Source organism: Streptomyces ortus, assembly GCF_026341275.1.
Taxonomy (GTDB): Bacteria; Actinomycetota; Actinomycetes; order Streptomycetales; family Streptomycetaceae; genus Streptomyces; species Streptomyces ortus.
The window spans coordinates 136,361-194,031 of the sequence record NZ_JAIFZO010000002.1 but is presented as its reverse complement, the minus strand read 5'-3'; the positions used below and the strand labels follow the sequence as shown (position 1 = coordinate 194,031).

Genomic DNA, 57,671 nt, shown 5'->3' with positions numbered 1-57,671 from the left:
CGAGCACCCCGCCTACCGGAACGCCGAACACACCCAGTCGGTGCTGACCATCACCTCGAACGTCGTCTACGGCAAGCACACCGGCAACACCCCCGACGGCCGCCGCGCCGGACAGCCCTTCGCGCCCGGCGCCAACCCCATGAACGGACGTGACCGTCACGGCGTGGCCGCCTCCGCGCTGTCGGTGGCCAAGCTTTCTTACGAGCAGGCCCGCGACGGCATCTCGCTGACCACGACGATCACGCCGGAGGGCCTGGGGCACGTGCCGGCCGAACGGATCGGTCATCTGGTGGGCATCCTCGACGCCTACACGGCCTCCGGCGGCTTCCACATGAACGTCAACGTCCTGGACCGGGCGACGCTGGAGGACGCGATGGAGCACCCGGACAAGTACCCCGAGCTGACCATCCGCGTCTCCGGATACGCCGTCAACTTCGTCCGGCTGACCCGCGAGCAGCAGCTCGACGTGATCAGCCGCACGTTCCACGACGCCCGATGAGCGTCACCGGCCGGATCCACTCCTGGGACCTGTCCACCGGCGTGGACGGTCCCGGGACCCGGTTCGTCCTCTTCACCAGCGGCTGTCCGCTGCGCTGCCTGTACTGCGCGAACCCCGACACCTGGCACATGCGGGACGGCCGGGAGGTGACTGTCGACGAGATGATGACGGAGATCGACAAGTACCGGGGATTCATCACGACGGCCGGGGGAGGGGTGACGCTCACCGGCGGCGAGCCACTGCTGCAGCCCGCCTTCACGGGTGCGGTCCTGCGCCGGTGCAAGCAGGCCGGGCTGCACACCGCGCTCGACACCTCCGGCTTCCTCGGTGCCCGCGCCACGGACGAACTGCTCGCCGACACCGACCTGGTGCTCCTGGACATCAAGGCCTTCGAGGTGAACACGTACCGCGCACTGACGAGTGGCGAGCTCGCCCCCACGCTCGGCTTCGCCACGCGGCTGGACCGGCTCGGCATCCCCGTCTGGCTCCGGTACGTCCTCGTCCCCGGCTGGACCGACGAGCCCGAGGCGGTCGACGGCCTCGCCCGCTTCGCCGCCGGCCTCGACAACGTCGACCGCGTGGACGTACTGCCCTTCCACCGGCTCGGCGCGGCGAAGTACGAAGCCCTGCGGATCCCCTTCCCGCTGAAGGACACCCCGGTGCCGGACGCGGCCCTGACCGAACGGGTCCGTGGCCAGTTCCGGGAACACGGACTGTCGGCCCACTGAAGGCCCGCCCCCCCCATGACGGCCCTCGAACGGATCGCGGCGACCGGGCCCCAAGAACGAGGTCCGTGAGGGAGCAGGTGCCGACGGGCGCTAGCGTGGTCCGTGCTGACAACGAGGACCGTGCCGGTTCCGTGCGGACCACAGGGGCGGGGTAGGGAGAAAAATGCAGGTCGGAGCGGCGCCGTGAGAATTCTGCACACCTCCGACTGGCATCTGGGCCGGGCGTTCCACCGGGTGAACATGCTCGGGGCGCAGGCCGATTTCATCGGTCACCTCGTCGCGACCGTGCGTGAGCGCGCCGTGGACGCCGTGGTCGTGTCGGGGGACGTGTACGACCGGGCCGTGCCCCCGCTGGCCGCCGTCGAGCTCTTCGACGACGTGCTGCACCGCCTCGCCGACCTCGGCGTGCCCACGGTGATGATCTCCGGCAACCACGACTCCGCGCGCCGGCTCGGCGTCGGCGCGGGACTCATCGACCGCGCGGGCATCCACCTGCGGACCGAGCCCTCGGCGTGCGGCACACCGGTGCTGCTGGCGGACACCTTCGGGGACGTGGCGTTCTACGGGCTGCCGTATCTCGAACCGGCCCTGGTGCGGGACGAGTTCGGGGTGGAGAAGGCGGGCCACGAGAGTGTGCTCGCCGCCGCCATGGACCGGGTGCGCGCCGACCTCGCCACCCGCGCGCCGGGCACCCGTTCCGTCGTCCTCGCCCATGCCTTCGTCACGGGCGGCGAGGCCAGCGACAGCGAGCGGGACATCACCGTGGGCGGGGTCGCCGCCGTCCCCGCCGGGATCTTCGACGGGGTCGACTACGTGGCGCTCGGCCATCTGCACGGCAGCCAGCGGATCACCGAGCGCGTCCGCTACTCGGGCTCCCCGCTGCCGTACTCCTTCTCGGAGTCCGACCACCGCAAGAGCACGTGGCTGGTCGAGCTGGGAGCCGACGGCTCGGTGGAGGCCGAACGCCTCGACTGCCCCGTACCGCGCGCGCTGGCCCGTATCCGGGGAAAGCTGGAGGAACTGCTCGCCGATCCGGAGCTGGCGCGCCACGAACAGGCGTGGGTCGAGGCGACCCTCACCGACCCCGTGCGTCCCGCCGACCCCATGGCCCGGCTCACCGAACGGTTCCCGCACACCCTCAGCCTCGTCTTCGAACCCGAGCGGGCGCCCGACGACCCCGACGTCTCCTACGCCAGGCGGCTCGCGGACCGCAGCGACCAGCAGATCGCCGAGGACTTCGTGGCCCATGTGCGCGGCGCAGGCCCCGACGAGCGCGAACAGGCCGTGCTGCAAGACGCGTTCGACACCGTCCGCGCCGACGACACGGTCCGCGAGGTCGCCCGGTGACCGCAGGACACGACCGGAACGCTCCCAGCCGCGCGTACCGCTTCGAGAGGACCCGATGAGGCTGCACCGCCTGCACATCACGGCCTTCGGGCCCTTCGGCGGCGCCCAGGAGGTCGACTTCGACGACCTGTCGGCCGCCGGACTCTTCCTGCTGCACGGGCCCACCGGCGCGGGCAAGACCTCCGTCCTGGACGCCGTCTGCTACGCGCTGTACGGGTCCGTACCGGGCGCCCGCCAGGGCGGCTCGCTGCGCAGCGACCACGCGCTCCCCGACGTCCGTACGGAGGTGACGCTCGACCTCACCGTGTCCGGACGGCGGCTGGAGATCACCCGGCAGCCGCCCTTCGCGCGTCCCAAGAAACGCGGCACGGGCACCACGACGGAGAAGGCCCAGAGCTGGCTGCGCGAGTACCACGCGCCTGCGGGCTCCTGGAAGGACCTCAGCCGCTCCCACCAGGAGATCGGCGAGGAGATCACCCAGCTCCTCGGGATGAGCCGCGAGCAGTTCTGCCAGGTCGTGCTGCTTCCTCAAGGAGACTTCGCGCGCTTCCTGCGGGCCGACGCCGAAGCCCGCGGCAGGCTGCTCGGCCGCCTCTTCGACACCCAGCGTTTCGCCGCCGTCGAGCAGCGCCTGGCCGAACGCAGGCGCACGGCCGAGACACAGGTGCGTGCCGGGGACGCCGAGCTGCTCGCCGACGCACACCGGATGCAGCAGGCGGCCGGCGACCTCGTCGAACTGCCGCTGCCCGACCTCGCGCCGGGCGAACCGCGGCTGGCCGAGGCCGTGCTGGAGTGGGCGGCGATCCACCGGAGTACGGCCCGCGAGTGGTCCACGATCGCTCACCGCGCCCAGGCGGCCACCGAGTCGGCGCAGGCCGCCGCGGCCCGCGTACTGGAGGACGTCCGCGACGTCGCGCGGCTGCAGCGGCGGTTCGCCGAGGCGGGGGAGCGGGCCGCCCGGCTGGCGGAGCGCTCGGAGGTCCACCGCGAGGACCGCACGCGGATGGATCGGGCCCGCAAGGCCGAGGCGGTGGCGCCCGCGCTCGCGCTGCGCGAGGCGACCGAGGCCGAGCACCGGCGGGCGGCCGACGCCGAGGCACGCGCGCGTGCACGGCTCTCCGAGGCGTTCTCCGGGGCCGGGACCTCCACCGGGGCCGGGACCTTCGCCGAGGCAGGGGCCACGGGTCTCGCCGCCGCCGCGCGGAAGGCCGCCGAAGAGCTGGGCGGCCTGGAGTCGGCCCGCCGGGGTGAGCAGCGGCTCACCCAACTCGCCGACGAACGAACCAAGTTGGACCGTCAGGAGCGCGCCGACGAGGAGGTGCTGCGCGACGCCGAGCAGTGGCTCGCCGGGTGGGAGACGACCAAGGCCGGCCTCCAGGCCCGTATCGAGGCCGCCCAGGAGGCCGCCACCCGAGCCGAGCAACTCGCCGTGCAGCGCGAGCCGGCCCGGGCCCGGCTCGGGGCGGCCCGGCTGCGCGACCAGCTCGCCGGGGACACCGACGAGGCCCACGCGCGCGTGCTCGCCGCGCGCGAACAGGCGGCGGACGCGCGCACCCACTGGCTGGACCTGAAGGAACAGCGGCTCAAGGGCATCGCCGCGGAACTCGCCGCGAACCTCGTGACCGGGGCGGCCTGCGCCGTCTGCGGCGCCACCGAGCACCCCGCTCCTGCCCGGAAGGTCGACGGGCACGTCGACCAGCGGGCCGAGGACGCCGCGCTCGCCGCCTACCAGAGCGCCGACGAACGACGTGCGGAGGAGGAGCGCCGTCTCGCGGTGGTGCGCGAGGCGCTGGCCGCCGCGACCGCGGAGGCGGGCGACACTCCCACCGCCCGACTCGCCGAGCAGGCCGAGGAGCTGGAGGCGCTGCACGCCGAGGCACGGGACGCGGCCTCCGGGCTGCACGTGGCGGGCGAGGCGCTCCGGCAGGCCGGGCACGAGCACGAGCGCAGGCTCGCCGCCCACCAGGAGGCCGCGGTGCGCGCCGCCTCACGGAGCGCGCGCCGGGACGCCCTCGCCCGTGAAGCAGCCACTCTGGAGGAGGAGTTGGCGCAGGCCAGAGGTGCGGCAAGCAGCGTGGCGGCGCGGGCCGCCCAGCTGGAGCGGCAGGTCTCGACGCTCACCGAGGCCGCGGACAGCGCGCGCGTCGCGGCGGACACCGCGCAGCGGCTCAAGGACGCCGACGCGCGACTCGCCGACGCTGCCTTCCGCGCCGGGTTCGACACACCGCAGGCCGCCGCGGCGGCACTCCTCGACGACGTGGCCCACCGGGAGCTGCAACGACGGCTCGATACCTGGCAGCAGGAGGAGGCGACGGTCCGCGCGGTGCTCGCGGAGGCCGAGACGGCCGCCGCCGCGGACCTGCCGCCCGCCGACGTCCGGGCCGCCGAGCAGAGCGCCGCCGTGGCCGTGCGGCGCATGCGCGAAGCCGCCTCCGTGCGGGACGCGGCGGCCCGCCGCTGCACCGAGCTGGACCGGCTCACGCACCGGGCCACCGCGTCCGTGCGCAGGCTCGGGCCGCTGCGCGAGGAGTACGACCGGGTGGCCCGCCTGGCGACCCTCGCGGCCGGCACCTCCGCGGACAACGAACGCAGGATGCGCCTGGAGTCGTACGTCCTCGCGGCCCGACTCGAACAGGTCGCGGCGGCGGCCAGCGCACGGCTGCAGCGCATGTCCGGCGGGCGCTACACCCTCGTCCACTCCGACGACCGGGCCGGACGGGGCCGCAGTGGGCTCGGGCTGCACGTCGTCGACGCCTGGACCGGGCGGGAGCGCGACACGGCGACGCTCTCCGGCGGCGAGACGTTCTTCGCCTCCCTTGCGCTCGCGCTGGGCCTCGCGGACGTGGTCACCGACGAGGCGGGAGGCGTCCGGCTCGACACGCTCTTCATCGACGAGGGCTTCGGCAGCCTGGACGACCAGACGCTCGACGAGGTCCTGGACGTACTGGACTCGCTGCGGGAGCGGGACCGCAGCGTCGGCATCGTCAGCCATGTCGCGGATCTGCGACGCCGGATCCACGCACAACTGGAGGTCGTGAAGGGACGCTCGGGGTCGCTCGTCCGCCAGCGGGTCGGCGACGGCGGCTGACGGCTGGTGGCTGCTCATTGACGACGGGCGGCGGCTGCTGAGGGGCGTACGGACTCAGTCGCGTATCAGCTCGTGGCCGGGCAAAGGAATCGTCAATTACGGTCCGTCAGGGCGTGTAGCTTCTGCCCATGGCGAGTTATGCGGACCCCAGTTCGGTCGAGCGGGTGGAGTGGGTCGAGTCCGGCGGTGGGCCGCTCATAGCGATCCCGGAAGTGGTGCTGCCGTTCTGGACGGGCGCCGACGGTGACGAACTGGCCTCCGACTACGACCGGGCGTGCGAGGTGGAGGGGCCGGTCGGCCTGCTCCCCGTCGGCAACACCACGGCCCTCGTCCTGGGCGACGAACCGGCCGCCACCTCCTACCTGCCCGAACACGGCACGTTCGTACGGTGGTCCGCGGGCGACCCGGAGGATGCGCTGCCGGCCGGGGTGCCGGCCGCCCTCGCCACCGCGGCGTGGGGGCGCGAGGTGCACTGGGAGGTACCCGGGACCGTCGTGCTGTTCGACGCGGCGTCGTCGGGGGCGGGGGCCACGAAGGCGGGGCACTTGCGGATCGCCCTCACAGCGGGCCGGTACGCGGTGCGCGCGGCGCACGCCGAACCGGACCCGGAGTCATCGTCGGTCGGACTCGTTCGACTGAGGCCGCTGGGGCCTTGACCGAGGGCGGTAGGCCGGCGGCGGGCGGTGGGCGCTGTTGGCGGCCCGGCCGAAGAGCCCCGCCGCGAAAAATGGCATGCGCGCGGCCCGGCCGCCCTCCATCATGGTCCGCCATGCCCCTCCCCGCGCCCCTGCCGTTGCCTCAACACCCGTCATCCGCACCCGCACCCACCCCCGAAGTACGCGCGCCCGCGCCGGAAGACCTGCGCCGCGAGGCGCTGCCGCTGCGCGGGCGTACCGCGCTCGTCACCGGCACCGGTCGGCGCGCGGGGATCGGCCACGCCGTGGCCCGGCGCCTGGCCGCCTACGGAGCGAGTGTCTATCTCCACCACCACGTGCCGCACGACGCGGCGATGCCCTGGGGCGCGGACCGTCCGGAGGAGGCGGCGGCCGAAGTGCGCGAGGCGCTCGGCGATCCGGGTGCCCGGGTCGTCCACGGGCCGGGCGACCTCTCCGTCCCGGACGCCCCGGCCGAGTTGATCGCCCGCGCGGCGGACGCGCTCGGCGGGCGGCTCGACATCCTCGTCGCCAACCACGCGCTGAGCGGTTCGGACGGCCCGCTGGACGCGCTCGACGCGGCGATGCTCGACGCGCACTGGGCCGTCGACACCCGGTCGGTGATCCTGCTCGTCCAGGCCTACGTCCGGCTGCGTGCCACGTCGTCGTCGCCGGCGTCGGGCGGCGGACGCGTCGTGATGATGACGTCCGGCCAGGACATCGCGGACGGGATGCCGGGGGAGATCGCGTACGCCCTGCAGAAGGGCGCCCTCGCCTCGGTCACCCGCTCGCTGGCGACCACGCTCGCCGCGCACGGAGTCACGGTGAACACCGTCAATCCGGGCCCGGTGGACACCGGTTACCTGACCGGGGAGGCGTACGCGGCGGTCGCCTCGATGTTCCCGGGCGGGCGCTGGGGAATGCCGGACGATCCCGCCCGGCTCATCGCCTGGCTCGCCACGGACGAGGCCCGGTGGATCACCGGACAGGTCATCGACTCGGAGGGCGGCTTCCGCCGCTGAGGCCGGTCGTCCGTACGGCGCGGCGCCGTACGGCACGGCGCCGGTCGAGGGCCGGGCTCGAATGTGCAGCCCGGCCGCCGAGTGGGCGTAACGCGCGTGCCGCGTGCCGTCAGAGTCGGGACAGTTCGTCCACCAGGTCGTCCAGGCCCAGCGAACCCTGGGACAGCGCCGCCATGTGCCAGGCCTTCGCGTCGAAGGCGTCCCCATGACGCTTGCGCGCGTTCTCCCGGCCCAGCAGCCAGGCGCGCTCGCCGAGCTTGTAGCCGATGGCCTGGCCGGGGATGGAGAGGTAGCGGGTCAGCTCGCTCTCCACGAAGTCCGCGGGCCGGCTGCTGTGCGCGCCGAAGAACTCCTGCGCCAGCTCCGGGGTCCACCGCTCACCCGGGTGGAACGGCGACTCCGCCGGAATCTCCAGCTCCAGATGCATGCCGATGTCGACGATGACGCGGGTCGCCCGCATCATCTGCGCGTCCAGGTAACCGAGCCGCTCCTCGGCGTCCTTGAGGTAGCCGAGTTCGTCCATGAGCCGTTCCGCGTACAGGGCCCAGCCCTCGCAGTTGGCGCTGACGCCACCGATGGTCGCCTGGTAGCGGGAGAGGTTCTCGGCGACGTGGACCCACTGGGCGAGCTGGAGGTGGTGGCCGGGGACGCCCTCGTGGTACCAGGTCGACACCAGGTCGTAGACCGGGAAGCGGGTCTGCCCCATCGTCGGCAGCCACGTACGCCCGGGGCGTGAGAAGTCCTCCGACGGGGCCGAGTAGTACGGGGCGGCGGCGCCGCCCGGCGGGGCGATGCGGGACTCCACCTTCCGTACCCGCTCGGCGAGTTCGAAGTGGGTGCCGTCCAGTTCCTCGATCGCCTGGTCCATGAGGCTCTGCAGCCACGCCTGGACCTCGTCGACCCCTTCGATGTGCCTGCCGTGCTCGTCGAGGTGGGCCAGCGCCACCCACGGCGTCGCGGCGCCGGGCAGTACCTTCTCCGCCTCCTTCCTCATCTCGGCGAGCAGCCGGTGGTACTCCGCCCAGCCGTACGCGTACGCCTCGTCCAGATCGAGGTCCGTACCGTTGAAGTAGCGCGACCAGCGCGCGTACCGGTCGCGGCCCACCGTGTTCGGCGCGCCCTCGATCGCGGGCGCGTACACGTCGCGCATCCAGTCGCGCAGCGCGACCACGGCGGCGGTCGCCGTCCGCGCGGCCTCGTCGAGTTCCGCGCGCAGGGTCTGCGGCCCCGCCGACGCGAACTCCTCGAACCAGCCACCACCCGGACCACCCGTGTCCGACGAGCCCGTGCCGGACGAGCCCGTTCCCGACCACTCGGTGAGCTGCTCGATGAAGGTGGCGGTCGGTCGCGGACCCGCGTACAGCTTGCGTTCCAGGCCGAGGGAGAGGCACTCGCGGTAGCCGTCGAGGGCCGCCGGCACCGCGCGCAGCCGCTCGGCGATCGCGGCCCAGTCCTCGTCCGTGTCCGCCGGCGTCACGGTGAACACCTCGCGCACCGCATGCACGGCCGTGTGCATGTTGCCGACGGCCCGCAGGCTCTCCTCGGCCGCGTGCACGCCGAGTTCGGCGTTGAGGCGCTCGCGCAGCAGGCGTGCGCACCGGCGCTCGATGTCACTGTCCGCGCCGGGCTGCCGCTCCGCCTCGTCGAGCCGGGCCAGCGTCGTCCTCGCCAGCTGCGCGAGCGCCTCCTGTCCGCCGGGCGAGGTGTCGGGCAGCCTGCCGGAACTCTCCTTCACGCCGAGGTACGTACCGGTGACCGGGTCGAGGGCGACGAGCTCGTCGACGTAGGTGTCGGCGACCTCTCGGGGCAGCGGGTTCTTCGTCTGTGACATACGGCCATCCTCATACGCGGACGGCCACCGCGTCAGCCCCGTTTTCCAGGCCCTTTACCGTGTCGGTCCTTTCACTGCGTCGGTCCTCCTGCCGTGGTAGCTCTTCTGGCGTGTCAGCCCGGTTTCGCCGAGGGCGTGGCACCCGAAGCCGTGGCGCCTGCGCCCTGGGGGTCGGGCGGCAGCAGGGGCCCGCAGTCCCACTGCTGGAAGATCAGCCGCGTTTCGACGCGCGCCACCTCGCGGTGCGCGGTGAATCCGTCGAGAACCAGCCGCTGCAGATCCGCCATGTCGGCGACCGCGACATGCACCAGATAGTCGTCGGGCCCGGTGAGATGGAAAACCGTACGCGACTCGGGCAACGACCTGATCCGCTCCACGAACGGGCCGACCAACTCCCGCCGATGCGGCCTGACCTGCACGGACAGCAGCGCCTCCAGACCGCGTCCCAGCTTCGCCGGATCGAGCCGCAGCTGATGGCCGAGGATGACGCCCGAGCGGCGCAGCCGGGTGACCCGGTCCAGGCAGGTCGAGGGCGCCACCCCGATCAGCGCGGCGAGATCCCGGTAGGTGGTCCGGGCGTCGTTCTGCAGAAGGCGCAGAAGATGCAGGTCCACCGGGTCCAGTACGACGGATTCGGCCATATGCCGAACGTAACACGCTGTTTCGGCCCGTGACCCCGTCTGTTGTTCAGGCTGCCGTCCATGGATCTCGGCAGCACTGACCTACGCGACGTGTGTGACGGCACCGCGGACACGGCGGACACGGTAGACGCGACGGAAACGGCGGACGCGGCAGAAACGGCGAACGCGGCGGCCGACGGGCCGGGCGCCGGCGTACGCGCCCTGGACACCGAAGCCGTGCACGCGGGGCGGGACGATCTCGCCCGGCAGGGCCTGCACGCCGTACCGATCGACCTGTCCACGACCTATCCGTCGTACGACAGCCGGGGCGAGGCGGCCCGCATCGACGCCTTCGCCACCGACGGGGCGCAGCCGGACGGCCCGCCCGTCTACGGCCGGCTAGGCAACCCGACCGTCGCCCGCTTCGAGACGGCGCTGGCCCGGCTGGAGGGCACGGAGAGCGCGGTGGCCTTCGCGAGCGGGATGGCCGCGCTGAGCGCGGTGCTCCTCGTACGCAACTCCATGGGACTGCGCCACGTCGTGGCCGTGCGGCCCCTCTACGGCTGCAGCGATCACCTGTTGACGGCCGGGCTGCTCGGCTCCGAGGTGACGTGGGTCGACCCCGCCGGGATCCAGGACGCCCTGCGGCCGGACACGGGTCTTGTCCTGGTCGAGTCACCGGCCAATCCGACGCTCGCCGAACTCGATCTGCGGGCGATCGCCCACGCCTGCGGGAGCGTGCCGCTGCTGGCCGACAACACCTTCGCCACCCCTGTGCTGCAACGGCCCGCCGGACAGGGGGCACGGCTCGTCCTCCACAGCGCCACCAAGTACCTGGGCGGACATGGTGACGTGATGGCCGGGGTGGTGGCCTGCGACGAGGAGTTCGCCGGACGGCTGCGGCAGATCCGCTTCGCCACGGGCGGGGTGCTGCATCCGCTCGCCGGTTATCTGCTGCTGCGCGGACTGTCGACGCTGCCCGTGCGGGTGCGCGCCGCCTCCGCCAACGCCGCCGAACTGGCCCGGCGTCTCTCCGGCGACCCACGCGTCGCCCGCGTCCACTATCCGCGGATCGGCGGCGCCATGATCGCGTTCGAGGTCCACGGCGATCCGCATGAGGTGATCGCCGCGGTCCGGCTGGTCACCCCGGCGGTGAGCCTCGGCAGTGTCGACACGTTGATCCAGCACCCCGCCTCGATCAGCCATCGCGTGGTGGACGCGGAGGACCGGCGCGGGAGCGGCGTGAGCGACCGGCTGCTGCGGCTGTCGGTGGGACTGGAGGACGTGGACGACCTCTGGCGGGACCTGGACGGGGCGCTGACGGCGGCGTGACCGGTGACATGAGCCGGTGACGTGGACCGGTGACGGTGGCCGGCCCGGCAACTTCCGCGCCGGGCCGGCCACCGCAGTGCGAGGCCTGCCACCGCGGTTCCGGACCTGCCGCCGCCGTCCCGGCTCTCGTGCCGGCCCGTCAGTCCCGCACCGAGTGCTCGCGCTCGTGCCCCGCGCCCTCCGCGTGCGGCGACGCCGTCCGCAGACGGGCCGTGATGACGAGGGTGCCCTCCTCGATCTGGTAGTCGAGGGGCAGGTCGAGGCCGCGCATCGCGGCGACCATGCCGGTGTTGGAGGCCTGCGTGACGGCGTACACGCTGTCGCAGCCGGCTTCCACGGCCATCGCCACCAGGCGGCCGAGCAGTTCGCCGCCGATGCCGCGCCGCTGCCAGTCGTCCTCCACCAGCAGCGCGATCTCCGTCTCGTCGCCGTCCCACAGGAGATGTCCGAGCCCGACGATCCGCCCCGACGCGGTCTGTACGGCGAGCGTGCGCCCGAAGTGCGGGCTGAGGAGGTGCTTGAGGTACTTGTCCGCGTCGCCGACGGGCCCGTGGTACCGCAGGCTCAACGTCCGCTGCGAGCACCGCTCGTGCATGGCCTTCGCCGCCTCGGCGTCCCCGGCGTCGGCACGGCGCACGATGATGTCCTTGCCCTGCGGCAGCGTCAGTACGTCCCGGCTGCGCGGCACCCGAGGTCCGAGCCGCGCGTCCAGCTCGACCAGGGCCCGGGCCCGGGCGAACTCCGTCGGCGTGAACGGCAGATACGGCCGCTCCACAGTGATCACTCCGCCCTCCGGTGCACGCAACCGCATCACCGTGTCCTCAAGCGCCCCTTCGACGGGCGCCCCCGCCTCCGGTCGATCCCCGCGCACCGACGTGGCGGGCAGGGAACGGATCGTGCACCGTCCCAGCAACTGCCGCAGCGCCAAGGGCAGTTCCGCCGCGTCGAGCGCGGTGCGGGTCGCGAGACCCAGTACCCGGGTGGGCGCGTCCACCAGGTCGTGCGCGTCGGCCCGCTCGATCCAGGTCCCGAAACCACCCGACACCGACACCGCCCGCGTCACCTCGGACGCTCCCACCGTCGCAGGGGCGCGCAGCAGGAACTCGTCCACCGTCCCCTCGGCCAGCGGATGCGTCTGCAGGCTCAGGATGTCGACCCGCAGCTCCGCCAGCGCCACGCACAGCGCGGCCAGCGAACCCGGCTCGTCCCGCACGGTGGTCCGCATCCGCCACAACACGGTCTCGCCCGATCCCGATCCCGGGCCGGAGCCCGATGCCGAGCCGAGACCGGCAGCGGTCTCCGGTGCGCCCGGCATGCCCTCGGCCGTCCCGGCACGCCGCACGGACGCGGTCGGCCGGGCGCCGGTATCGTCTGTCGGCGGGGCGTGACCGTGGCGGCGTGACCACCAGGTGTGGAAGCCCGCCGTGGCGATCAGCGCGACCGCCGAGATCGCGAGGAGGACGGGCCCGTCGGGGCCGTGCCCGATCAGGTTCGCCACGGCGTCGGCGACCGCCACCGCCGTGAACAGAGCGGCCAGTTCGACGAGGTCCCTGCGCCAGTGGTGGACCGGCCGGCCGTTCTTCGCGCGCGTCACATCAGGCATGTCTGGAGTCATACCGTCACTGTGGAGTACGGGTGTTGCGTGATCGCGAACGCTTTGTGACTGATCGGTTAAGTATGCATCTGTCTTTTTTGTTGCACTTTTTACGATTTACCGTCCGGGTCAGGCGGCCACCCCTTGCTCCAGCGTGACACGCAGCCGACGGGCCTGTGCCACCAGCCGCGACGAGCCGCCGCGCTCCGCCACCTGGGCGAGATGCGCCACCTCGCCCTGCACGCCGGTCCGCTCGGCGCATTCGGCGGCGACGGCCAGCAGTTCGCCCATTCCGCGCGGAGGCGGAACGGCGCCGTCCGCGGCGAGGTCCGCGAGCAGGGCGGGCAGCGCGGCCCCGAGTATCGACCAGACCGTGGCATACGCTCCGGTCGTCGCCGCGGTCCGTACGGAGTCGGCGAGCCGCAGGGGCTTCACCGCCCCCTTCCGCACCAGCTGTCCCAGATCCCCGCCGAGTATCTCCGCGTCCAACTGCCCCCGCGCGGCGAGTACCAGCAGGGCGTCCACCGCGCTGAGCCGGTCCTCCGGGTGACGCGCGCCCAGCCCGTACGCCACGCACAGGTGCACGGCGTCCCCCGCTTCGCCCTCCGCCTCGGCGAGCAGTGGCAGGACCGCCGCCACACCCCGGATGTCCTCCACCGCGGCCGTCGAGACCTCGCGCACCAGCCGCGCGGCCACCACCTCCCGCCGCCCGGGCATCACGGCCAGCCAGTGCCGGCGCTCGTTGGGGTTCCAGTAGTGGGGGCAGTACGTCCGTCCCTCGAAGGCGCCCACGGGCACGCCGAGCCGACGGAACGCCGGAGGAAGCTCCGTCGGCAGCCCGTCGAGCGCGCCGAGTTCGAGCAGAACGCGCTTCGCCGAGACACGGCGGGTGCTCGTGGGGGTCGCCGGGCTCTCGCTGAGGAGCCGGCGGGCCAGCCGCTCACCCTCCGCCGTACCGAGCGCGGCGGCCCGTCCGGCGGCGGCCACGCTCACCGCCCGGTCGTCGCGGCGCACCCGGAGCAGCGCCTGCGTGAAGTCCGCCTCCCCGGGCCGGGCGCCCAGCCGGTGGTACTCGGCGAGGCGGGCCACCAGCTCGTCCGGCTCCAGGAAACCCGACGACCAGGTGGGCGTGGCCAGCAGGAACGGCAGCGGGTCGGTCCGCACCCGGTGGGCCGCCTCCCACAGACGCGCGTTGAAGACGGCGGAGAGCGCGCTGTGCACACACGAGTCCGACACCGGACCCTGCTGACTCGCCTTGAGCAGTGTGGAGGTGCGGACCCGGCCCAGCAGGGCCGCCAGCACCACTTCGAGGCCGTACGGATCGCGCAGGAAGTATTCGTCCGCCGAGTGGTGCTCACGAGCGGTGCCCATCCACCACCTGCGGTCGACCGTCGGCTTCAGGGCCTCGGCCAGCTCCTCCTGACGCAGGTAGGTGTGCCGTACCAGGCCGTCGAGGGCGCGCTCGAACACCGGCATGTCGGTGTCGGCGGACACCATCAGCGCTCCGACCTCCTCGGCCAGCTCGAACACCGTGTCCGGCGCGGGCGCGAGCCGTGACGGTTCGGGTGCGGGCGGCAGCAGCTCCCGATGGGGCAGCGGTGCGAGCCCGTCCGCGTCCAGTCCCAGGACGGCGCTCGCGCGGGCCCGCAGCCCGGCGCTCAACTGGGCCGCGCCGTCGGCCACTTCGGCGCGCGCCTGCGGGTGTGCCGTGCCGATCGCGCCGATGTGGCGCTCCACCAGTTTCAGCGCCCGCTCCTGGACGTCCGTGTCCTCGTGCCCGAAGGCGTGCGCCACCGCCGGCAGCAGCTCCACCGCGCTCGACGGGTCGCGCCGGAGCACCTTCCCGAGGAGCACCAGCTGGGCGCGTACCAGCTTCTTCTCCGGGCGGAACAGCACCACGGCGGACATCTCGGCGAGCTGGCGATGCGTGATCTCGTCGGCCAGCGCCAGCGAGCCCAGCACGGACCGGGCGTGGGACGCCACGGTGGAGGCGGGGTGGGAGGCGAGCGCCAGCCAGTCGGCGACGCGCTCCCGCTCCTCGTCCCCGGTCGGTGCGAGCGCGGTCAACAGCCGGAGGAAGACCCGGCAGTCGGACGCCACGACACCGCGCAGCAGCCGGGCGACGCAGGCGTCGATCATGGCCTCGCGGTCCAGGACGCCTTCCTCGGTGAGCCTCGCCAGAGCGCTGATCCAGCTCTCGGGGCCGTCGCCGAACAGCCAGTCCAGGTGGCTGCCGATGCCCGGGATCTCGAAGAGGGCGGCGACCAGCTCCGCCGTGTACGGATCCTGGCGCAGCCGGTCGAGGACGGTGTCGCCGCGCTGCCACAGGCTGCCGATCTGCTCGACCCAGCCGATCACGAAGGTCTCCGTCGTCGGCACCGGGCAACCCGACAGCCGTACCAGACCCGCCATCAGCTCGTAGGGCACCTGGGAGGCCGACGGGCGGTCCGCGAGCCGCCGCGCGAGGTTGCCCAGCCAGTCCCGCTCCCGGTCGCCCAGCACATGGAGCAGGGTCCCGGGTGACGCCTGGGACCAGCGCATGTCGGCAGCGGTGAGCCAGGCCGCCGTCCCGGCGGCTCCGGTGTGGCAGGCCGCCCCGGCCGCGTGCAGGGCGGGGTACGCCTTGCGGGACGCGGAGTTCCAGGGCGCTGTCCGCAACTCCTTGCGCAGTTCCTTGAGGGCCGGCAGACAGAGCCGCCGCTCGGGATCCGTCATCCCGTCGAGCAGGCCCGCGACCTCACCCCTCCGACCCGCTCGCACGGCCTTCAGCAACACCTCGCTCACCGACTCCACCCCGTCCACCGCCACCGCCCCGCTTCCTGACACCGACCCGCCCGGCCTCCGCACCGACACCGCGTCACGCAACACCGACAGCACACCGCTCATCGCACACCCCCGTCGACCAGAACCTCCGACTGTCCGGACACCGCGCCGCGGCGGACCATCCGGACCGCCAGCGCGTGCTTGCACGGCCCGCGTCCGCCGCGGTACTTCGCCCACCACAGGCAGGTGCAGCTCAGCACTCCCGCGTCGTCGCGCACCCGGTGCGCGTGCCCGTCCTGCGCGGTCACCGTCCCGAGGGCGCCGTCCAGGACCACCGCGCCCGCGCCCACGAGGTCCCGGGCGGCCCGCAGCCTGGGGTTGTGCCGCTCCACCCGCTCCGCGTCGTAGGGCAGTTCACGGTGGAAGTAGGCGGCCTCCGCGGTGTCGTAGCCCACGCGCCCCGAGGTGCCCAGCCGGACGAGCGCCGCCCGCACCCGCTCGGCGGGCAGTCCCGAGGAGGCGGACAGATCGCCGACATCGATCCTGGGCTCCCAGGCCAGCAGCACCGAGATCAGTTCCGCGTCCTCCGCCGCCTCGTCGGTGGCCAGCGCGTCGAGCACGCCACCCTCACCGGAGAAGCCGCGGGAGGCCTCAGGGGACAGCGTGAGTGTGAGCCGCATGCCGGGCAGCACGACCTCCCAGGCACTGGCCGCCGCGGCGGTCCCGGCGAGCGCGGGACCGTACACCCGCAGCGCCGACGCGTGCCGGAGCACCCTCTGGAGGGCGATCAGCCGCTCCGGGCCGGGGAGGCAGACCGCTCCGGGCACCGGGCGGGTCGTCGGCCGCAGAACGCGCCCCGCGGGCACCACCCACTGCACACCCCGGGAGGAGCCGCGCGCCCCGGAGCGGGGCAGTGAGCGCAGGAACCGCACGGCCTCGGCCGCGGGCAGCTCGGCGCGCAGATCGAAACCGGCCGCCGTCACCTGCGCCTCGGCGAAGCCGCGCAGCCAGCGGTCCGGCAGGGGCACCTTCTTCTCCACGACCGGCCCGTCCAGGGTGGTCACGGCCATCTCGTCCGGACCGACGCGCAGGTGCAGCGGGTCGTCCGAGCCGATCCTCGACAGTGCGTCGCGCAGCGGGTTGTTGACGTCGACGTTCGTCGTGCCGTGGCCCACCTCGCCGCCGTCGAGACCCGCCGAGAGCACGTCCAGACGTGCGTACACCCCGCCGCAGCCGGAGAAGGACTCGAAACGCAGCCGGTCGCCGTTGCCCGTGACCACCGGGTCGAGGGACGACCGCAGCTGCTGCTGGTAGTAGCGCGCCCCCGCCACGTCGGCGACCGCGAGCAGCCCCGCCGACGCCACCTGAGGTGACGTCAGGAACCCCGCGAAGAAACGGGGATGGTCCTCGACACCACGGGGTGTCGCGCCCCGCGAGGTCTCAAGTCCCAGACGCCGGCCGCCCGGTGCGGATTCCAGCGTGGAGGATCGGGTGTAGGCCACGGCCTGCAGAGATCGCGTCATGGAAAAACCGTAGAGGCGACCACTGACAATCGCTCTGAGCTGCGAGAACGCGGGAATTTCCGGAGTCTTGGGCAACCCGACGTGCCGCGTACCGGGGGATGACGCCGGTACGCGGCACGAGGCAGCAGATTACGGGAGCCGGAGCCCCGCACATGACCCGGTGAAACTTCTGCCCCGCGAACTACTGCCCCACGCGCCCCGGTTGCAGCACCTTGGTGAACAGCACGGCCCCGCCGGTGGCCCGCAGGCGGACCGTCAGCTCGCCGCTCTGCCCGTCGATGTCGACCTCGCCGAAGTACTGCGGCGACTCCATGGGCGACACGTTCGCCCTGTCGGGGGCCTGGACGAAGACCCGGTCCGGACCGAACGTGCCGTCCAGCGCGTTCGCCTGGAAACCGCCCGCGGCGAGCGGACCCGAGACGAACTCCCAGAACGGCGCGAAGTCCTTGAAGGCCGCCCGCGACGGGTCGTAGTGCTGCGCCGAGGTGTAGTGCACGTCCGCCGTCAGCCACACCGTGCCCGTGATCCGGTGGTGCTTGACGAACCGCAGCAGCTCCGCGATCTGCAGCTCGCGGCCCAGCGGCGCGCCCGGGTCGCCCTGCGCGACGGCCTCGATGTCCGTCGAGCCGTCCGGTACGACCAGGCCGAGCGGCATGTCGGAGGCGATCACCTTCCACACCGCCCGAGAACGCGCGAGTTCCCGCTTCAGCCAGACCAGCTGCTCCGCGCCCAGGATGCCGACGGTGTCGTCGGGCTGCCGCCCGGGGGAGTTGGCGTCGCGGAACGTACGCATGTCGAGCACGAAGACGTCCAGCAGAGGACCGTGGCGTACGACCCGGTGCACGCGGCCGTCCACGCCCGTGGCGGGCAGCGTGGAGATCGGGAAGTACTCGCTGAACGCCTTGCGCGCGCGGGCGGCGAGCGTGTCGACGTCCTTCACCGTGTAGCGGGCGTCGGTGAGGATCTCACCCGGGTACCAGTTGTTGACGACCTCGTGGTCGTCCCACTGGGTGATCGTGGGGACCTGGGCGTTGAAGCGGCGTACGTTCTCGTCGAGCAGCGAGTAGCGGAAGTTGCCGCGGTACTCGGCGAGGGTCTCGGCGACCTTGGACTTCTCCTCGGTGGTGACGTTCCGCCAGACCCGGCCGTCCGGGAGCGTCACGGACGCCGACAGCGGGCCGTCCGCGTAGATCGTGTCGCCGCTGCACAGGAAGAAGTCGGGGTTCCGGCGGCGCATCTCCTCGTACGCGTAGAGGCCGCCGATGTCCGGATTGATGCCCCAGCCCTGGCCCACGATGTCGCCGGACCACAGGAACCGGACGTCCTGGCGGCGCTTCGAGGGCGCCGTTCTGAAGGTGCCTCTCACGGGTTCGCCGGTGCGGCGGTAGTCGTCCGGGTCGGCCAGGGTCACCCGGTAGTGGATCTGCTCCCCGGACGGCAGACCGCGCAGGGGGACCCTGCCCGTGAAGTCCGTGTCGGCGCCCAGGAGGGGGCCGTGCCAGGTTCGCGGCCGGTGGAACGACTCGGTCGCGGAGGTCTCCACGATCATGCGGGCGGGACGGTCGGAGCGGACCCACACCAGGCCGGAGTCCGTGGTCACGTCTCCGGCCTGTACGCCCCATCGCGCCTGCGGCCGGCCCGACAGCGCGAACGCCGGGGCCGCGCCGACGGCGCCGAGGGCGGAGGGCAGGGCGAGTGCCGCCGACGCGGCGAGCGAGCCGCGCAGGACGCCGCGGCGGCCGGGGAGCGGGCTCGGCGGGCTGAGTGACATGGGGCGCCTCCTGGGGGCGGGTTCGGCCGGTGTGCACGGCTACACCTACTGGTGTGCCGCAGCGCACGCGCAAACCGCAAGTGAACAACGCGCGTTGCGGGGGGTGGCGGTGCCGCTCCCCGCGTTCCCTGGAGGCAGAGGATTGCGCCGTTCCCCGCGCCCCTCAAGGCCAAAGGACTGCGCCGTTCCCCGCGCCCCCAAAAGACAAAAGATTGCGCGTTCCCCGCGCCCCCCAAAGGCGAAAGACTGCTCAGCTCAGGTGCGCTGCGCCGCCGGGGAGGGCGTCGGGCGGCTGCCGTCCAGGAGGACGCGTGCGACCAGCGCGGGATCGTCGTTCATCGGGACATGTCCGCAGCCGGGCAGCCTCACCAGCCGGGCGCGGGGAATGATCCGCTTGGCGCGGACCCCCTGGCGGCGGACCAGGATCCGGTCCCGGGTGCCCCAGGCGACGGTCACGGGCAGGCCGGGGACGTCGTCCGTGAAGCGGACCGACGTGCCCGCCCTCAGGGTCTCGGTGAATCCCCGGGCGTTGGCCAGCGCCAGGGTCTCGGCGACCACTGCCTCCGGTGAACGCCGGGCGGGACGTGCGTAGATGCTGCCGGTCAGCACCGCGCGCCCGGCCGCCGACCGGGACAGCCGCTCGACCAGCGGGAGTGGCATGCTCCGCGCGGCCCGCCGCATCGCCTGCAGCAGACCGAACGCGTACCGCCGCTCGCCGGGCGACCAGAACCCGGCGGGCGCCAGCGCCGTGACGGACCGTACGAGCTTCTCGCGGCCCAGCTCCAGGGCCAGCAGGCCGCCCAGGGAGTTGCCCGCCACATGCGGCCGGTCGAGCTCCAGCGTCTCGCACAGCGCGGCGAGCGCCGCGTTCGTCGTCGCCAGACCGTGGCTCAGCCCCTCGGGCAACGCGGGGGACTCACCGAAGCCGGGCAGATCCACCGCGATCACGTCCCGTTCGGCCGCCAGGAGGTCGACGACCGGGTCCCACGCCTGCCGGTGATGGCCTATCCCGTGCAGCAGCAGAAGCGGTTCGCCGGTGCCCACGCGCCGGTAGGCGAGGGTCACGGAGCGCGGGCCGTGCGGAGAGGGGACGGTGAAGGAGACCGTGGCGGCCATGGGTTTGCTCCTCGGCTGTGGCTCGCTGACCGGGTACCGGCCGGCTCGGCATCGGCGCCGCATCGACATGGGCATCGGCGCCCGCTCGGCATCGGCCGGCTCGTACGGCTGACTGCTGGACAGCTTGTCAGCAATTACTACTGGCGGGTAGCCCCGTTCCCCTTGTCGTCTGGACACGGCCGGACACGTCGGGTTGGGATGGTCCTGTGGCTACCGACACCGTGACCGAGGTCTTCGAAGAGCACCGTTCCGTTCTGATGGGCGTCGCCTACCGCATGCTCGGCCGGGTGGCCGACGCGGAGGACGTCGTCCAGGAGGCGTGGTTGCGCTGGTCCGGGGCCGACCGCTCCGACGTCCGCGAACCGCGCGCCTATCTCGTGCGTATCGCCACCCGGCTCGCCCTCGACCGGCTGCGGCAGGCCCAGGCCCGTAAGGAGGCCTACGTGGGGCCCTGGCTGCCCGAGCCGTACGTCACCGACTTCGGGGACACCGTCGCCGACACGGCCGAGCGGGCCGTCCTCGCGGACTCGGTCTCGCTGGCCGTCCTCGTCGTCCTGGAGTCCCTCTCGCCGCTGGAACGGGCCGTGTTCGTGCTCCGGGAGGCGTTCGGCTACCCGTACGCCGAGATCGCCGTCACGCTCGACCGCAGTGAGCCCGCGGTGCGACAGCTCGCCGGCCGGGCCCGGCGGCACGTCGAGGAGCGGCGGCCCCGCTACGAGGTCGACCCCGTCGAGCGCCGCGACCTCACCGAGCGGTTCCTCGCGGCGGCGACGGAGGGGGACCTCGACGGGCTGATGTCCCTGCTGGCCCCGGACGTGCGTCTGATCGGCGACAGCGGCGGGCTGGCCCAGGCGCCGGTGCGGGTCATCGAGTCGGCCGACAAGGTGGGCCGCTTCCTCGGCGGCGCCGTGCGCAAGGGCGTGTCCGGCGCGACGTTCCGCTTCCTGGAGGTCAACGGCGGACCGGCGTTCCTGGTGCTGGCGGGCGGCAAGCCCGACAGTGTCTTCCAGCTGGACATCGCCGACGGCCGCATCCAGTGCGTCTACATCGTCCGCAACCCGGAGAAGCTGCTGTCCCTCGCCGTCGACTGACGCCCGTCGACCGGCGGGCTCCCGCCGGTCCTGTGCCGAAGCCCCCGTCCGGACGACGGGGGCTTTGCCGTTGTGTCACGTACGGGGCGTATCGCGAACGTCGTATGAACGCTCTGCGGCAACACATCTGCACGAGGTGTAACGGATCGAGGATTGGTCTTGACCAAGGGTGGGGGCCGCCATATGGTCGCTGGGATAGTGCAGGAACCTTTAATAAACAAGGGCGCTAAAAGCCGCCGGGACACGGCGATTGCGGAGGACACGGTGGGGACCACGCAGTTGGATACGGTGCCGGAGCCCAAGTACTGGCATCTGAAGACCGTGCTCAGCGAAGCACTGGACTCCGAGTTCTCGGTGGGTGAGATCCTCCCCAACGAGCGCGACCTCGCGGCCCGGTTCGGCGTCGCGCGGGCCACCCTGCGCCAGGCTCTCGAGCAGCTGGAACTGGAAGGGCGACTGCAGCGTCGCCGGGGCGTCGGCACCACCGTGGCGCCGCCGCGCATGGGCGTGGCCGTCGCGTCCGAGCGGCACACCTGGCCGGGCGCCGCCGGTGACGCCTGGCAGCCCGCCGACTGCGTGACGGCTGCCCCGCCCTCGACGGTGGCCCGGGTCCTGGAGAGCGACCCCGAGGACCAGGTGCACGTCGTGCGCCGCTCCCGGGTGACGCACGGCCAGCCCGTCGCCGCCGAGCTTGTCTACATCCCCGCCTCGTCGGTGCCCGACCTGTCCGGCATCGACGCCCCGTCGGGCACCGCACGCGCGCGTGCGGTGCTGCGGGAGCTCGCGCGGCTGGACCTGGAGGGCGAGGACCGCGCCGTGGAGCTGGGCTCGGCGCGCGCGGACGACGCCAAGGAACTGGACCGGCTCCCCGGTGCGCCCGTCCTGGTCGTCACGACCCGCTACTTCGCCGAGGGGCGCACGGCGGCGGTCTCCGTCGCCACCTACCGCGCCGACACCTGCCGGCTGACCTTCGGCGATTCCGGCGGGGTGGAGATCCACCACGACCCGGAGCGCCGGGCCTCCTGACCGTCGCCACCGAGCGACACGCGCGCGTACGTCGTGCTCCGGCATTCGGCCTCCGGCATTCGGCCTCCGGCCTTCGGAGCGCGGCGTTCCGCCCTGTCCGCCGCGGCGGTCAGCGGCGGGCCGTCACCGTGCTCTCCACCGCGAACAGCTGCTCCTCCACATGGTCGAGAGCCAGCCGCAGCGCGCCCGTCGCCACGGCCGCCTCGCCCAGGAGCGACAACGTCACCCGGGGCGGACGCAGACAGTAGCGGGCCAGCTCCTCGCGCAGCGGCTCCAGTACGCCGTCCAGACCGGCCGCCCAGCCGCCGATCACGACGAGCTCGGGGTCGAGGGCCAGGACGAGCGCGGCGACATCGTGCACCAGCCGCTGTATGAAGCGCTCGACGGCGGCCCGCGCCCGCTCGTCGCCCGCGCGCGCGTGCCCGAAGACCTCCGCCACCGCCTGCTCATCGAGGGGATGCAACGGCTCGTCGGTCGTGGACAGCAGCGTCTCCGGAGTGACCTCGCGGCCCAGCAGATGGAGCGCGCCGATCTCACCGGCCGCGCCCCCGAAGCCCCGGTGCAGCCGTCCGCCGATGAGGGAACCGGCCCCGGGGCTCAGCCCGGCCAGCACGAACACCATGTCGTCGGACTCGGTGGCGGCGCCCTTCCAGTGCTCGGCGACCGCCGCCGCGTTGGCGTCGTTCTCCACGATCACCGGGCACTTGAAGGAGCGGCGCAGCCGTTCGCCGAGCGCCAGCCCCGTCCACTCCGGCAGCGCCGTGCACAGGCGCACGGTGCCGTCGGCCTCGACGATGCCGGGCGAGGTCGCTCCCACGGCCCGCAGAGAGCCGCGCGCGACCCCGGCACGGCGCAGCAGCTCCGCGACGGCCCCACGCAGCCGTTCGAGCCGTTCGTCCGCCGACGCCGTCTCGCAGACGTCCTTGGCGAGCGAACCGAGCACCCTGCCGTCCAGGTCCGACAGCACGGCGGCCACCCGGTGCGGGCCGATCTCCAGACCCAGCAGATGGCCCGCCTCCGCCCGGAAACGGAATCGGCGCGCGGGCCGTCCCTGGCGTCGTGCGGCGCCCTCGTCGGCCGCGGTCTCGACGACGAGCCCGCCGTCGATGAGCCCTTCGACGACGCCCTCCACGGTGGGCCGGGACAGGCCGGTCTCCCGCGTGATCTCGGTGAGTGTCGCGAAATCCGTGGCCCGCAGCGCGTGCAGCACCACCGCGGAGTTGATCCTCCGCAGCAGGGACGGATCCCCGCCGGTCAACTGCCCCAACGTCCGTCCTCCCAGCTCGTGCGCGTGTCGGTTGGCCGGATCGTACTCGGCGCGGCGGATCCCGGCGAGTGCCGGGGATCACCTGCTCGCCGCGGACCCCCGCCACGAACCGGAATCAGCCGGGTGCCACGAACCCCGACTCGTATGCCGCGATCACCGCCTGGGTGCGATCCCGGGCCCCCAGTTTCGACAGTACGGCGCTGACGTGGGACTTCACCGTCTCGGTGCCCACCACCAGCCGGGCGGCGATCTCCGCGTTCGACAGGCCCCGCGCCATCAGCCGCAGCACCTCCGCCTCCCGCCCGGTCAGCGCCGCCCGCCGCAGGGCCGCCCGGGCCGGGGGATTCCCGTCGCCCGACCCGTACTCGGCGGCCAACTGCCGCACTGAGGCCGGGAACAGCAGCGACTCGCCCTCGGCGACCAGTCGCACGGCGTGCACGATCTCGGCCGGCCGGGCTCGCTTCAGCAGAAAGCCGTCGGCGCCCGCGCGCAGCGCCTCGTACACGTACTCGTCGTTCTCGAACGTCGTGATCACGAGGATCTTCGGCGGCCGGTCGACGGTCCGCAGCACCGTGCGGGTGGCCTCGATGCCGTCCATCAGCGGCATACGGACGTCCATCGCGACGACGTCGGGCCGCAGCCGCCGCACCAGCGGAATGACCGCGGCGCCGTCCGCGGCCTCGCCGACGACCTCGATGTCGGGCTGCGCCTCCAGGACGGCACGCAGACCGGCGCGTACGAGGGGTTCGTCGTCGACGAGCAGAACGGTGACCGGCACCCGGCCAGCGTAGATCAGCGCAGCGGCAGTTCGACGAGTACCTGCCAGTCCCCGTCGTCAGGGCCTGTTCTCGCCCGGCCGCCGAGCAGCGCGGCCCGCTCCCGGATGCCCCGCAACCCGCTGCCCCGCATCCCGCCGCCCGGACCGGGTCCCGGGATCCCGGCCGTCAGCGCGTTGCGCACCTCCAGGGACAGTGTCCGGTCCTCGACGGCGATACGGACCCGGACGGGCACCGCGCCCGCGTGCCGCAGCACATTGGTGAGGCACTCCTGGAGGATGCGGTAGCCCTCACGGGAGACCGTGCCGGGCACGGTCTCCAGGGGGCCCGTCAGCTCGGCGTCGATCTTCGCCCCGGAGGCGCGGGCGGACTCCAGGAGCCGGTCGGCCTCCACCAGGGCGGGCCGGCCGCTCGCGGGCCCGCGGGACTCGCGCAGCACACCGAGGACCCGCTCCAGGTCCTCCAGCGCGGCACGGCCGGTGTCCTCTATGGCGAGCAGCGCCCGGTCCGTGAACCCGGGGTCTCCCGCGGCCCGCGCGGCACCCGCCTGCACCACGGCCACCGTCAGCGCGTGGCCGATCGAGTCGTGCAGCTCACGGGCGATGCGGTTGCGCTCCAGAAGTTGCTCCGTGCGCTCCTCCAGCGCGGCGACCCGCTCGGCCGTCGACGGCCCGAGGAGGTGGCGTGCGAGGACCGTGATGAGCTTCCCGAGCCCGATGACCACTCCGTAGAGGGCGATCAGCGGCAGCGGCGCGAGCAGGGCGTACGCCCAGTGCGCGTGCGGCACCGGCAGGAACGGATTGTCGTCCGGTACGTAACCGGTCGAGATCCGGATCAGATCCACGGTGATCAACGGGAGCCAGACGCTGAATCCCACCGCCGCCCAGCCGAGCACCATGCGCGCCTGCAGCCACAGCACGGTCCGCAGCCGGTCCCGCCAGGTGGCCGACGGGACGACCGAGATCGCCGGGTCCTGGCCGTCCCGCATCAGCATGAACCGCGCCTGCACACCCTCGCCGCGCCGCACGGCCGGGACCAGACCCAGCAGCGGCAGCACCAGCGCGGGCCCCCACGGGGTCGCCGGGTGAATGAATATCCACACGCTGCTGACCAGCAGGGGAACCCACAGGTGGATGAAGCGGGTGTAGGTCGTCCAACGGGTCAGCGGGCGCAGCAGGCGGGCCATCACGTCATCGTGCCAGCCGGCACCGACAACGAGCCTCCCCCGGGTGGGGGAGACACCCTCCCCGGGCGGGGGAGGCCCAAAGCCCCTCCCGACAGCCAGCCTTGGACCATGACCAGCATCGACGTCCAAGAACTCACCAAGGAGTACGGCACCACCCGCGCCCTGGACCGGCTCACGTTCCGGGTCGAACCGGGCCGGGTCACCGGCTTCCTCGGCCCCAACGGCGCGGGCAAGTCCACCACCATGCGGCTCGTGCTCGGCCTCGACCGGCCCACGTCCGGCACCGCCACCGTCGGCGGCCACCCCTACGCGGCGCTGGAGGATCCGCTGCGTCATGTCGGCGCCCTGCTCGACGCACAGGCCGCGCACGGTTCGCGGACCGCGCGGGACCATCTGCGGGTGCTCGCGGCGAGCAACCGCCTGCCCGCGACCCGCGTGGACGAGGTCCTGGCGGAGGTCGGCCTCACCTCGGTCGCCCGCCGCCGCGTCAGGACGTACTCCCTGGGCATGCGGCAGCGACTGGGCGTCGCGGCGGCCCTCCTGGGCGACCCGCCGGTCGTCCTGCTCGACGAGCCGTCCAACGGGCTCGACCCCGAAGGCATCATCTGGATCAGGGAGCTGCTGCGCCGGCTCGCCCGCGAGGGCCGCACCGTCCTCGTCTCCAGCCACCTGATGCACGAGACCGCGTCCTTCGCCGACCACCTCGTCGTGCTGGGCCGCGGCCGGCTGCTCGCCGACATGGCGATGCGGGACTTCGTCGAGGCACGCGTCGACCCCCGGGTACGGGTGCGCACCACGGACGGCGCGGCCCTCCGCGACCTGCTCGCACGGCACGGATACGAGGCCGTACGGGACGAAGGAGAGAGCGGAGGCGGACGCGAAGGAAGAAATGGCGGAGGAGACGAAGGAGGAAGCGGCGGAGGGGGTGAGGGGGAGCGGTGGATCGTGCACCACGCGCGCGTGGACGACATCGGCCGCCTCGTCTCGGGCGCGGGCCTGCCCCTCCTCGAACTGGCGGCCCAGGGAGGGACGCTGGAACAGGCCTACCTCGATCTGACGGCCACGGAGGCCGAGTTCGCCGCCCAGTCCCCGACCCAGCCGCAGGAGGCCTGACCGTGTCGTTCCCACCCGTACTCCACTCGGAGTGGCTCAAAGTCCGCACCCTGCGGTCGCTCGTCGTGGGACTGGGCGCCGTCGTCCTGGTCACCGCGGCCTTCTCCGCACTGGCCGCCCTCGACGACGGGGGCGGTGGCGCGGACTTCGACCCACTGTTCACGGCGTTCTTCGGCGTCAACTTCGGGCAGATCGCGGCGATCACCTTCGGCGCGCAGGCCATGTCGTCCGAGTTCCAGGGAGGTGCCCTGCGGGTCTCACTGACCGCCGTACCCCGTCGCGGACGGTGGTTCGCGGCGAAGACGACGGCCGTCGGCGCTCCCGCCCTGGCCGTCGGCCTCCTCACCGGGTGCCTGAGCCTCGCCGTGGGCAAAGCCCTCCTCGGCGACCGGGCGAGCGGGGTGAGCTGGGCCGAAGGACTGCGCGCGGTCGTGGGCTGCGGGATCTACCTGGCCCTGATGGCGCTCTTCGCGGCCGGCCTGACCGCCCTGCTGCGCAGCGGCGTCACCACGCTGAGCATCCTCATCCCCTTCCTCCTGCTGGTCTCCTTCGTGGTCGGCGACATGTCCGGGAACGTGGCCGACCTGCTGCCCGACCGGGCGGGGCAGGTGGTCCTGCACGAGACCTGGGACGGTCTGCTCGGGCCGTGGGCGGGGCTCGCGGTGACAGCGCTGTGGACGTCGGCCGTGCTGCTGGCCGGATCGTGGAGTGTGCGCCGTCGTGACGCGTGAGTCCGGACGGGCGTGGTGACCTGACGGGCCGCCACATGTCAGTGGCGGGCGCTTTACTGGACTCCATGACCACTGAGCGACACCTCGCCACGATCGACGAGCTGTGCGTCCGCGACTTCCCCGCGGCGCACGGCTGGTCGGAGGTGGGCGCGGGAGGACCCGGCTACCACCTGGTGGTACTGGAGACGACGCACGGTTTCGGGACGGGCGACCGGTCCGGGCGGGAGGAGATCGCGGACCAGTTCACCGCCTACCGGGAGGGCGTCTCGCAGCGACTGGGGGAGCGTTGGGGCGAGGCGGAACCGAAGAGTCTGGCCGGTGTCTTCCTGCGCTCGGAGGACCCCCAGGAGCGAATACCGAAGCCGTGGGCCTACCTCAGCGCCTACGTGGGGTACGTGGACCTGTGGGAGGCCGACGGCACGGGGCGGTGGGTCGCGGTGGGGGTCTCCGAACCGGTGGAAGGGCAGGAGTTCCAACTCTTCGCCCTGGTAACGGAGTTGCCCCCGCCCTGACCGGCGGACACCCTCTAGGGAGTGTTCCGAAAGTCCTGCGCGGCCTCCCGCAACCGGCCGAACTCCTCCGCCATCGTCGCCGCCGTCCAGTGGGCGTTCAGACCGCTGGGGTTGGGCAGGACCCACACGCGCGTGGCGCCGAACGTCCGCTCCTGCGCGCCGATCGCCGCCCCGCGGTCGTCGAAGGCCGCCCGGTAGGCGGTCACACCCACCACCGCCAGCCACCGGGGCCGCAGCCGTGCCACCTTGGCCGCGAGCAGCCGTCCACCCTCCCGGTACTCCTCCGCGCTCAGCTCGTCGGCCCGGGCACTGGCCCGCGCCACCACATTGGTGATGCCGAGCCCGTACGACAGCAACTCGTCCTGCTCCGAGGGCTTCAGCTGCCGCGGGGTGAAACCGGACAGATGCAGGACCGGCCAGAAGCGGTTGCCGGGGCGCGCGAAGTGGTGGCCCGTCGCGGCCGTCATCAGCCCGGGGTTGATACCGCAGAACAGCACCTGGAGACCGTCCGCGACGACATCCGGCACGAGCCGGCCGCGGGCGGCCTCCAGTTCGGCGGGGGTGAACCGCGTCAGAGGATCGCCCCCGGCGTGTAGGCCGCGGCCTCCGGGTGCTGCTTCAGGATCTCCTCGACGCGCGCGACGACCGCGGCCACCTGGTCGGCGGCGGCGCCCGTGAAGGACAGCTTGTCCGCCATCAGCGCGTCGAGCTGCGCGCGGTCGAGGGGGATGCGCTCGTCCGCGGCGAGCTTGTCGAGCAGCTCGTTGCGCTCGGTGCCCTGCTCGCGCATGGCGAGGGCGGCGGCGACGGCGTTCTCCTTGATGGCCTCGTGCGCCACCTCGCGGCCGACACCCGCGCGCACCGCGCCCATCAGGACCTTCGTCGTCGCGAGGAACGGCAGGTAGCGGTCCAGCTCGCGGGCGACGACCGCGGGGAAGGCGCCGAACTCGTCGAGGACGGTGAGGAAGGTCTCCAGCAGACCGTCAAGCGCGAAGAACGCGTCGGGCAGCGCGACCCGGCGCACCACCGAGCAGGACACGTCGCCCTCGTTCCACTGGTCGCCCGCCAGCTCGCCCGTCATCGAGGCGTAGCCGCGCAGGATGACCATCAGGCCGTTGACGCGCTCGCAGGAGCGGGTGTTCATCTTGTGCGGCATCGCCGAGGAACCGACCTGGCCCGGCTTGAAGCCCTCGGTCACCAGCTCGTGCCCGGCCATCAGCCGGATGGTCTTGGCGGTCGACGAGGGGGCCGCGGCGATCTGCACCAGCGCGGTCACGACCTCGTAGTCCAGCGAGCGCGGGTAGACCTGGCCCACCGAGGTGAACGCCTGCGAGAAGCCGAGGTGGCCGGCGATCCGCTGCTCCAGGTCGGCGAGCTTCGCCGCGTCCCCGCCCAGCAGGTCGAGCATGTCCTGTGCCGTGCCCACCGGGCCCTTGATGCCGCGCAGCGGGTAACGGGCGAGCAGTTCCTCGACCCGGCCGTGCGCGACGAGCAGCTCGTCGGCGGCGGTCGCGAAACGCTTGCCGAGCGTCGTCGCCTGCGCCGCCACATTGTGGGAGCGGCCCGCGAGGACCAGCTCGCCGTACTCGCCCGCGAGCCTGCCCAGGCGCGCCAGGACGGCCACCGTGCGGTCGCGCACCAGCTCCAGGGAGAGCCGGATCTGCAGCTGCTCGACGTTCTCGGTGAGGTCGCGGGACGTCATGCCCTTGTGGATGTGCTCGTGCCCGGCGAGGTCGTTGAACTCCTCGATCCGCGCCTTCACGTCGTGCCGTGTGATCTTCTCGCGCTCGGCGATCGAGGTCAGGTCGACCTGGTCCAGGACCCGCTCGTAGTCGGCGAGCGCGGCGTCGGGCACCTCGATCCCGAGGTCCTTCTGGGCCCGCAGCACGGCGAGCCACAGCTGGCGCTCCAGCCGCACCTTCTGCTCGGGGGACCACAGCGTGGCGAGCTCGGCCGAGGCATAGCGGCCGGCGAGGACGTTCGGGATACGGGGCTTTGCGGGCGCAGTCACGTGTACGGAGCATACCCGCTGCTCACGGGGGTCCCTGCGAGTCTCCGTCGACCGCGTGCTCGGCCGAAGCGAACTACATAGTCGCAAGCCGCCGGAACCGAGCGCGATCGGCGTTCTGCAATACCCTTTGGCGCGACACTTCGATCTCTCTGGAAGAGCATGCGATTCGCCCTGTTACGAAGACCGCGTGAGGTAGAGACTGCGTATCGCATGCTACGTCATTCTGCCCGTCGGGACGTGTCGCGATGTGTCAGGACGTGTCAGACTTTGATTCCGAACAGTTTTTCCGCGTTTCGGAACGCGATTTTCTCCTTGGCTTCGCGTGGCAGGGCGACTCCCCGGAACCAGTCGGTCTGAGTTTTCATGTCCGCAAACGGGTAGTCCGTTGCGAACATCACTCGGTCCACGCTTATGTACTTCAGCAGGAGGTTGAGCAGTTCGGTCTGGGGGAATGCGCTGGTCGTGAACCAGAAATTGTCGTGGAAGTACTGCTCGAACGGCTTGTCCAGGCTCTTCTTGGTCACTTCACTCATCTTCTCCACGATGCGTTCGAAGAAGAACGGGAGGCCTTCTCCCATGTGGCCGATGATGATCTGGAGCTTGGGATGCCTGTCGAATACTCCTGAGGTGATCATTCGAAGGCACTGAGTCACGACTTCCTGGTGCCATCCATATGCGGAGATGCTGAGAACCTGGTCCTGGAACTCCTTCTGGTACTCCGGCCGCATATTGCTGTAGTAGATCTCGAAAACCTCGTCGGGCGGCAGGCCCGGATGGATGTATATCGGCACATCAAGGGCTTGGGTGCGTGCCAGCAGGGGCTCGAAGTCGGGATGGTCGAGGAACTTCTTTCCGATGATCCCATTGGTCAAGCAGCCCAGGAAGCCATCTTCCCGAACTGTGCGTTCCAGTTCGTCTGCCGAGGCCTCCGGATTCTGCAGAGGCAAGGTTGCGAATGCCTTGAACCGCCCCGGATAAGTGGCCATGGGTCCATCGACAAGCAACTTGTTGAGGCGATACGCAAAATCGATTCCTTTCTTACCTTTGACATTCTGGACACCTGGCGTATGCGCGGAGAGGATTTGAATGTTGAGTCCTGCTTTGTCCATTGCGCCGATGCGGCGCGGGCCGAGCTCGGCAAGACCGGTGTCCTCAAGGAACAGCCTGTCGTTCAGTATCATCAACTCGCGGGTGGAAAAGGTCTCCTCCGTGCCGATGAAGGGCAGGTCATGGTCTCGCTCTGAGAAATCAGTGGTCTCGTTCTCCGTCACGTGGGAGGCAATGGCATGCGTGGACAGGCCGGCACCGATGCCAAGTGCCGCCGTGCCGGCCAGGAAGCCGCGACGTCCCGTCGTGAGGTGCTTCAAAGGATGTGCGTTCGACTTCACGTCGGTTTCCCCTCAGGTGTTTGTGTGGTGCGCTATCGGAGCGGCATCCGTCTGCAAGACACGACGGGTTACCTCGCTCATCCGGATGCCTACTTCCTAGCGAGCGAACCTGAGACGACTGTTAATGCGATGATCAGGCCGGTCGGCCGAACCAGGTGCCCAGCAAGGCGTCCGACGTCCACCCGGCCCGCGCGGGCACCACAGCGGCGACGCTCTAATCCTGGCCTCAGGTTGATCGGGGACAATGAGCGGAAAAGCATCGACTGGAGGGGGCGGGCCGGCGTGCGGATCATGATCGCGGATGACGAAGCGGCCATCCGTGAGTCACTGGAGCGGGTGCTCCAGGTCGAGGGGTACGACACCAGCACCGTCGCCAACGGTTTCGCCGTACTCGACGGGGTGGGTGGCGACGCGCCGGACCTGCTGCTCCTCGACGTGATGATGCCCCGCCTCGGCGGGTTGGAGACCTGCCGGCGGTTGCGGGCCGCGGGCCAGGATCTGCCGGTGCTGATGCTGACCGCCCGCGACCAGGTCTCCGACCGGGTCGCGGGGCTGGACGCGGGCGCCGACGACTACCTGCCCAAGCCGTTCGCCACCGAGGAGTTACTGGCCCGGGTGCGGGCCCTGCTGCGGCGACGCACGCCGACCGACGAGGAGTCACAGATCCTGTCGTTCGCCGACGTCCGGCTCGATCCCGACAGGTTCGAGGCGTGGCGGGGCGCCCGGCCACTGCGCTTGACCCGGACCGAGTTCTCCCTCCTTCAGGTCCTCGTGAGCAACGCGACCCGGGTCGTGACCCGCGACACGCTGTTCGAGGCGATCTGGGGCTTCGGCATGAGCTCCACCGCCAACAACCTCCAGGTATACGTGAGTTATCTGCGCCGCAAGATGGAGGCCGAGGGTGAGCCGCGATTGATCTACACGCTGCGCGGCCTGGGATACACGTTGCGGGAGACTCCTCCGTGAGCGGGCACGCCGGCCGGGAACCGCGCCGGCTGACCCGGTGGTGGCGCCGGCGGTCCCTGCGGGCCAGGCTGACGGTGATCGCGGCGACGGCCATCGCGGTCAGCGTGTTCGTGGCCTTCCAGGTGGCCAGCGAGCTACTTGACTGGGAGCTGAAGGACACCGTCGAGAGTCAGCTGCGCGCCGACTCCCGTGTCCTGGCGACGGACGCGGAGCGCGCCGGTCCGGCGCAGGTCCGGCTACCGCCGTATCCCGGATCCGGTCGGCTGGTGCGGGTCATCCTGCCCGACGGCTCGATCCGGACGCCGGCCGGCCAACCCGCACTGCCGCCGGTCAGCGAGGACGCCGCGCGTGTGGCGCAGGGCGCGTCGGACGACCTGATGGAGTCGAACGACAGCGACGAGGACGGCTACGTCATCTACACGCTGCGGGCGGGCGACGGCGCGGTCCAGGTGGCCCACGTCGTCGACGACAGCCCGATCAACCAGTTCGGGTTCGGCATGCTGCTGATCGGACTGCTCTGCGTGGTCGGCGGCGCCCTTGTCGGGCGGACCGTGGCGCGGGCCGGGCTGGCACCGATCGACCGGCTGACCGCCGCCGCGGTACGTGTCGCGCACACCCGGGATCTCGACGCCGACATCCCGGACGAGGGCGGTGGGGAGATCCGGCGGCTGATCCAGTCGATCAACGACATGCTCGCCGCGCTCCGGGACTCCCGGCGGGCCCAGCGGCTGCTCGCCGAGGACGCCGCCCACGAGCTCAAGACGCCGCTCACCAGTCTGCGCCTCAACGTCGAGCTGCTGATCCGGCTCGATCGGCGCGGCACCCTGGACAGCGCACTGCCGGCGGAGAGCCGGACCCGGCTGCTCGACGATCTCGGCGCCCAGGTGACCGAGTTGAGCAGCCTTGCCGCCGAGCTGACGGACCTGGCGCGCGGTGACATCAGCGACGAGAGCACCGAGGTGCTCGACCTCGCCGACATCGTGGTGGCCGCCGCGGCCCGGGCGCGTTCCCGCGTGCCCGACATCGAGGTCGCGCTCGACGTGACCTCCGTGTGGGTGAGCGGGCGTCCCGCCGCGCTCCAGCGGGCGGTGCTCAACCTCATCGACAACGCCGGCAAGTGGTCCCCCGCGGACCAGCCGGTCCAGGTCCGGCTCCGTGCCGAGGGCGCGTCGGCGGTGGTCGAGGTCGACGACGCCGGGCCGGGCATCGACGCCGCCGACGTACCGCGGGTGTTCGACCGGTTCTACCGTGCCGACAGTGCCCGGGCGTTGCCGGGATCAGGTCTGGGGCTGTCGATCGTGCAGCGGGTCGTCGACGCACACGGCGGCCGGGCCGCCGTCGCCCGCTCCGCACGCGGTGGCGCGCTGCTTCGGATCGCCCTTCCCGCCGCGGACCCGCCCGCTCCGCCCGCCCCGATCGCGCGGCTCACCGCCGGGGATGACACCGCGGTGCGCTGACCCGCCCCGTCCCGCCCCGCCCCGGCGTGGCGGCGTGGGGCAAGGGGGCGGCGGCCCCAACGCCTTTGACGTATGCACGTGCCCCAACTCATGCGGAGCTACGCCTACTTACGTACCTCGGCCGTGCAGGATTCTCCGGCCGGGCGCAGTGCCGCACTGGAGACCTCAGGGGTTGGCCGTGTCCCCGGCCGGGGACACGGCCAACCCCTGCCGACGGCGACCGGCTGCGCCTGGAGTCCTGACCGGCGCATCGCCGCCGTCTGGGCCGTGCTCGGAACCACCCTTCCCCGCCTGCCACGCGACCCGGTGGTCCGGAGCACCGGAGCGCTGCTCGCCCTCGGCGTCGACTGCGCCTCGCACAGCGCGGCCAAGGGTGCGATACCCGAGGTCACCACGGCTGCCGCGCGCAGCGGATCGAGCCGGCTGCTGAAGAACGTGAGGCTCCTGCGTGACCCACTGAACTGAGCGGCCCTACCGCACGGGCGACTGGTCGGGCGATGGGTCGGGCGACCGGTCGGGCCCATGGAAAAATCCGGGACGGGGCTGGGGCCCCGTCCCGGATCTCGTCCGTGCCGCCGCGCTCACCGTTGCAGCGCGGGCTCCTCCTCGTCGGCGAGCGACTGTTGAGCGTCCGGCAGCTCCGCCGCCGGACGGGACAGCCGGCTCGGCCACCAGATCCGCCGGCCGATCAGCAGGGTGAGGGCGGGCACCAGGACCGACCGCACCAGCAGGGCGTCGAGCAGCACGCCGAAGGCGACCAGGAAGCCGACCTCGACCAGCATCACCAGCGGAAGTGTGGCGAGGACCGCGAACGTGGCCGCCAGGACCAGGCCCGCCGAGGTGATGACGCCACCGGTGGCGGAGAGGGCTTTGAGCATGCCCTCTCCGGTGCCGAGACGCTCGGTCTCCTCCCGGGCCCGGCTGGTCAGGAAGATGTTGTAGTCGACGCCGAGTGCCACCAGGAACAGGAATGCCAGCAGCGGCACCGAATAGTCGATTCCCTTGAAGCCGAGGATCGTGTCGAAGACGAACACGCTGCCGCCGAAGGCCGCGGCGAAGGAGACGATCACGGTGGCCATCAGGACCAGCGGGGCCAGGATCGCGCGCAGCAGCAGCCCGAGGATGATCAGGACGACGACGAGCACCAGCGGGATCACCAGCTTCTCGTCGCGCCTGGTGGTCACCTCGGTGTCGAGGTTCTCCGCGCTCGGCCCGCCGACGATCGCCTCCGCCCCGCTCACCGTGTGCACGGCGGTACGCACCCGCTTGATCGTGTCGTACTCCGCGGCGGTGTCCGGCGCGTCCTTCGGGAACACGGAGATGTTGGCCCAGCCGCCGACGGTCTCCTCCGGGACGGCCTGGGCCACACCTCGGGTGTCCTTGATGACGTCGAGCACCTTCTCCTGGTGCGCCGGACGCGCGAAGACCGTCAGCGGCTGGCCGCCGAGCTCCGGGAAGTGCTGGCGCAGAACGGTGAAGCCGGCGACCGACTCCGGCGCGGACAGGAACTGGTCCTGTTCCCGCAGAGCGCCGGTGTTGCCCGCCAGTCCGAGGGCGAGCACGCCGAGGACTCCGAGCGAGCCGAGCGTCGCCACCCACCGGCGGCGGCTGATGGCGGTGCCGAGCCGTCCCCACAGCCCCGGCTTCTCCTCCACGGCCGTGCTGAACCGCGGGACGGCCGGCCAGAAGATCCGCCTGCCGAGCACCACGAGCACCGCCGGGAACAGCGTCAGCATGGCCACCAACGCGCACAGGATGCCGGCCGCACCGATCGGGCCCAGCCCGCTGGTGCTGTTCAGGTCCGCGACGAGCAGGCAGAGCAGGCCGGCGACCACGGTGGCCGCGGACGCGACGATGGCCGGCGCCGCGCCGCGCAGCGCGTGGACCATCGCGACCCGGACGTTCTCATGGTGGTGCAGTGCCTCCCGGTATCGGGCGATGAGCAACAGTGCGTAGTCCGTGCCGACGCCGAACACCAGGATCGTCAGCAGCGCCGAGTTCTGGTCGTTGACGACGATGCCGAAGCCCTTGACGAGCAGGTAGACGGTCCCCATCGAGGTCAGTGCCGCCGCGCCGACGGCCGTCAGCGGGATGATCCACAGCACCGGGCTGCGGTAGGTGAGGATGAGCAGGAGCGTGACGACGACGATGGTGGTGAGGAGGACCTGCACGTCGATGCCGTCGAAGACGGCATCCATGTCGCCGTCGATCGCGCCCGGTCCGGTCACGTCGAGTTCCAGGCCGGAGGGGCGGTCCTTCGCGGCGTCACGCAACGGGCCGACGATGTCCTCCGGTGGTCCGTAGGACGTGCTCACGTCGAGGGTGAACGTCATCGCCTCGCGGTCGGAGGAGAGGCTCGTCGGTGAGCCCTCGTCGTCCTCGTCGGCCTCCGCCACCGTCTTCGGCGGGTACTGCTCGGCAAGGGTGTCGTGGTGGCGCTCGACCGCCGCGCGGTCGGCGGCGGTCAAGCCGTCGGCCCGGTGGTACACGAAGACGAACGTGCTGTCCTCACCTCCGGGGAGACTGTCGTCCAGCGCCGCCACCTTGGTGGACTCGGCGCCGGCCGGCAAGGTGTCCACCGCGCTGTCGGTGGTGACCGAGCTCAGCTTTCCGCTCAGCGGCACCATGCACGCCGCCAGCACCAGCCACAAGCCGATCACCAACCAGGGCACCCACCGGCCTGCCAACCGACCGGCCGGCGTTTCCCCGGACGGCGCTGCGTCGACTGCCATCACTGGCCTCCTACATACGAGTTGCATCGATCATCTGGATGCCTCCTTCGTATCGGGCGAACCTGAAACGAGTGTTAGTGCTCCGGTCGTCCACGGACCTGTTCCACCGACCCCTTGTACTCCTCGTACGGCAGCAGTTCCGGGCGTTTGGGGGCGCGGCCGTCGCCCGACGAGCGGCCGGTCAGCCTGCGGCCGATCCACGGCAGCAGGTACTGGCGGGCGAAGCGCGCGTCGGCGGTCCTGCGGGCGACCCACCCGGGCGGGGCCGAGGGCGGCATCGGGGTGCCCCACTCGGCGTCCTCCGCCGCGTGCCCGAGCGCCTGCCACACCGCTTCGGCGACCCGGCGGTGCCCCTCGCCCGTCAGATGCAGCCGGTCCACGTCCCACATCCGCGGGTCGCCCAGGGAGCGCGCTCCGTAGAGGTCGACCACGAGCGCCCCGTGGCGGGACGCGAGCTCGTCGATGCAGGCGAACAGCTCCTCCATCCGGGGGCGGAACCGCTCCATGACCGGGCCCTGGCGGCCGGGGCTGCGCATCAGGACGAGCTGCTTGCAGGCCGGTGCGAGACGCTCCACGGCCTCCTCCAGGAGCCCGCGGACACGCACCATGTCGACCTTGGGCCGCAGGGTGTCGTTGAGGCCGCCGACCAGCGTGATCACGTCGGGCTGCATCGCCACCGCGAGGTCCACCTGCTCGGCCACGATCTGTCCGATGAGCTTGCCGCGCACCGCGAGGTTGGCGTAGCGGAAGCCGGGCGTCTGCGCGGCCATCCGGGCCGCGAGGAGATCCGCCCAGCCCCGGTACGTACCGTCGGGAAGGCGGTCCGACATGCCCTCGGTGAAGGAGTCGCCGACCGCGACAAGGCTGGTGAAAGTGGCATTCGTCTGCATGGCGGAAGAGATGATAGCGCGTGCACATACCCACCGGTCTGCCGCGCGCCCGCCCCCGGCGGCGCCCCCTTCACGCCGACTGGCCGAACAGCTCCCTCAGCACGTCCTCCATCGTCACCATCCCGGCCAGCCGCCCGTCCGCGCCGAGCACCGCCGCCAGATGCGTACGGCTGCGCCGCATCGCGGTCAGCACGTCGTCGAGCGGCGTGCTCTCCCTCACCCGGGCGATGGGCCGCATGTCCCGCACCGGGAACGGCAGATCGCGCGGCATCGCGTCCAGGGCGTCCTTCACGTGCAGGTAGCCGACGATGCGCAGTCCGTCGTCCACGACGGGGAAGCGGGAGAACCCGGACTCCGCCGACAGCGCCTCCAACTGCTCGGGGGTGACGCCCACGCGCGCGTAGACGACGTTTTCCCGCGGCAGCGCCACGTCCCGCACCGGCCGCCGCCCCAGTTCCAGGGCGTCGTGCAGCCGCTCCTGGGCGCGGTCGTCGATGAGCCCCGCCTCACTGGAGTCCTTCACCAGGCGGGCCAGCTCCGTGTCGGAGAAGGTCGCGGACACCTCGTCCCGGATCTCGACGCGCAACAGCTTCAGCAGCCAGTTGGCGAACGCGTTCACCGTGAAGATCACCGGCCGCAGCGCCCGTGACAGGGCGACCAGCGGCGGCCCGAGCAGCAGGGCCGTCCGCACCGGTTCGGCCAGCGCGATGTTCTTCGGCACCATCTCGCCGAGCAGCATGTGCAGATACGTGGCCGCGGTGAGCGCGATCACGAACGAGATCGCGTGCCCCGTGCCGGTCGACAGACCCATCGCGTGGAAGGCCGGCTCCAGCAGGTGCGCGATGGCGGGCTCGGCGACCACACCCAGCACCAGCGTGCACAGCGTGATGCCGAGCTGCGCGGCGGCCATCAGCGCGGACACGTGCTCAAGACCCCAGATCACCCCGCGCGCCCGCCGGTCCCCGGCCTCCGCATACGGCTCGATCTGGCTGCGGCGTACGGAGATCAGCGCGAACTCGGCCGCCACGAAGAAGGCGTTCACGACCAGGGTCGCCAGACCGATCAGCAGTTGTACGGCTGTCATCGCCCCCGCCCTCCTTCCGCTCCGGCCTCTTCCGCTCCGGCCTCTTCCGCTCCGGCCTCTTCCGCTCCGGCCTCTCCCGGTCCGGCCTCTCCCGGTCCGGATCTCCGGGATCCGGTTCCCTCGGCGAGGGTGTCCCCGCCGCCCGGCGCGTGCATCAGGACCCGCGCGGCCCGCCGTCCCGTCGCGTCCACCACGTCGAGCCGCCAGCCGGCGACCTCGGCCGTGTCCCCTTCGACGGGGATGCGCCCCAGCTCCGTCGCCAGGAGGCCCGCGAGCGTCTCGTACGGTCCGTCGGGCGCGCGCAGTCCGACGCGGGCCAGCCGGTCGGTGCGGACGGACCCGTCGGCCGAGTAGAGCGTGCGGCCCTCGTCGTCCGTGCCGGCCGGGGCCAGGTCGGGCGTCTCGTGCGGGTCGTGCTCGTCGCGCACCTCGCCGACGACCTCCTCGACGATGTCCTCCAGGGTGGCGACCCCCGCGGTGCCGCCGTACTCGTCGATGACGACGGCCATCGTGCGCTTGCCGGACAGCCTGTCGAGGAGCCGTTCGACGGTCAGTGTCTCCGGTACGAGCAGGGGCTCGCGCATCACCTGCGAGACGGCCGTACGGGCCCTGCGGTCGGCGGGCACGCGGATGACGTCCTTGATGTGCGCGACCCCGACGACCGAGTCGAGGTTGCCGCGGTGGACGGGGAAGCGGGAGAGGCCGGTCGCCCGGGTCGCGTTCGCCACGTCCTCGCAGGTCGCCTGGACGTCCAGGGAGACGACCTGGACCCGCGGGGTCATGACGTTCTCCGCGGTGAGGTCGGCGAGGTTCAGCGTACGCACGAAGAGTTCGGCGGTGTCCGCCTCCAGGGCGCCCAGTTTCGCGGAGTGCCGGGCCAGGGCGACCAGTTCCTGCGGTCCGCGCGCGGAGGCCAGCTCCTCGGCGGGCTCTATGCCGAAGCGGCGTACGACCCGGTTGGCGGTGTTGTTGAGATGGGAGATGAACGGCCGGAACACCGCGCTGAACCAGCGCTGCGGCGTCGCCACCCGTTTGGCCACGGCGAGCGGCGAGGAGATCGCCCAGTTCTTGGGCACCAGCTCGCCGACCACCATCAGGAAGACCGTCGACAGGGCCGTACCGATCACCAGAGCGACCGACGGGGCCGCCGAATCCGGCACCCCGGCCGCTTCGAGGGGCCCGGCGATCAGCTTCGCCACGGACGACTCGGCGAGCATGCCGACGACCAGGTTGGTGACGGTGATGCCGAGCTGGGCGCCGGAGAGCTGGAAGGTGAGGTTCTTGACGGCCCTCAGGGCGCCCGCCGCGCCCACCTCGCCGCGCTCGACGGCCCGTTCCAGCTGACTGCGTTCGACCGTGGTCAGCGAGAACTCGGCCGCGACGAAGGCACCGCAGGCCAGCGAGAGCAGGACGGCCACGGCCAGGAGGAGTACTTCTGTCATCGGGTCACCTCCGTCCCATGATCGGACAGGTGCCGGGGAAGCGCGCGATGTCGACGCGGTGGGACGCCGGGGCGCCGGATGTCGGGGGACTCGCGCATGGGCGGACGCTCACACCTTTCGTGGGGGAGGTGTCACTCGGCCAGCGGCTTGACCCAACGCCGCCAGTGCTCTTCCGGCGCATACCCAGCGGCGCGCCAGGCATGGTGCGCGGTTTCGTTGCGTGCCAGCACCATCGCGTCCCCCCGGCGCCCGCCGAACCCTACGAAGCGTTCCTCGGCCGCGGCCAGGAGCGCCGCGCCGATGCCCTGGCGGCGCCGGGCCGGGGCCACCGCGAGCCGGTACAGATGGCAGCGCCAGCCGTCGAAACCGGCGATGACCGTGCCCACCAGCTCTCCGTCCCGCTCGGCGAGGATCAGCGCCTCGGGGTCGCGGCCCACCAGCCGCTCCACGCCGTCCCGGTCGTCGCTGATGCTGGTGCCCTCGGCGGCGGTCCGCCAGAAGGCGAGGACGGCGTCGAGGTCGGCGGGCACGGCGGCCCGTATCCGAAGATCACTCATACGCCGATCCCATCACGGGCGCCGCACCTGGACATCGAATTCCACGATCCGGACACCTCCCGAAGCGGGCTGCCCCGCCCGGGCCGCTCACTCGTGTGCGATGGCCACCAGTACGTTCATACGTGAGGCGCGCAGCGCCGGGAGCAGGGCCGCCACCATGCCCACGACGGCCGAGCCCACCACCACCGCGATCAGCGTGGCCCACGGGACGGCGAACGCCTTCATCCCCTGCAGGGCGAGTACCTGCTGCACGCAGACGCCCCACACGAGTCCGAGCGCGAGCCCGAGGACCGCGCCGAACACGGCGATCACCACCGACTCCAGCCGGATCATCCGGCGCAGCTGCCGTCGGCCGAGACCGATCGCACGCAGCAGCCCGATCTCGCGGGTGCGCTCCACGACCGACAGGGCGAGGGTGTTGACCACGCCGAGCACCGCGATGACGATCGCGAGCCCCAGCAGCGCGTACACCAGGTACAGCAGCACGGCGATCTGGTCGTGGATCAGTTTCTTGTAGTCGGCCAGGTCACGTACCTGCACCTGCGGATACGGGTCGAGCGTCTTGTCGAGGGCGGTGCGCAGGGTGTCGGCGGAGGTGCCGGAGGCCGCGTTCACGTACAGCGCGGAGTCCTGGCCGCCCGGCACGAACTTCTCGACGGTGGCGAAGCCCAGGAAGAGCCCGCCCTGCGTGCCGAAGCCCTCCGCGGCGTCCTGGTCGGTCAGCGCGGCCACCTTCAGCTCGGTCTTGCGCCCGGCCTGGAACTCGACGGGGATCGTGCTGCCGACCCGCACGTCGTGGTCCTCGGCGAAACCGGCGTCCATCGCGATGTTCCCGTCCGCGAGTGCCGCGGCCGTGTCGCCCTCGGCGTACGTGATGCGGGCGACCTTGTCGAGGTCCGGGTCGTAGCCGGCCGCGGTCGTCTCGACGCGCTTGCCGTCCGGCAGCCGGACGGCGACCGGCGCGAACCGCTGCCGTACGACGAGCCCCGCGCCCTCCGTGGCCATCACCTTGCCGGTGATCTCCTGCGGGAACGGCATGAAGTTGGCGTTCTGCACCACGAAGTCGGCGCCCAGCGTCTTGTCGATCTGCTCGTCGAAGGACTTCGTCATGGACGCGCTCGCCACGGACATCCCGCCGACCAGGGCGAGGCCCACCATCAGGGCGGCGGCGGTGGCACCCGTGCGACGCGGGTTGCGCAGCGCGTTGCGCTGGCTCATCCGGCCCACCGAACCGAACACGGCGGGGAAGAACCCGCCGAGGACCCGGATCACCGGCCGGACCAGCAACGGCCCCGCGATCACCGTCGCGATCAGGGTGAGGACGACCCCGAGGCCCAGCAGCGAGGCGGCGGACGAGGTGTCCGTCGCCGTCGAGCAGCCCACGAGGGCGGAGGCGCCCAGCGCGCCGACGATCGCCCCCACGACGGCCCGTACCCGCAACGGCCGCCCCACACCGGCGATCTCGGCGTCCGCCAGCGCGGCCATCGGCGACACGACGGCCGCCCGGCGGGCCGGCAGGTACGCCGCGACGAAGGTGACGCCCACCCCGACGACGTACGCCGCGACAGGCGTCCCCCATCCGATGACCATCTCGGTGGTCTTCAGGTTCATGCCGAACACGCTCATCAGCTTGATCAGCCCGTAGGCCAGTCCGATGCCGGTGGCGAGGCCGAGCGTCGAGCCCACCAGGCCGAGCAGGATCGCCTCGGTCAGCACGGACCGGCGTACCTGGCGCCGGTCAGCGCCGAGTGCGCGCAGCAGGCCCAGTTCGCGGGTGCGCTGCGCGATCAGCATGGAGAAGGTGTTGACGATCAGGAAGACCCCGACCAGCACCGCGATACCCGCGAAGCCGAGCATCACGTACTTGATCACGTCGAGGAAGCCGCCGAGCTGGGAGGCGGCCGAGTCGGCCTGCTCGTCGGCCGTCTCCAACTCGTAGGTCTTGGAGCCCAGTTCGCCGGCGATGCGCCGCTTGAGCTGTGCGTCGGTCACTCCCTGGTCGGCGTCCACCTGGATGCTGGTGGCGACCCCGTCCCGGCCCAGCAGCTTGTCCGGTGCGACGGTCCGGTCGAGGAAGACTAGTGCGGCGCCGGGATTGGTGGTCTTGAAGGTCGCGATGCCGACGACCTCCACCTTGAACGACCCGGGCTGCGCGATCACGGTCAGCGGATCACCGATGCCCACGTGCTTCTTGTCGGCGGTGTCCGCGTCGAGGAGCGCCTCGCCGGGGCCGCGCGGGGCGTGCCCCGAGGTCAGCTGCACGGGGCTGCGGTCGGTGACGTTCCAGTCGCCGGCGATGGTGGGCGCGCCCGTGGTCGGGCCCACCGACTCGTTGTCCTTGTCGACGACGGTGACGTTCTCGACGGAGACGTCGGGGCGGGCGAGGGCGACTCCGTCGATCTTCGCGATGCGGTCCACGAGGGACGTGGGCACCGTTTCGACGGCCCCGGAGGGTATCTGGGACTCCAGGTCCGCCTTGGGGCTCAGGGTGACGTCGGCCGAGGTGGACGCGAAGAGCCGGTCGAAGGTCCGGCTGACCGTGTCCGAGAAGATCAGGCTGCCCGCGACGAACGCCACGGACAGGACGACGGCCAGCGCCGAGAGCAGCAGCCGGCCCTTGTGGGCGAGGAAACTCCGGAGTGTCGCCTTCAGCACGACGGCCTGCCTCAGTCCCTGTCGGGGGCGATGCCCTGGTCCGAAACGCTCGTGTGGTCGCTGCTCGGTGCGCTGCCCTGCTGTCCGCTGCCCTGCCCGCCGCCTTGTCCGGTGCTCCGCTGGACGCCTTGCCCGGCGTCTCGGCCGGGGGCACGTGCACGGTCACCATCGGACTCACGATCCTCGCCGGGGCCCTTTGCGGTGCCCTGGGCGGCTTCGGTCCCGCCCTCGGAGTCCGGAGTGCCGCGGAGCGTGTCGAACCTCTTCATGCGTTCCAGTACCGCGTCGGCCGTCGGGTGGGCCATCTCGTCCACGATCCGTCCGTCCCCGAGGAAGAGGACCAGGTCGGCGTGGGCCGCCGCGCCCGGATCGTGGGTCACCATGACCACGGTCTGCCCCAGCTCGTCGACCGCCTCCCGCAGGAAGCCCAGCACCTCAAGGCCCGCGCGCGAGTCGAGGTTGCCGGTCGGCTCGTCCGCGAAGATCAGCTCGGGACGCGAGGCGAGCGCCCGGGCGCAGGCCACCCGCTGCTGCTGACCGCCGGAGAGCTGCGCGGGCCGGTGCTTGAGGCGGTCGCGCAGCCCGAGCTGGTCGATGACCTGGTCAAGCCACTTCTCGTCGGGCTTCTGGCCCGCGATGTCCATCGGCAGCGTGATGTTCTCCGCCGCGTTCAGGGTCGGTATCAGATTGAACGACTGGAACATGAAGCCGATCCGGTCCCGCCGCAGCCGGGTCAGCGCGCGGTCCTTCAGCCCGGTGATCTCGGTGTCACCCAGCCACACCTGGCCGGCCGAGACGGAGTCGAGCCCCGCCAGACAGTGCATCAGCGTGGACTTCCCGGACCCCGAGGGACCCATGACGGCCGTGAAGCGGCCACGCGCGATGTCCACGTCGACCGAGTCGAGGGCGAGCACGGCCGTCTCGCCCGACCCGTACGCCTTCGTCAGAGCTCGGGCGCGGGCCGCCGTCCCCTCCGGGCCCGTGCGCCCGAGGGCGTGCTCCGCAGCTGCTGTGGACAAGACCGCCTCCCCGTGGTCGGACTCCGATGTCCGCGGGCGAGCCTAGTGTGATAGGGGGCACACCCGGTATCCCCCCGAAGTGCCGGGTGTTCTCCGCCGCAGGTCGGTTACCTCGGGGTCCATGTAAGGGGCACCCTTAGGGGATGCCGGGCGATCCGGCCCCTCTTGCCCTTGCTAGCGGTTCGGCGCTAGCTTCGACGTATGGCCAAGACTCAGTTGAACGTGCGTGTGGACGAGGGCACGGCCCGGGCCGCGCGTGAACGTGCCCTGGCCCGCGGGATGAGCGTCAACCGCTACATCGAGGAACTGGTCCGACAGGACACCGGCGAAGCCGGCCACACCTTCGTCGAGGCCGCCGCCGACTTCATGAAGCAGTACGAGTCCGTCTTCGCCGAGTAGTTCGGTGCGGACCGAAGCGCGGACCGAAGCGCGGACCGGAACGCGGATCGGAGCGCGAACCGAAGCGCTGACCGCGATTCGGACAGGGGTTCGGGCCGGGAAGGTCGTCGCTGAGGCCTTGAACGAACCCTCCGAGCCGTTGAACGAACCGGTGAACATCCGAGTGGACCTGGCCTGGCTCCTCATGGTCGCCGAGCACAAGACACCGGGCGACCCGCAGGTCGTCGACTGGGGCGCCCTCGTCGCCGCGGTCGGCCGCCACGACGCCGAGATCTTCGGCGTCCCCGTGTACGACAGCCCGCACGCCCGCGCCGCCGCGCTGCTCCAGCTCCTGCTGCACGTCCCGGCGCTGGAGCGGTCCAACGCGATGTTCGCGATGGCCGTCGCCTACGCCTATCTCGTCGCCAGCGGCCTGAAGGTCGTCACCTCGCCCGAGCAGGTGCGTGACCTGGCCAGACTGGTCAAGACGGGGGAGGCCGCCGTGCAGGACATCGCGCGCGAGCTGCGCCGCTGGACTCTGTGAGCCCCGCCCGGCCGCGCGCCGACCGGTCCCGGCCACGCGCCGACCGGCCCGCCCGTCGGTCCGCCCCGCCGTCGGAGCGGCCTCAGGAGGCGGAGGGGCGGCGGGCGGTGCCCAGTACGCAGTACGAGCTGGGGGTGCGCGGCCCCTTCTCGGGCACCAGCATCGCTCGGTGAGGGCCGAGTTCGTACCCCGCGTCCCGGATCGCGCCCAACGGGTCCCGGCCCACATGGCAGCCGCCGAACAGCAACGGCCACACCGTACGGTCGAGGAGGCGCTGGCCGGCCGCCATCGCCCTGCCGCCGCCACTGCCGTGCTCGAAGAACCGCAGCTCACCGCCCGGACGCAGCACGCGGTGGATCTCGGCGAGGGCGCGCGGCAGATCTCGTACGCTGCACAGCACCAGCGACACGACGGCCGCGTCGAACGCCTCGCTCTTGACCGGCAGGGCCTCCGCGACCCCCGGCACCACGTCGACGGGCACGTCCGAACGGAGTGCCGCGGTCACGGCCAACTGCCGCAGCCTGCGCTCTGGTTCGATCGCGACGACCTCGGAGACCGTGCTCGGATAGTGGGCGAAGTTCAGTCCGTTGCCCGCGCCGATCTCGATGACCCGGCCGGACAGTCCGGCGAGCAGTTCCTCGCGGTGGATGCCGATCGTCGGCTCGGCCGCCACGCTGAACCGGGCGTAGAAGCGGGCGAACAGCGGGTGGTGCACCGGAGCCGTGGACAGCGCGCCGGTCTGGGCGGTGCTGGAGCCGCGCGATCGCATGAGGCCTCCCCCTGGGGTGTGGACCTACCGTGATTGTCCCCCCGCGGGGCCCCGCTCACCCGTCCGCCGCCGCACGCCGGGGCCGGGGCCCGCCCCGCGGACGCCCGGCGCCCGCCCCGCGGTCCCGGTCGGGCGGGGCGACGGGACGGACGCGGACACACGCGTGGGGCATCAGGCGATGAAGTCCCGCACCCGCTCGTGGACGCCGTAGTCGTTGTTCATGCCGGTGTGCGAGATGCATCCGACCTCTACACCGGTGGCGCCGCCGATGATCGCGCCGGTGTGGGGGGTCACGGCGTCGTCGCGGTTCGACCAGCAACTGGCGTAGGAGACACCGCCGGGTGTCTCGTACTCCCGCTGCCGGGGGACGTGACGTTCGCGCGCGCCGCATCGGTGAACTCACCGGTCTTTACGCACCACTTAACCCGCCAGTAACGTGAGCGGCGTGGTGACCCCGGTGAACCCCCCGCCTCTCCCGCACCCTTCGCCACCGCTCCTGACGAACGTTCCGGAACAACCGGACAAGGCTTCGCGGCCCCACACGCGGACGCCGTTGTCCGAGGGCGTCCGGGTCAGGGTGCTGTGCGCCGTGCACGGTGATCCGCTCGCCGCCGCCGAGTTCGCGGCCGTCCTCGGCGAGCGCCAACGGGCCGGTCTCGAACCGCTTCCGGCCGACCCCGTCGGCGCGGTGCCCGGACTGCTGCGCTCCCGCCGCCCCGCGTTGCGCTCGCTCGCCCCCGCCACTCGGCGCCTGCTGCTGATCGCCGCCGCCGACCAGCACCCGTTCGCCACGCGCGCCTATCAACGGGCGGTCGCCGCGGCCCGGTTGGACACCGGTCTCCTCGACGACGCCGAGGCGGCCGGGCTCGCCCGTACGACCTCCGCCGGAGTCGTGTTCCGGGACCCCTGGACGCGTGTCGCCGCCTATGAGACGGCGTCCGCCGCCGACCGGCGCGAGACACACCGGCTGCTCGCCCGGGTCCTGCGCGGGGAGGGCGAGGCGCCCCGCCGGTCCTGGCACCGGGCCGCCGTGGCGCTCGGCCCCAGCAGGCGCCTCGTGGCGGAACTGCGCGCCTCGGCCCAGGAGGCACGCGCCGCCGCTGAACACGCCCTGGCCTGCGGGCTCCTCGAACGGGCGGCCGTCCTGACCCCGGACCCGCGCGAACGTCCGCGTCTGCTGGCCCGGGCCGCCGCCGACGCCTGGCGCTCGGGCGACGGCGACCGGGCCCGCCGGCTGGCCATGCACGGGGATGTCGACGGCTTGAGCGGAGTGCTCGCTCTACGCGCGGAGAACGCCACGGAGGCGTTCGACGCGCTGCTCGCGGCGGCGGAACGAAGCGCCGAGCCGAGGGGGGAGCGAACCGCCGAGCCGAGTACGGCCGGCTCGGCCCGCCGTGCGATCGGGCGCGCGGCAGCCGTCGGACCGGCCGGAAGCGCCGCGGCCGTCGGACCGGCCGGAAGCGCCGCGGCCGTCGGACCGGCCGGAAGCGCCGCGGCCGTCGTACCGGCCGGAAGCGCGGCAGCCGTTGTGCCGGCCGGAAGTGCTGCGGCCGTGGGGGCCGCCGGAAACGCCGCGGTCGTCGGACTGGCCCCAAGCGCCCCGGTCGTCGGAGCGGGCGCACGTGCGCCGGTCGCCGGCGCGACCGGTGTGCTGGGCGGGCGCCCCGCCGTTCCCGGCACCGCCGCGCACCTGGTGGCACGTGCCACCGAAGCCGCCATCTACACCGGCGACCTGCGCCGTTGCCGGGAGGCCGCCGCCGTCGCCGCCCGGCTCGGGATCGAGGGACCCGGCACGCTCGGCGGCCTGACCGCGGCGTTTGAGGGCCGGTACGAGGACGCCCGCGACCTGCTGCGAACAGCCGCCGGACACCGCGAACCCGGCGGCGACCCCACCACGCTGATCCACTCCTCCATCGCCGCGCTGCTGCTCGGCGACCACACCCGCGCGGCGTCCGCGGCCGTCCGGGCCGCCGCCTCGGCCCGTGCCCTGGGTGAGCCCGCGACCGTGCCGCAGGCCATGGAGTTCCGGGCGTACGCCGAGTTCTGGACGGGACGCCCGCGATCCGCCGGGGCCGCCACGCTGGAGGCCCTGCGGCAGGCGTACGCCACCGGGCAGGACAACGGCGCCTGCCACCTCCAGGCGGCGCTCGCCATGTTCGCCGCCGTCACCGGGGACGAGGAACTCTGCCGGGCGCGCGCCGGGACGGCCCGCGCACACGCCCTGGAGCACGGCCTCGGGCTGCCCGCCGCGCTCGCCCTGTGGGCGCTCGCCTTCCTCGACCTCGGCACGGGCCGCTACGCGGCGGCGGCGTCCCGGTTGCGCGCGCTCGCCGGATTCGGCCCCGGGCACGGGCACCGGGCCGTCCGCCACCTCGCCATCCCGCACTACGTGGAGGCCGCCGTCCGCACCGGCGACACCCTGGTCGCACGCAGCGCCCACGCCGACTACGACCGCTGGGCCCGCGTCGTGCGCAGCGCGGACGACCTCGCGCTGAGCGCCCGCTGCCGGGCCCTGCTGGCGACCGGGCACGAGGCCGCCGACCACTACCGGACGGCTCTCGACCTCCACGCCGGCGGCACCCGTGACTTCGAACGGGCCCGTACGGAGCTGTTGTTCGGCGGTGCGCTGCGGCGGCTGCGGCGCCGGACGGAGGCGCGGGACCGGCTGCACAGTGCCCTGGAGGCCTTCGAGTACTTCGGGGCGCCGCACTGCGCCGCCGAGGCGCGGGCGGAGCTGCGGGCCCTGGGCGCGCCCGCCCGGTCCCCGGCCGGCACGCCCGGCATGGTCGGTCTGCTGACCGCGCAGCAGCTCACGGTGGCGCGCATGGCCGCCGAGGGGGCCACCAACCGGGAGATCGCGGCCCGACTGCTACTCAGTCCGCGGACCATCGACCACCACCTGCGCGGGGTCTTCAACCGCCTCGGCATACGGTCCCGGATCGAGCTGGTCAGGCTGCTGGCATCGGAGGAGTGAGCGGCCCGCCGCGGGACGGTCGCCTCGCCGTGCCCGGCATCCCGCTTTCCATTTCTTTACCCTCTCGCGGATCACTGCCATTTTGATTCCGGCGTCGCTGATGTCCGCACATCATCGTGGTGTCCTCGGTATTCCGCTTCAACCCCCGTGTGCCGGACAAAGCCGAACGATGCCGTCAGGTGTTGACAGGCGCAGGTACTGGACTGTTGAATTATTTTCATCCACGGGGGACAGATGGCATTGGTGACCGGTCGCCACGACCGGCACCTCAGAGGCTTTTTATCGGCCTTTTGTCATCTGTAGTTGGGGGAGATGGTGAGCAAGGTCAAACACGCGTTTTCGACCGCGGGACCGGCCTTTGTGCTGACGGTCGAAAACGTCGTCGGCCGCCGGACGAGCCGGTCGCGGCCCAGGGTGTCGAGGGCCCGGCGGCAAAGAACCGGTGGCGCGTGCCGCCGCCCCACCCACATCCACCGCGTGGCGGTCTTCCGCGCATGCCAGGGCCCGGCGGTCGGACGACCGGTGTGAGCGCTGTGCCCTCCTGAGTCCGATCGGCCGGATCCGGCGATCACCTGCCGCTGCCGATCCGGCATGCCGAAAAACAAGAAATCAATTACCCGTACCCGTACCCGTACCCGTACCCGTACCTGTACCAGGAACCGTTCCAACAGAATTCGGTCCTTCCGACTGCCCTGACCGGTCGGCACGGAACGCTCGTCGCTCTGCGCCCATTTCCCGTTCGGGAGCTCAAGGCCGGCAGATGAATTTCGAAGACATTCCCATTCCCGAAAGTATCGAGGTCGACATGGCGTTGTCCCCTAATCCCGTCCGGCTGAGGAACACACCCTTCGTCATCAAGGAGTCGTCCGCCCAGTACGCGCGTGCGATCGAGAGCAACCTGATGCAGGTGAGCATCACCGGCCGCAAAGGGAAACAGGTGTACCTGCCGGACGGCCGCGGCGTGGTCGAGTTCGTCAACTGCTCCTACCTCGGGCTCGACCTGCACCCCCGCGTGATCGCGGCGTCGAAGGCCGTGGAGGAGGAGTGGGGGATGAACTTCTGCTGCGCCCGTTCGCGCTTCTCCTTCGAGCCGCAGCGACTCCTGGAGGAGGAGCTGTCGGCGCTGTACCGCGGACGGGCCATCACCTTCCCCTCGACGACCACCGCGCACATCTCACTCATGCCGCTCCTCGCCAGCGGAGTGCTCTTCGAGGAGGGCGCCACGCACCGGGCCTGCCTGATCTTCGACCAGTTCGCCCACTCGTCCATGGCCTACCTCAAGCCGGTGCTCGCCGCCGAGGCGACGGTGGAGACGGTCCCGCACAACTCCTTCGAGGACCTGCGCAAGCAGGCCGAGGCCGCACGGGCGCGCGGTGAGGTGCCCGTCTACGTGGCCGACGGCATCTACTCGATGGGCGGTCTGTGCCCGGCCCGCGAACTGCTCGACCTGGCCGAGGAGCTGGATCTGTGGCTCTACGTCGATGACGCCCACGGCCTGGGCATCTTCGGCGAGCGCGGCGAGGGCCAGCTCCTCAGCCGGATCGAGGGCGACATCCCCGAGCGGGTCATCCTCACCTACTCGCTGTCCAAGGGCTTCGGCGCCTACGGCGGCGGCCTGCTCGTCCAGGGCGAGTGGCGCGAACAGCTGATCCGCTCCTACGGACAGGTCTACGCGTTCTCCGCGGCCCAGACCTTCCAGGCCGTCTACGCCTGCCGCGCCGTCGTGGAGCTGCACCGCGAGGGGGCGATCGCCCCCCTGCAGCGGACCCTGCGCGAGCGGGTGGCGCTCTTCGACGAACTGATGGGGCAGTCACCGCCGTTCAGCCCCGTCCGGATGGTGCCGATCGGGGACGAGGCGAACGCCCTGAAGGCCGCCGAGGAACTGCTGGCCGAGGGCTACTACGCGTCGGTGGTCTTCTTTCCCATCGTCCGGCGCAGGTCCGCCCAGCTGCGGCTGTGCATCGCGGCCAACCACACCGAGGACGACATCCGGGGTGTCGCCGCCGCGCTCAAGCGTCTACGGGCGACCTACGCGACGTACGACACCGACGGGAACGGGGAGGGCGAGGTATGAAACGCAAGGAACTGCACGTGGTGATCGGCGCGGGAATCGCCGGCTGCCTCGCCGCGATCACCCGCAGCCGCGCGGGGTACGACGTCGTCGTCCTGGAGCGGGAGCGGGCGCGCTCCGAAGGCACGTACCCCGTCTGCACGCAGACCAGCAACATCGTCAGCGAGAACCACAGCGGCGCCGAGTACCCCTACGACCCGCAGAGCGCGCGCGACTGCCTGGACGGCCGCATCGAGAACGAGCGCTTCTTCCCCGAGACGATCTACGGCGGCAAGACCTACAGCCGCATCATCGCCTCCCGGAGCATGATGGACGACGGCCACGACATCGTCGGCCAGTGCCGTACGAACATGGACGTCATCCGCGCGCACTACGCACGGCGGTGCGAGGAGGACCCGGCCGACGCCGTCTTCGGCGACCCGGCGCAGGTCTGCCGCGAGGTCCCCACCGTGGACGGCGTCCACGACGTGGCCGCCGCGTTCCTGACCCCCCAGCGGGGGATGAACCCCGTGCTCGTGTCCACGGTGCTCGACTGGGAACTGCGGCAGTGCGGCGTCGACTTCCGCGAGGGCAGCGGCGTACGGGCGGTGGAGCGCCGCCCCGACGGCCGGTACGACGTCGTCCACACGGACGCCGGTGGTGCCGTGCGCACCCTGGTCGCGGACCAGGTGAGCCTGTGCTCGGCGACGGCGGCGTTCGGCATGGCCAAGTCGCTCGAACCGCGGATCGAGTTCCCGCAGCTGTTCATGGCGCTGCGGCAGATCCTCTACGTCGACCTCCCGGACGGTACGGAGAAGAACTTCACCTGCCTGAAGCTGGAGGACTCCTACGGCGGCATGCTCAGCCCGCTCAACGAGCACGTCGCGATGGTCTACCACCCGCCGGCCGGACACGTCATGAACCTCCTGATGGACCCGGTCACCGGCGCCGCCCCCGCCCCGTACGCGCGCCATCTCGCCGAGGGCCACCCGGAGACGGCGGAGCGCGCCGAGCGGACGGTGACCCGGCTGCGTGAGTTCTACCCGGAGCTGCGCCGGTCCCGGATCCTCGGGACGTACCTCAAGGTCGCGATCAACACCGTCTCGGACTCGCGGGTACGGCGGAACATCGGCGTCTTCGACGTCGGCTCCGGTGCCACGATGACCGTGCTGCCGAAGTGGACGATGTGCGCCGTCAACGCCCGCAAGGAACTGGCGCTGGCTCTGGAGCACTCCCGGGCCGCGGGCACCGTGGACGCGGACGAGGTCCGGGAGATCCTCGCCGGGTCGACCCGCGCCTGCTGGCAGACGCCGCCCGACTGGGCGGGCAAGCCCGAACTGCTGACCGCCCGGGCGAAGAAGCACGCCATCAACATGAACGTGCCCGAGGTGCTCGCCCTGAGGTTCGGTGACACCGCCGACCGGCAGGGTGCGCCACAGACTTCGTACTGAGAACGGCCGGTGCGGCACGGGGGATCCCCTGCCGAGAGCGTGGGCCGTGACAGCCGGCCCGGATGGGAAGCATGCATGTCTGGGAAGAACATCGTGATCACGGGTGCCGGAAGCGGCATCGGGGCCGAGACGGCGCGGCGGCTGGCCCCCGGGAACCGGCTCATCCTGCACTACCACACGGCGAAGGAGGGCGCCCTGGCCCTGCGGGAGGAACTGGCGCCCCTCGCTGAGGGCGTCGACGTGGTCGAGGCCGACCTGACCACCGGCGCGGGCTGCGAGGCACTGGCCGAAGAGGTCCGCGGGCACACCGACGCGCTGGACGTCCTGGTCAACAACGCGGGCGGCATGATCGAGCGCCGGTCCGTCGGGGACCTGACCTGGGACCACCTGGCCGCGACGTTCGCGCTGAACACCTTCTCCGCGATGCGGCTCACCGGCCTGTGCACCGGACTCCTGCGCCGGGGCCGCAACGACCCCTGCGTCGTCAACGTGACCTCGATCGCGATGCGCCACGGGGCGCCGACCGCGACGGCGTACGGCGCGTCCAAGGCCGCCCTGGACTCCTTCACACGCGGCGCCGCGGGCGAACTCGCGCCGGACATCCGGGTCAACGCGGTGGCACCCGGCATCATCGACACCCGCTTCCACGAGCGCGTGACGTCCGCGGACACGATGCGGCGGTTCATCGGGAACACCCCGCTGAAACGCGCGGGAGGGGTCGCTGACGTCGCCCGCACCATCGAGTACCTGGTCGGCGCCACCTTCGTCACGGGGGAGACGATCGACTGCAACGGCGGCCTCGCGATGCGCTAGACCGCCGCGGCCCTCCCCGCCCCCTCACGGTCACATGGAAGGTTCTACCCGTATGCGTACACGTGTTCTTGTCACAGGCGGTGCCGGATTCATCGGATCACATCTGTGCGAGCGGCTGATCGACGACGGCCACGAGGTCATCTGCCTGGACAACCTCTTCACCGGCCGGCGCAGCAACATGGCGAAGCTGCTCGGCGATCCCCGCTTCGAGTTCGAACGGCACGACGTGGCCGAGCCCTTCCACGTCGAGGTCGACCAGATCTACCACTTAGCCTGCCCGGCCTCCCCGGTGCACTACCAGCGCAACCCGGTGCGCACCGTCCGCACCTGTGTGCAGGGCACGCTGAACGCCCTCGAACTGGCCCGCGAGACCGGCGCCCGCCTGTTCGTCGCCTCCACCTCCGAGGTGTACGGCGACCCCGAGGTCCACCCGCAGACGGAGGGCTACTGGGGGCACGTCAACCCCATCGGGGTCAGGGCCTGTTACGACGAGGGAAAGCGCTGCGCGGAAGCCCTCGCGATGAGCTTCGCGCGGCAGTACGGCGTCGAGGTCCGGCTCGGCCGCATCTTCAACACCTACGGCCCGCGGATGCACGAGAACGACGGCAGGGTGGTGTCGAACTTCGCGGTCCAGGCGCTCCGCGGAGAGCCCCTGACCCTGTACGGCGACGGCAGCCAGACCCGGTCCTTCTGCTACGTCGACGACCTGGTCGAGGCCGTCGTCCGCCTGATGGCGACCGAGACGGACGCCCGGCCGGTGAACCTCGGCAACCCGACGGAGACGACCGTCGAGCAGATCGCCCGGGAGATCAGGCGGCTCGCCGGCTCACGGTCCGAACTGGTCCTGCGGCCCCTGCCCGAGGACGACCCCGCCCGCCGCCGCCCCGACATCTCCCGGGCCGCCACGCTGCTGGGCTGGGAACCGAAGATCGACCTGGAGGAGGGGCTGCGCCGGACGATCGCCGACTTCGCCGCCCGGACGACCTCCACGGACGGGCCGCGGACCGAGCCCGTCGCGGCACGGCAGGAGGTCTGCCGATGAGCGGGACGGCGGGCGCCGGGCCGGCCACCTTCCCGGCCGCGAGGCGCCTGAGCGGCCTCGCCCAGTCCGACATACGGCGCATGAGCCGGGAGAGCGACCGGCTGGGGGCCATCAACCTCGGACAGGGCATCTGCGACCTGCCGACCCCCGGGGTGGTGGCCGAGGCGGCCAAGGCGGCGATCGACGCCGGCGAGAGCACCTACACCTACCCCGAGGGACACCTCGCGCTGCGCCGGGCGATCGCCGAGAAGGCGGCCCGGTACAACGGCCTGACGGTGGCACCCGAGGGGGAGGTCGTGGTCACCGCCGGTGCCACCGGCGCGTACACCGCGGCCGTCAACGCGCTGCTCGACCCGGGCGACGGCATCCTGATCATGGAGCCGTACTACGGCTACCACGTCAACGCCGCCGTCGTCGCCGGACTCGAGCCGCAGTTCCTCACCCTGGCACCGCCGGAGTTCACCCTCACCGAGGAGGCGCTGCGGGCCGCGGTGCGGCCCACCACCCGGGCCGTCGTGGTGTGCACGCCGTCGAACCCCAGCGGCAAGATGTTCGGCAGGGCCGAGCTGGAGGCGGTCGCGCGCGTCGCACACGAACGGGACCTGCTCGTCATCAGCGACGAGATCTACGAGTACATCCGCTACGACGACCGCCCCCACCTCTCGCCCGCCACGGTGGGGGGCCTGTGGCCGCGCTCGGTCACCATCACCGGCCTGTCCAAGACGTTCAGCATCACCGGCTGGCGCCTCGGTTACGCCCTCGCGCCCGAGCCGCTGGCCAGGGCGATCGCCCTCGTCAACGACCTCTACTACGTCTGCGCGCCCCATCCGCTCCAGCTCGGCGTCCTCGCCGGCTTCGCGCTGCCGTCCGCCTACTTCACCGAGATGCGCGAGGACTACCAGCGCAAACGCGACCGGCTGTGCGACGCGCTGGCCACGGCCGGCATGTCTCCCCTCGTCCCCCAGGGGGCGTACTACGTCCTGGCCGACGTCTCGGAGTGGGGTTTCGGCACCGCCCGGGACGCGGCGACGGCACTGCTGGAGCACGGCGGAGTGGCCTCGGTCCCGGGCAGCGCCTTCTACCGGGGGGCGACCGGCGAGAACCTGCTGCGGTTCTGCTTCGCCAAGGAGGACACGGTGGTGGAGGAGGCGATCCGGCGGATACGCCGCTTCCGGCCCCGCGGCAACCTCGTGGACGCGGACGCGGGAGCCGTCCCGGGAAGAGGGCCGCGGGCATGGTGAACGACACACGCCGAGGCGGCCTGTACGGGGTGGCCGCCTACGTGCTGTGGGGCCTGTTCCCGCTGTATTTCCGGCTCCTGGACAGCTCCAGCACCCTGGAGATCCTGCTGCAGCGGCTCCTGTGGACACTGCCGGTCTGCCTGCTGGTGGTCGCCGCCACCGGCGCCGCGGGCCGGCTGCGCGCGCTGCTGCGCCGGCGGCGCCGGGTGGCCGCGCTCGCCGGGGCGGCCACCGTACTCGCGGTGAACTCGGGCTGCTACGTGTACGCCGTGAACACCGACCGCGTCATTGAGGCGTCGCTGGGCTACTTCGTCAACCCGCTGGTCACCGTGGCACTGGCCGTGCTCGTACGGCGGGAACGGCTGCGTCCTCTCCAGTGGGCGGCGGTCTCCACAGGCGTCCTGTCCGTGCTCGTCGTCACCGTCGACTACGGCCGGCCGCCCTGGATCGCACTGATCCTCGCGACCTCGTTCGGCCTCTACGGACTCATCAAGAAGCAGGTCGGCGAGGACGTCGACGCACTCGCCGGGCTCACCACCGAGGCCCTCACCCTCGCGCCCCTCGCCGCGGCCGGACTCGCCTTCCACACGGCCACCGGGCACGGCACCTTCACCCAGGACGTCCCCTGGCACGCCGTGCTCCTCGCCGCGGGCGGCGTGACGGTCGTCGCCCCGCTCCTGCTGTTCGCGGCGGCGGCCAGGCGGCTGCCGCTGGCCACGATCGGGCTTCTCCAGTACCTGACGCCCGTGCTGCAACTGCTCATCGGAGTCGTGCTGTTCCACGAGGAGATGCCGGCCTCGCGGTGGGGCGGCTTCGCCCTGATCTGGCTCGCGCTGGCCCTGCTGAGCACGGACGCGCTGCGCGAACAGGACCGGCGGAGTGCGAGGGCCCGCGAGAGCGAGCCCGCCGCACCGCCACAGCCACAGCCCGTCCGGGCGCGGGCGCGCACCCCGGAAGAGTGAACGACACACCGCGGAACCGACGACACGATGGAGTCCTCTGTGCAGCACAAGCCCCGGAACAAGACCGGAATCACGACCGGAAACAACACCCGCAACAACACCCGCAACAAGACCCGAACGGCCACCGCCGTGCCCCTGCTGCCCCCCGCCCGCCGTCTCTCCGTGATCGGCACCGGCTACCTGGGAGCCACCCACGCGGTCTGCATGGCCGCACTCGGATTCGAGACCCTGGGCCTGGACGTGGACGTGGAGAAGGCCGCAGCGCTCTCCTCCGGCCGGCTCCCGTTCCACGAACCCGGCCTCGAAGTGCTCCTGCGCGACCAACTCGCCACCGGACGGCTGCGGTTCACCACGTCCTACGAGGAGGCCGCGGCCTTCGCCGACGTCCACTTCCTGTGCGTCGGCACCCCACAGCGCGCCGACGGGCCCGGGGCCGACCTGCGGTACGTGGACGGCGCGGTGGAGGCGCTGGGCCCGTACCTGACACGCCCCTGCCTGCTGGTGGGCAAGTCCACCGTCCCGGTCGGCACGGCCGCGCGCCTGCGGGCGCGGCTCGCGCAACTGGCGCCGGCGGGACAGGACGCGGAAGTGGCGTGGAACCCGGAGTTCCTGCGCGAGGGATTCGCCGTGCAGGACACCCTGCGGCCCGACCGGCTGGTCTTCGGTGTCGCGTCGGACCGGGCGGAGCGGCTGCTGCGCGAGGTCTACGCACCGCTGCTCGAACCGGCGGACGGGCGTGAGCCGGTGCCCCTGGTGGTCGCCGACCTGGCCACCGCGGAGCTGGTGAAGGCCGCGGCGAACTCCTTCCTGGCCACGAAGATCTCCTTCATCAACGCCATGGCGGAGGTGTGCGAGGCGGCCGGGGCCGACGTCCTGCCGTTGGCGCGGGCCCTCGCACACGACCCCCGGATCGGCGGTCGCTTCCTGAGCCCGGGAGTCGGCTTCGGCGGGGGCTGCCTGCCCAAGGACATCCGCGCCTTCACGGCCAGGGCCGAAGAGCTCGGCGTCGGCCGGGCCGTGGAGTTCCTGCACCAGGTCGACGAGGTCAACCTGCGGCGGCGTACCGCGGTGGTCGACCTGGCGAGGGAGCTGAGCGGCGGTGACCTGTGCGGGCGGCGGATCGCGGTCCTGGGGGCGGCCTTCAAGCCGGGCTCCGACGACGTACGGGACTCGCCGGCGCTCGCGGTGGCCGACCTCATCGAGCGGGAGGGCGCCGAGGTGGTCGTCCACGACCCCATGGCGATGGACAACGCGCGCAAGGTGTTCCCGTCGCTGTCCTTCGCGGACTCCGTCACGGAGGCGGCCGTCGGAAGCGACGTCCTGCTGCACCTCACCGAATGGCCGGAGTTCGCGGACATCGACCCCCACGCCTTGGGCGACACGGTGGCCGGGCGGCACATCATAGACGCCCGAAACACCCTGAACCCCTCCCACTGGCAAGCAGCAAACTGGAACTACCGAGCCCTGGGCCGCCCCTCGTAGAACCGAGAGGGCGCACCCGCGTGCTTCAGGGGCGCGGGGGACTGCGCAACGGCCCGCACCAGTCCGACGCCGGCTCGCCGAGCAGGGCCCGCGTGCTTCAGGGGCGCGGGGAACTGCGCAAAACGGCCCGCACCAGTCCCACACCGAACCGCCGGGCAGGGCCTACCTGCCTCTT

Annotated in this window: 46 protein-coding genes and 1 pseudogene (1 of these 47 cut by a window edge); 25 read left to right on the top strand and 22 right to left on the bottom strand. The window is 72.1% G+C overall.

The window, feature by feature from the left end; all coding sequences use genetic code 11:
- From pflB to K3769_RS03675, 6 genes are all read left to right on the top strand, one after another.
- Positions 1-499, top strand: partial view of a formate C-acetyltransferase gene (gene pflB, locus K3769_RS03700; protein WP_267025003.1) — the final stretch only. The gene continues 1,781 nt to the left of window position 1, outside the view; the window shows 499 of its 2,280 coding nt (coding positions 1,782-2,280); the start codon falls outside the window, past its left edge; the stop codon is at positions 497-499.
- The gene (gene pflA / locus K3769_RS03695) at positions 496-1,227 is read left to right on the top strand and encodes a pyruvate formate-lyase-activating protein (RefSeq protein WP_267025002.1); all 732 of its coding nucleotides are present in this window, start codon (positions 496-498) and stop codon (positions 1,225-1,227) included. Before pflB ends, pflA begins: the two co-directional genes overlap by 4 nt.
- A 183-nt stretch (positions 1,228-1,410) precedes the next feature.
- Complete coding sequence (locus K3769_RS03690) at positions 1,411-2,574, top strand: exonuclease SbcCD subunit D (protein ID WP_267025001.1); 1,164 nt, start codon at positions 1,411-1,413, stop codon at positions 2,572-2,574.
- 55 nt (positions 2,575-2,629) lie between these two features.
- Positions 2,630-5,662, top strand: a complete 3,033-nt coding sequence (locus K3769_RS03685) for an AAA family ATPase (protein ID WP_267025000.1) — start codon at positions 2,630-2,632, stop codon at positions 5,660-5,662.
- Between the two features lie 128 nt (positions 5,663-5,790).
- Positions 5,791-6,318, top strand: a complete 528-nt coding sequence (locus tag K3769_RS03680; protein ID WP_267024999.1) for an immunity 21 family protein — start codon at positions 5,791-5,793, stop codon at positions 6,316-6,318.
- Between the two features lie 113 nt (positions 6,319-6,431).
- On the top strand, positions 6,432-7,337 hold the full coding sequence (locus tag K3769_RS03675) for an SDR family oxidoreductase (RefSeq protein ID WP_267024998.1): 906 nt from the start codon (positions 6,432-6,434) through the stop codon (positions 7,335-7,337).
- A gap of 109 nt (positions 7,338-7,446) precedes the next feature.
- On the opposite strand, the gene K3769_RS03670 is transcribed toward K3769_RS03675, so the two are convergent.
- Complete coding sequence (locus tag K3769_RS03670; RefSeq protein WP_267024997.1) at positions 7,447-9,168, bottom strand: DUF885 domain-containing protein; 1,722 nt, start codon at positions 9,166-9,168, stop codon at positions 7,447-7,449.
- Positions 9,169-9,281: 113 nt separating this feature from the next.
- The gene (locus K3769_RS03665) at positions 9,282-9,809 is read right to left on the bottom strand and encodes an Lrp/AsnC family transcriptional regulator (RefSeq protein ID WP_267024996.1); all 528 of its coding nucleotides are present in this window, start codon (positions 9,807-9,809) and stop codon (positions 9,282-9,284) included.
- Positions 9,810-9,869: 60 nt separating this feature from the next.
- On the opposite strand from K3769_RS03665, the gene K3769_RS03660 reads away from it, so the two are divergent.
- On the top strand, positions 9,870-11,120 hold the full coding sequence (locus tag K3769_RS03660; RefSeq protein ID WP_267024995.1) for a trans-sulfuration enzyme family protein: 1,251 nt from the start codon (positions 9,870-9,872) through the stop codon (positions 11,118-11,120).
- 139 nt (positions 11,121-11,259) lie between these two features.
- On the opposite strand, the gene K3769_RS03655 is transcribed toward K3769_RS03660, so the two are convergent.
- The 5 genes from K3769_RS03655 to K3769_RS03635 form a co-directional block, all read right to left on the bottom strand.
- Positions 11,260-12,735 carry a GNAT family N-acetyltransferase gene (locus K3769_RS03655; RefSeq protein WP_372514860.1) on the bottom strand — a complete coding sequence of 492 codons (1,476 nt, stop codon included), beginning with the start codon at positions 12,733-12,735 and terminating at the stop codon, positions 11,260-11,262.
- Between the two features lie 108 nt (positions 12,736-12,843).
- A complete protein-coding gene (locus tag K3769_RS03650; RefSeq protein WP_267024993.1) occupies positions 12,844-15,600 on the bottom strand; it encodes a DUF7824 domain-containing protein in 2,757 nt (918 codons plus the stop codon).
- Positions 15,597-17,000, bottom strand: coding sequence for an SWIM zinc finger family protein (locus K3769_RS03645; protein WP_267024992.1), 1,404 nt, complete (start codon positions 16,998-17,000; stop codon positions 15,597-15,599). Before K3769_RS03645 ends, K3769_RS03650 begins: the two co-directional genes overlap by 4 nt.
- A gap of 181 nt (positions 17,001-17,181) precedes the next feature.
- Positions 17,182-18,771, bottom strand: a complete 1,590-nt coding sequence (locus tag K3769_RS03640) for an alkaline phosphatase D family protein (RefSeq protein WP_267024991.1) — start codon at positions 18,769-18,771, stop codon at positions 17,182-17,184.
- Positions 18,772-19,026: 255 nt separating this feature from the next.
- A complete protein-coding gene (locus K3769_RS03635) occupies positions 19,027-19,887 on the bottom strand; it encodes an alpha/beta fold hydrolase (protein WP_267024990.1) in 861 nt (286 codons plus the stop codon).
- A gap of 206 nt (positions 19,888-20,093) precedes the next feature.
- Between K3769_RS03635 and K3769_RS03630 the strand changes: the two genes are divergently transcribed.
- Positions 20,094-20,978, top strand: coding sequence for an RNA polymerase sigma-70 factor (locus K3769_RS03630; protein ID WP_267024989.1), 885 nt, complete (start codon positions 20,094-20,096; stop codon positions 20,976-20,978).
- Positions 20,979-21,242: 264 nt separating this feature from the next.
- The gene (locus K3769_RS03625; RefSeq protein WP_267031236.1) at positions 21,243-22,004 is read left to right on the top strand and encodes a GntR family transcriptional regulator; all 762 of its coding nucleotides are present in this window, start codon (positions 21,243-21,245) and stop codon (positions 22,002-22,004) included.
- A gap of 109 nt (positions 22,005-22,113) precedes the next feature.
- On the opposite strand, the gene K3769_RS03620 is transcribed toward K3769_RS03625, so the two are convergent.
- From K3769_RS03620 to K3769_RS03610, 3 genes are all read right to left on the bottom strand, one after another.
- Positions 22,114-23,271 (bottom strand): ROK family transcriptional regulator, encoded by a 1,158-nt coding sequence (locus K3769_RS03620; protein ID WP_267024988.1) that lies wholly within the window; start codon positions 23,269-23,271, stop codon positions 22,114-22,116.
- Between the two features lie 115 nt (positions 23,272-23,386).
- Positions 23,387-24,049 carry a response regulator transcription factor gene (locus K3769_RS03615; RefSeq protein WP_267024987.1) on the bottom strand — a complete coding sequence of 221 codons (663 nt, stop codon included), beginning with the start codon at positions 24,047-24,049 and terminating at the stop codon, positions 23,387-23,389.
- A gap of 14 nt (positions 24,050-24,063) precedes the next feature.
- Positions 24,064-25,233 (bottom strand): sensor histidine kinase, encoded by a 1,170-nt coding sequence (locus K3769_RS03610; RefSeq protein WP_267024986.1) that lies wholly within the window; start codon positions 25,231-25,233, stop codon positions 24,064-24,066.
- Positions 25,234-25,341: 108 nt separating this feature from the next.
- Between K3769_RS03610 and K3769_RS03605 the strand changes: the two genes are divergently transcribed.
- The 3 genes from K3769_RS03605 (at position 25,342) to K3769_RS03595 (ending at position 27,589) form a co-directional block, all read left to right on the top strand.
- Entirely contained in the window at positions 25,342-26,346 is a 1,005-nt protein-coding gene (locus tag K3769_RS03605) for an ABC transporter ATP-binding protein (RefSeq protein WP_267024985.1), read from the top strand.
- A 2-nt stretch (positions 26,347-26,348) separates the two neighbouring features.
- Complete coding sequence (locus K3769_RS03600; RefSeq protein WP_267024984.1) at positions 26,349-27,077, top strand: ABC transporter permease; 729 nt, start codon at positions 26,349-26,351, stop codon at positions 27,075-27,077.
- Positions 27,078-27,142: 65 nt separating this feature from the next.
- The gene (locus K3769_RS03595; protein ID WP_267024983.1) at positions 27,143-27,589 is read left to right on the top strand and encodes a hypothetical protein; all 447 of its coding nucleotides are present in this window, start codon (positions 27,143-27,145) and stop codon (positions 27,587-27,589) included.
- A 14-nt stretch (positions 27,590-27,603) separates the two neighbouring features.
- Here K3769_RS03595 and mug read toward each other — a convergent pair whose 3' ends face one another.
- The 3 genes from mug to K3769_RS03580 all read right to left on the bottom strand — a co-directional run bounded on the left by mug (position 27,604) and on the right by K3769_RS03580 (position 30,988).
- Positions 27,604-28,164, bottom strand: a complete 561-nt coding sequence (gene mug, locus K3769_RS03590) for a G/U mismatch-specific DNA glycosylase (RefSeq protein WP_267031235.1) — start codon at positions 28,162-28,164, stop codon at positions 27,604-27,606.
- Positions 28,161-29,600, bottom strand: a complete 1,440-nt coding sequence (purB, locus tag K3769_RS03585) for an adenylosuccinate lyase (protein ID WP_267024982.1) — start codon at positions 29,598-29,600, stop codon at positions 28,161-28,163. Before purB ends, mug begins: the two co-directional genes overlap by 4 nt.
- A 260-nt stretch (positions 29,601-29,860) precedes the next feature.
- Positions 29,861-30,988, bottom strand: coding sequence for an amidohydrolase family protein (locus K3769_RS03580; protein ID WP_267024981.1), 1,128 nt, complete (start codon positions 30,986-30,988; stop codon positions 29,861-29,863).
- A 282-nt stretch (positions 30,989-31,270) separates the two neighbouring features.
- On the opposite strand from K3769_RS03580, the gene K3769_RS03575 reads away from it, so the two are divergent.
- From K3769_RS03575 to K3769_RS03565, 3 genes are all read left to right on the top strand, one after another.
- Positions 31,271-31,954: a response regulator transcription factor gene (locus K3769_RS03575; RefSeq protein ID WP_308216267.1), complete on the top strand. Its 684-nt coding sequence runs from the start codon at positions 31,271-31,273 to the stop codon at positions 31,952-31,954.
- Positions 31,951-33,411 (top strand): sensor histidine kinase, encoded by a 1,461-nt coding sequence (locus K3769_RS03570; protein ID WP_267024979.1) that lies wholly within the window; start codon positions 31,951-31,953, stop codon positions 33,409-33,411. The genes K3769_RS03575 and K3769_RS03570 overlap by 4 nt, the downstream gene beginning before the upstream one ends.
- Before the next feature lie 123 nt (positions 33,412-33,534).
- The gene (locus K3769_RS03565; RefSeq protein ID WP_267024978.1) at positions 33,535-33,876 is read left to right on the top strand and encodes a hypothetical protein; all 342 of its coding nucleotides are present in this window, start codon (positions 33,535-33,537) and stop codon (positions 33,874-33,876) included.
- 116 nt (positions 33,877-33,992) lie between these two features.
- On the opposite strand, the gene K3769_RS03560 is transcribed toward K3769_RS03565, so the two are convergent.
- The 7 genes from K3769_RS03560 to K3769_RS03530 form a co-directional block, all read right to left on the bottom strand.
- Positions 33,993-36,143: an MMPL family transporter gene (locus K3769_RS03560; RefSeq protein ID WP_267024977.1), complete on the bottom strand. Its 2,151-nt coding sequence runs from the start codon at positions 36,141-36,143 to the stop codon at positions 33,993-33,995.
- 74 nt (positions 36,144-36,217) lie between these two features.
- The gene (locus K3769_RS03555; protein WP_267024976.1) at positions 36,218-37,033 is read right to left on the bottom strand and encodes an SGNH/GDSL hydrolase family protein; all 816 of its coding nucleotides are present in this window, start codon (positions 37,031-37,033) and stop codon (positions 36,218-36,220) included.
- A gap of 70 nt (positions 37,034-37,103) precedes the next feature.
- Positions 37,104-38,117 carry a hemolysin family protein gene (locus K3769_RS03550; protein WP_267024975.1) on the bottom strand — a complete coding sequence of 338 codons (1,014 nt, stop codon included), beginning with the start codon at positions 38,115-38,117 and terminating at the stop codon, positions 37,104-37,106.
- Positions 38,114-39,559 carry a hemolysin family protein gene (locus K3769_RS03545; RefSeq protein ID WP_267024974.1) on the bottom strand — a complete coding sequence of 482 codons (1,446 nt, stop codon included), beginning with the start codon at positions 39,557-39,559 and terminating at the stop codon, positions 38,114-38,116. Before K3769_RS03545 ends, K3769_RS03550 begins: the two co-directional genes overlap by 4 nt.
- Positions 39,560-39,690: 131 nt before the next feature.
- Positions 39,691-40,116: a GNAT family N-acetyltransferase gene (locus K3769_RS03540; RefSeq protein WP_267024973.1), complete on the bottom strand. Its 426-nt coding sequence runs from the start codon at positions 40,114-40,116 to the stop codon at positions 39,691-39,693.
- Between the two features lie 87 nt (positions 40,117-40,203).
- Positions 40,204-42,771 carry an ABC transporter permease gene (locus tag K3769_RS03535; RefSeq protein WP_267024972.1) on the bottom strand — a complete coding sequence of 856 codons (2,568 nt, stop codon included), beginning with the start codon at positions 42,769-42,771 and terminating at the stop codon, positions 40,204-40,206.
- 11 nt (positions 42,772-42,782) lie between these two features.
- Positions 42,783-43,790, bottom strand: a complete 1,008-nt coding sequence (locus K3769_RS03530; protein ID WP_267024971.1) for an ABC transporter ATP-binding protein — start codon at positions 43,788-43,790, stop codon at positions 42,783-42,785.
- A 201-nt stretch (positions 43,791-43,991) separates the two neighbouring features.
- Between K3769_RS03530 and K3769_RS03525 the strand changes: the two genes are divergently transcribed.
- Positions 43,992-44,189, top strand: coding sequence for an antitoxin (locus tag K3769_RS03525; RefSeq protein ID WP_267024970.1), 198 nt, complete (start codon positions 43,992-43,994; stop codon positions 44,187-44,189).
- 184 nt (positions 44,190-44,373) lie between these two features.
- Entirely contained in the window at positions 44,374-44,712 is a 339-nt protein-coding gene (locus K3769_RS03520) for a fic family toxin-antitoxin system, toxin component (protein WP_267031234.1), read from the top strand.
- Positions 44,713-44,794: 82 nt separating this feature from the next.
- On the opposite strand, the gene K3769_RS03515 is transcribed toward K3769_RS03520, so the two are convergent.
- Entirely contained in the window at positions 44,795-45,481 is a 687-nt protein-coding gene (locus tag K3769_RS03515; RefSeq protein ID WP_267024969.1) for a class I SAM-dependent methyltransferase, read from the bottom strand.
- Between the two features lie 171 nt (positions 45,482-45,652).
- Positions 45,653-45,829 (bottom strand): annotated as a pseudogene (locus tag K3769_RS03510) (lipase); the annotation flags it as partial.
- A gap of 205 nt (positions 45,830-46,034) precedes the next feature.
- Here K3769_RS03510 and K3769_RS03505 point away from each other — a divergent pair.
- From K3769_RS03505 to K3769_RS03470, 8 genes are all read left to right on the top strand, one after another.
- A complete protein-coding gene (locus K3769_RS03505; RefSeq protein ID WP_308216264.1) occupies positions 46,035-48,455 on the top strand; it encodes a helix-turn-helix transcriptional regulator in 2,421 nt (806 codons plus the stop codon).
- 805 nt (positions 48,456-49,260) lie between these two features.
- Entirely contained in the window at positions 49,261-50,529 is a 1,269-nt protein-coding gene (locus K3769_RS03500; RefSeq protein WP_267024967.1) for an aminotransferase class I/II-fold pyridoxal phosphate-dependent enzyme, read from the top strand.
- Positions 50,526-51,956 carry an FAD-dependent oxidoreductase gene (locus K3769_RS03495; protein ID WP_267024966.1) on the top strand — a complete coding sequence of 477 codons (1,431 nt, stop codon included), beginning with the start codon at positions 50,526-50,528 and terminating at the stop codon, positions 51,954-51,956. The genes K3769_RS03500 and K3769_RS03495 overlap by 4 nt, the downstream gene beginning before the upstream one ends.
- A 75-nt stretch (positions 51,957-52,031) precedes the next feature.
- Positions 52,032-52,769 (top strand): SDR family NAD(P)-dependent oxidoreductase, encoded by a 738-nt coding sequence (locus K3769_RS03490; protein ID WP_267024965.1) that lies wholly within the window; start codon positions 52,032-52,034, stop codon positions 52,767-52,769.
- A gap of 52 nt (positions 52,770-52,821) precedes the next feature.
- Positions 52,822-53,811 carry a UDP-glucuronic acid decarboxylase family protein gene (locus tag K3769_RS03485; RefSeq protein ID WP_267024964.1) on the top strand — a complete coding sequence of 330 codons (990 nt, stop codon included), beginning with the start codon at positions 52,822-52,824 and terminating at the stop codon, positions 53,809-53,811.
- A complete protein-coding gene (locus tag K3769_RS03480; protein ID WP_267024963.1) occupies positions 53,808-55,052 on the top strand; it encodes a pyridoxal phosphate-dependent aminotransferase in 1,245 nt (414 codons plus the stop codon). The genes K3769_RS03485 and K3769_RS03480 overlap by 4 nt, the downstream gene beginning before the upstream one ends.
- Positions 55,046-56,014, top strand: a complete 969-nt coding sequence (gene rarD, locus K3769_RS03475) for an EamA family transporter RarD (RefSeq protein ID WP_267024962.1) — start codon at positions 55,046-55,048, stop codon at positions 56,012-56,014. The genes K3769_RS03480 and rarD overlap by 7 nt, the downstream gene beginning before the upstream one ends.
- Before the next feature lie 162 nt (positions 56,015-56,176).
- Positions 56,177-57,496, top strand: a complete 1,320-nt coding sequence (locus K3769_RS03470; RefSeq protein ID WP_267031233.1) for a UDP-glucose dehydrogenase family protein — start codon at positions 56,177-56,179, stop codon at positions 57,494-57,496.
- The last annotated feature ends 175 nt before the right edge of the window (positions 57,497-57,671 follow it).

Bases quoted from the DNA above. Each gene is read 5' to 3' on its own strand.
- K3769_RS03650 (WP_267024993.1), bottom strand. From the start codon at position 15,600: ATGAGCGGTGTGCTGTCGGTGTTGCGTGACGCGGTGTCGGTGCGGAGG.
- pflA (WP_267025002.1), top strand. From the start codon at position 496: ATGAGCGTCACCGGCCGGATCCACTCCTGGGACCTGTCCACCGGCGTG.
- K3769_RS03595 (WP_267024983.1), top strand. From the start codon at position 27,143: ATGACCACTGAGCGACACCTCGCCACGATCGACGAGCTGTGCGTCCGC.
- K3769_RS03545 (WP_267024974.1), bottom strand. From the start codon at position 39,559: ATGACAGAAGTACTCCTCCTGGCCGTGGCCGTCCTGCTCTCGCTGGCC.
- K3769_RS03675 (WP_267024998.1), top strand. From the start codon at position 6,432: ATGCCCCTCCCCGCGCCCCTGCCGTTGCCTCAACACCCGTCATCCGCA.
- K3769_RS03500 (WP_267024967.1), top strand. From the start codon at position 49,261: ATGGCGTTGTCCCCTAATCCCGTCCGGCTGAGGAACACACCCTTCGTC.
- K3769_RS03560 (WP_267024977.1), bottom strand. From the start codon at position 36,143: ATGGCAGTCGACGCAGCGCCGTCCGGGGAAACGCCGGCCGGTCGGTTG.
- K3769_RS03485 (WP_267024964.1), top strand. From the start codon at position 52,822: ATGCGTACACGTGTTCTTGTCACAGGCGGTGCCGGATTCATCGGATCA.
- K3769_RS03490 (WP_267024965.1), top strand. From the start codon at position 52,032: ATGTCTGGGAAGAACATCGTGATCACGGGTGCCGGAAGCGGCATCGGG.
- K3769_RS03550 (WP_267024975.1), bottom strand. From the start codon at position 38,117: ATGACAGCCGTACAACTGCTGATCGGTCTGGCGACCCTGGTCGTGAAC.
- K3769_RS03645 (WP_267024992.1), bottom strand. From the start codon at position 17,000: ATGACGCGATCTCTGCAGGCCGTGGCCTACACCCGATCCTCCACGCTG.
- K3769_RS03685 (WP_267025000.1), top strand. From the start codon at position 2,630: ATGAGGCTGCACCGCCTGCACATCACGGCCTTCGGGCCCTTCGGCGGC.
- K3769_RS03525 (WP_267024970.1), top strand. From the start codon at position 43,992: ATGGCCAAGACTCAGTTGAACGTGCGTGTGGACGAGGGCACGGCCCGG.
- K3769_RS03555 (WP_267024976.1), bottom strand. From the start codon at position 37,033: ATGCAGACGAATGCCACTTTCACCAGCCTTGTCGCGGTCGGCGACTCC.
- K3769_RS03655 (WP_372514860.1), bottom strand. From the start codon at position 12,735: ATGACTCCAGACATGCCTGATGTGACGCGCGCGAAGAACGGCCGGCCG.
- K3769_RS03640 (WP_267024991.1), bottom strand. From the start codon at position 18,771: ATGTCACTCAGCCCGCCGAGCCCGCTCCCCGGCCGCCGCGGCGTCCTG.
- K3769_RS03610 (WP_267024986.1), bottom strand. From the start codon at position 25,233: ATGGCCCGCCTGCTGCGCCCGCTGACCCGTTGGACGACCTACACCCGC.
- rarD (WP_267024962.1), top strand. From the start codon at position 55,046: ATGGTGAACGACACACGCCGAGGCGGCCTGTACGGGGTGGCCGCCTAC.
- K3769_RS03605 (WP_267024985.1), top strand. From the start codon at position 25,342: ATGACCAGCATCGACGTCCAAGAACTCACCAAGGAGTACGGCACCACC.
- K3769_RS03670 (WP_267024997.1), bottom strand. From the start codon at position 9,168: ATGTCACAGACGAAGAACCCGCTGCCCCGAGAGGTCGCCGACACCTAC.
- K3769_RS03515 (WP_267024969.1), bottom strand. From the start codon at position 45,481: ATGCGATCGCGCGGCTCCAGCACCGCCCAGACCGGCGCGCTGTCCACG.
- K3769_RS03680 (WP_267024999.1), top strand. From the start codon at position 5,791: ATGGCGAGTTATGCGGACCCCAGTTCGGTCGAGCGGGTGGAGTGGGTC.
- K3769_RS03520 (WP_267031234.1), top strand. From the start codon at position 44,374: ATGGTCGCCGAGCACAAGACACCGGGCGACCCGCAGGTCGTCGACTGG.
- K3769_RS03495 (WP_267024966.1), top strand. From the start codon at position 50,526: ATGAAACGCAAGGAACTGCACGTGGTGATCGGCGCGGGAATCGCCGGC.
- K3769_RS03480 (WP_267024963.1), top strand. From the start codon at position 53,808: ATGAGCGGGACGGCGGGCGCCGGGCCGGCCACCTTCCCGGCCGCGAGG.
- K3769_RS03635 (WP_267024990.1), bottom strand. From the start codon at position 19,887: ATGGCCGCCACGGTCTCCTTCACCGTCCCCTCTCCGCACGGCCCGCGC.
- K3769_RS03665 (WP_267024996.1), bottom strand. From the start codon at position 9,809: ATGGCCGAATCCGTCGTACTGGACCCGGTGGACCTGCATCTTCTGCGC.
- K3769_RS03540 (WP_267024973.1), bottom strand. From the start codon at position 40,116: ATGAGTGATCTTCGGATACGGGCCGCCGTGCCCGCCGACCTCGACGCC.
- K3769_RS03660 (WP_267024995.1), top strand. From the start codon at position 9,870: ATGGATCTCGGCAGCACTGACCTACGCGACGTGTGTGACGGCACCGCG.